This window comes from Sphingobacterium siyangense (assembly GCF_023277505.1).
Classification (GTDB): domain Bacteria; phylum Bacteroidota; class Bacteroidia; order Sphingobacteriales; family Sphingobacteriaceae; genus Sphingobacterium; species Sphingobacterium siyangense.
In genome coordinates, this window is record NZ_CP080574.1 from 5,475,442 (window position 1) to 5,533,112 (window position 57,671).

A 57,671-nucleotide genomic window follows, 5' to 3' on the forward strand; every position below is an offset into this window, starting at 1 on the left:
ATAGGGATCTTTCAAACCGGTTGCGGTCCGGAATATGGCTCACCACCGCAACGTCTTCAATCACATCGGCTAAACGGACAGCATCTTCGGAAATAGCCGATTGAATAAACTCCTCAAGCTGCCTACGGTCTATTCCCAATAATTTACCCATATTTCCAAAATCCAAAAAAGCAATCCGTCCATCCGGCATCACCATCATATTGCCGGGATGGGGGTCGCCATGAAAGAAACCATGGATAATCACTTGCTCAAGGTATAAATTGATCCCATTTTTGACCAGCGTTTGGACATCCATTCCCCGACGTTTAATTTCAACGGCATCAGTTACCTTGAAACCATCAAGATATTCCATGCAAAGAACACGGTCCGAGGAGAGTTCAGGATAAACACGGGGTACCTTGATCAGTTTATTTCCTTTAAAGTTCTTCGCGAAGCGCTCGATGTTATGCCGCTCAATCACCAGGGACATTTCTTCCTGCATGGTCGTAGCGAAAGATTCAACAATCAGCAGCAGATTAAGGTTTTCCAGTACGTCATTGTACATGGTTAGGATTTTGGCAATATCACGCATGAGCGCCAGATCACAGCGCATAACCTCATCGATGCCGGGACGTCGGACTTTTAAAACCACAGGGGTTCCATCTTTTAAGGTTGCGCGATATACCTGTGCAATAGAGGCCGCAGCAAAAGGTTCCGCAGCAATCTCCTGGAAATGCGCCTCAATATCCAGCTCCAGTTCTTCCTTCAGATAAGATTTAATATCCACTTCAAAGGGCGGCACATTGTCCTCCAGACGCTTCAGTTCCTCTACGAGCTCTTTGGGCAACAATCCTTCCCGGGTCGAAGCAGATTGTCCAAGCTTAATAAAAGCCGGACCGAGCTCCTCAAGTGCCATGCGAATACGGGTATAAACACTAATCTCATCGACATCAATAGGATGTTCTACGGCTGATCTGGGTCCTTTCCACGGCAATCGAGCGATCGCATCTTTAAAACCATATTTGGCCAATATACTTAAGATCTGGGAACTGCGCTGTAACTTCTTTGTCGGATTATACATAATGGACAATGATTTTCGATAACAATATACGAAATATCCATGCGCTATAAACACGAACACCTGTAAAACAAAGTAGATATTTCATGTGGTCGCTCTATTCCGTTTCCATTTGATCCAATTTTTCCTTGATCTCTGCGATATACCTACTGTAGTAACAACGAATCATAATTTCTGTCAGACCAACAACAAGGACGATAGACACAATTGCCGAAAGAATCATCCACACAATAAAGTTCGGTTCCTCTTGGAAAGTTTCCTTGAAATGGTACAACCGATCAAACCACACCGTTGTCTTATTCTGTGCTATCATAATAAGATATAGAAACAAAGCTTGTGGAATCATCACATAGGCCGCAATACGATAAGTCTCTACGGCATACTTCAAATCGTAATACAACTTGAGCAAATGTTCTTTAGAAGCCAACAACTCGATCTTTTTCGTGCTCTTTACCAAATAAAAGAACCTCCGGTAATATAAAAGACTTGATAACGATATCTGTACGATAAAAAAGTAATAGGCAAATGCCGCATAACCTTCAATCTTATACATTGGCAAGATAGGCACCAAAAACAAAAAGCCCATACAAACGACCCAGGAGATAAACTCGCGTTTGATATTCTTGCGCAACTTGCCCATGATATTGCCAACTTCCTTATAGTATTTGAGATTTGGATTCTGTAAATCCTCATCTGTAGGCTGTTCCTGCCAAGATTTCTTTAACTCATCAAAATTCATACTTGTATTTTTTAATGATTTGTTGAATTCGCTCCTTTGTGCGGTTTAATTTTACGCGGGCATTGACTTCCGATATACCCAGATTCTCTGCAATCTCGCGATGACTCTGACCTTCCAAAAACAAAAATATCAGGGCTTTTTCAATTGCATTGAGCTCTTGAACGGCCTGGTAAAAGACTTTCAGTTGCTCATCTTTATCGGTATCGTAAGCTTCTTCTGCAAAATCATGTCGCTCCTCTAACGCATCATAAATCTGATGCTTCTTTTCTTTTTTTAAGAATACCATTGCGGTATTGAGGGCAACACGGTACATCCACGTTGAAAATTTACTCTGTTGCTTAAATGTCGCATAGGATTTCCACAGCTGATACACGATTTCCTGATACAGATCTTGCCGCCCCTCGTGATCATCCATATACATACGGCTCACCTTAACGAGAATACCTTTATTCTCGTCAATCAGTCGAAGAAATTCTATTTCCGATGGGTTCACCTAGCGATTTTTCTTTAAATATATTTAGGTAATAAGTATAGCAAACAAACAAAGTGTTACAGCTTTATTTAAAAATATGTAAATTGTTATTAAAAAAGAGACTAATCGCTGAAGATTATGGAGAATATATTTTATCAAGGTCAAATTATATGGGCGCAGATCGATGCAAATAGACATATGCGGCATTCTGCTTACGCAGACATATGCGCTCAGGCCCGTAGTAATATGTTGAACAAAATGGGCTTTTCGTTGGATAAATTTGCCGAATTTCATATCGGTCCGATTTTGTTCAGGGAAGAACTTATCTATTTTAAAGAAGTACATTTGGATGAATATGTACAGGTAAAAGTAGAACTGACGAAATACAACAAAACAAATAGTCGTTTTTCATTTATACATCAGGTTTTTCGTAATGACGGAGTTTTGTGCTGTACCGTTAACGTCGATGGAGCCTGGCTGGACCTTCAAAAGCGGAAATTAACAAAATTACCAGAAGAGATGGAGCCTTATCTCGCCAGAATTCCCCGATCTGAAAACTATACGGAAACTGAATAGTCTTTTCATCATGTCAAGACCATCCTTATAAGAGAAAAATCCCTCGGAACACAAACGGAACTCCGAGGGATTAAAACATAAACTAAACCTAAAAACTATTGTCTTTTATTCACCTTTTGGTCATTCCCAAAATGAACTATTTCTTGTGCATTGCTGAATTATTTAACTTCAATCAAACGTTTTGCAATGATTGCATCTTCTTTCTTACCAACAGTCAAAATTAATATCCCACCTTCATAGGCAGCCTCGATATTGCTGTAATCTACGGTCTCTGGCAATGTAAATGATCTTGAGAACGAAGAGTAATTGAATTCTTTTTTGCTGTATAATTTTTCTTCACTAACACTTTCCTCTTTTTTCTCAGCTGAAATCGTAATTAGATTTTTATCTACATTGATCTTAAAATCAGATTTATCCAATCCGGGCGCTGCCATTTCAACTTTAAATGATTTTTCGGATTCCGATATATTGACCGCCGGCACACGGGATACCAAACGATCTGAAATGAAGTTATCATTGAATAAATTGTCAAATACAGTGTTTACAAATGGATTTACTGCATCAGTGTTTAAACTTTTTGTAGGGAATTTAATTAATGCCATTTTTTGTCCTCCTAATTTTTTGTTTTATTGTTAAGCTTTTTTGTTCTAACTATTTGAAGAGAATTATTCAATTTGCGTACCAGCAGTTTTTAAAAGACAAAATGTCATTTAAAAACAAAAACAAATGCCATTTTGACTCATTCACAAACTATTGTTAGCGACTTAGCGATCAATCTGTCATCGACGCCCCGCCCTATCATAAATTGTCTCCATATACAGACTAACGTATAGGAGACAAAACAGTTTATCAGAAGGTGTTATTTTTTTATTAAGCATCTGAAGCGGAGCGTTCAACTAACAGACTAACGTAGAAGAGAAAAACAGTTATCAGAAATCGCTATTTTTATTAAGTATCTCAAGCGGAGCGTTCAAAAAATCATTAAGGTTGATTTTGTTCCAATGCAGCAATCAATAAGAATTTGACAGCATCGTAAATATAGTCCTTAGCCTCTGCATAGGAGATCCCATAGCGTCGAGGTACGACATCAGCATAATGCGGAAATGGCCTAAATAATTTATCATAATAAGCATCCAACTGCACCATTGTCGGCAACTCAAACGCCAAACGAAGCTGAAACCGCCGGATAATGGCTGTATCCAATATTTCGGGATGGTTGGTTGCTGCAATCAATACCGCTTCAGCAGGAAAATAATCGATCAGCTGAATAATGGTATTCACGAGACGACGCATTTCACCCACATCCTTTTCTTCACTAATCCGTGCCTTTCCTATCTGATCGAATTCATCTAAAAACAGTACCGCTTTTTCACGCCCAGCTTTATCAAAGACCTGTTTAATGTGCTGCGAGGTTTCACCAATACGAGAAGAAATGAGGTTGCTCAGATTCAACACATAAATTGGTTTTTCGAGCGCTGTGGCCAAGGCTTTCGCCGTTGTTGTTTTTCCGCAACCAGAATAACCGTGCAGTAAAATCTTATTACTCACCGGCAGGCCATATTGTGAAAGCTCTTTAATATAACGATGCTCTTTAATCAGCTGATGGAGCTTCTGACGGCTCTCCTCTTCCAAGAAAACATCTTCCAAAGCTATCCTTTCCTTATCGGCAATTACAAGATCGTAAATATTCATAATGTTAATTTAAGACTATCAGATAACGGTTGGCAAAACTAAATCTTTCAGTCGATATATAGCTGATCCAGTTTCGATTTAATCCTTGAAATATTTAAGGCCAACTTGGGAGCAGGAAAGATCTCCAACAAAGGGAGGGTTCGATTTACGTATCACCACTTCGATCGTCAGGGCATGGGATACTTTTTCCCGAATCTGATCTAATATTTCTGAAGCCGCAGATTCCAACAATTTCCGTTTAGGCTGCATGACGCTAGCGGTAATCTGATAGAGTTCTTCGTAATTAAGTGTATTTTTTAAGTTCTCTGTCTCGGTATTCAAAAAGGGAAAACATACATCAATAGAAACAAAAAACTCATTGCCAAGCACCTGTTCTTCTTCATAATAACCTATTGGTGCATAGAATCGGGCTTCTTTCAGCGATACTGTTTGTAAAATGGTTGCCATGTACAAACCTAAGGAAATTGTTCCATACAGATGGAATTATTTGTATATTTAGCCATACCAAAAACCCAACAGATGAACTTTTTTTTATCATCAGCACTAGCAACAACGCTCTTATTTGGTGCCACAGCACTGCAGGCCCAAACCAATATGAAAGCCAGTGACACGGAATATTATAGTCCTGTCCCCCCTACATTAACGATCGATCATGGTATTCCAAGCGATGCAATTGTCCTTTTTGACGGGAAGGATCTCAGTAAGTGGAAAAGTGAAAAAGGGAAAGCCAATTGGACTGTAGCCAACAACGTACTCGAAGTAAAACCGGGAGCTGGAGCCATTGAGACTAACGAACACTTTAGCGATTTTCAACTGCATGTTGAATGGAAAAGCCCCGAAGTAATCAAAGGTGAAGGCCAAGGACGCGGCAATAGTGGAATTTTCCTACAGGGGCATTATGAAATTCAGGTATTGGACAACAATAACAACCCAACTTATGTCAATGGTGGAGCGGGTAGCCTGTACAAACAACGTCCGCCATTGGCGCAAGTAATTGCACCGGACAAATGGCATGTATATGATATTATTTATAAGGCGCCTCAATTCAGCAAAGATGGAATATTGACCGCTAAAGGAACGGTAACAGTCTTACATAATGGGGTCGTTGTACAAAACAATACCCAAATCGACGGTACCACAGAATATATAGGACTACCTAAGCAGATAAGCCATGGCCCAGGCCCGATTATACTGCAGGATCACGGTGATTTGGTCCAGTTCAGAAACATTTGGCTACGTAAACTATAGCTAAGCAGCAAGAAGTAAAAGACTGCTGCAAACAATTTTAGTTAGAAAAGCAACAATTCTGTATTAGGTTTTATAGGGCTATTTCCCTAATTTAGCCCTATAAAATTTAAAAACAAACGGAATGTAATGAGCTCCTTGCGCCATTAATTTCTTACCGCAATAGACTTAGAAGCCTTATGTGAGTGGATTAATGACACGCAAATAACCACTGGAATGGGCTCACTTATGCCGTTGAGTATAAACATTCACACAATATTACAGTTTAATGAAAAGAATTGCGCTATTCTTCTTGTTGGCAAGCTCCATCAGCAGCTATGCACAACGTAACCTCAATTTAGAAGAAACAGTATTTGGTCCCCGCACGTATGCCCCAACATCGATAGCCGGAGCATCGTGGATCCCAAAATCAAACAACCTCTCCTATCTCGATAAATCGTACCAGAACCTATTATCCAAAAGCGCTTCCAACAACTGGAGCGAAACAAATCTCGTATCTAAAACAGATCTCGAAAAAGCACTAAAAACGGCTATCCCCAACGAAACATTTAATTTGCGCGTATTTCCTTACGACTACAAATGGCGCGACGGAAATGTACTATTACTGCAAGTTGAAGGAAAAGATAAAACCTATACGGTAGCTTACAACATTAAATCAAAAAATATTGAAAGTTTTATCGGTAATGACAACCAGGGAGCTAATCGCGAGATCAGTTCGGATTTTTCAAAAATCGCCTATTTAGTAGACAACAACATCGCAATTGTTGACAAAAACGGCAAAATTACCGCTGTAACCAACGATACAGACAAAGGAATTGTCAATGGAAGCGATTACACCCACCGTCAAGAATTTGGCATCAAGAAAGGAATGTGGTGGAACAATCAAAATGACAAACTGCTGTACTACCACAAAGACGAGACGATGGTTGCCAATTATCCATTACCGCAATGGAGTCCCAAAATTGCGGATATCAAATGGATCAAATACCCCATGACAGGCCAAAAATCAGAAGAAGTTTCTTTGATCGTTTACAATACCACCACAGGGCAAAAGGTAACCCTTCAAACCGGCGAGCATTCAGAGCAATATTTAACCATGGTCACTTGGGATCCTTCTGGTAAATACATCTACGTCGGAGTACTTAACCGTGGGCAAAATGATCTTAAAGTCAACAAATACAACGCAGAAAACGGCTCCTTCGTCAAAACCCTGTTCGAAGAAACTGCAACAACCTGGGTTGAACCAGAAAACCCATTGACATTCTTACCAAACAAACCGGATCAATTCCTTTATCAATCCGATAAAGAGGGTTATAATCAACTTTACCTTTATAACACGGAGGGCAATTTGATTAAGAAATTAGGCTATAAAGACATTGTCATGGAAGCATTCCTTGACTTTTCGGCTGATGGCAACAAAGTAAGTTATACAGGAGTAACCAACAACGGTTTAGATCGCCAATTATTTGAGGTCGATCTAAAATCAGGTAAAACGGTTCAATTAACGAATGAATCCGGCATACACCATGCTGCGCTAAGTGGCGATGGCAAGTACATCTACGATCAGTATAGTAATTTAAAAACACCAAATAAAGTTCAGATCAAAGAAGTAAAATCTGCTAAAGAAACAACCTTAGTCAATGCTGAGAATCCTTTTGCCGGAAAAATAAATGAACCTAAAATTGAATTTGTACAATTGACATCCGCAGATGGAAAATACCCATTGACAGGACGTATCATTTATCCCAACGATTTTGATCCCGCAAAAAAATACCCCGTCATGTACTATTTATACGGCGGATCACATTCGCAGCTGGTTTCCAACAAATGGCTAGGGGGCGCTGGTTATTTTGACATGTATATGGCCCAACAAGGCTATATCGTGTTCACTATGGACAATCGTGGCACAAATTACAGAGGCCGTGATTTCTATACTGCTACGCATCGCAACCTCGGTCAAAATGAAATGGCCGACCAGATGAAAGGAATTGAGTTCCTAAAATCAAAATCTTTTGTTGACCAACAGCGCATGGGTATTTTCGGGTGGAGCTTCGGTGGTTTTATGACAACTTCCTTCATGTTACATCATAACGATATTTTCAAGGCTGCTGTAGCAGGAGGCCCTGTAATCGACTGGAAATTTTATGAGGTTATGTATGGCGAACGCTATATGGACACTCCACAAGAAAATCCCGAAGGTTATAAATTGACTTCTCTGCTCAATAAAGCCGATCAACTGAAAGGAAGACTATTGATTATTCATGGTGCACAAGACCCTGTCGTTGTACAACAAAACAGCATGGAGTTTTTAGAAGCCTGTATTAAAGCCGGAAAGCAAGTAGATTATTTTCTATACCCTACTCATGAACACAATGTGATGGGAAAAGACCGTATTCATATGTACGAAAAAATTGCAGACTACTTTAATCAGCACCTCAAAAATCCTTCCTAAAACTCGAGCAAGCTAGAAAAACAAAAAAGGCACCTTTCAATATGAAAGATGCCTTTTTTGTTTTATCATGTACAATACGTATCTTTAATGACAACGCTTTAACCGATTATCCATAGACTTTGAAGAAGAACATTCCTTTTGCCCTGATCATACTGCGCCTTGTCTTAGGCCTGCTGCTGTTGCTCTTTTACTGGCTCAAAGTGGATCATTTTAAATGGTATGCAATTTCATTTCTTATAATCGGATTATTAAGCGACATATTCGACGGCATTATTGCCCGTAGGCTAGCTGTTTCTACCACGTTGTTACGTCGATGGGACTCCAGTGTTGATCTCCTGTTTTTTGCCTGCATTTCACTGGTAAGTTACCTAAGCTGTCCCCAATTTTTTAAGGATAATGCTACATTGATTTTGATCCTGGTCGGATCAGAGATAGTAACCTACATCATTAGCTTTGCAAAATTTAAAAAGGAAATTGCAACACACTCCATTGGAGCGAAGATCTGGACGCTGTTTTTATTCGCCCTTTTAGTCGAATTACTGCTACATTGCCAATCAACAATCTTATTTCAGTTAACGGTCTGGCTGGGCCTTCTTACACGTTTGGAAATTATTGCTATTATCCTCACGCTCAAAAACTGGTCTAACGACATCCCAAGTATCTACCACGCTATCCAGCTACGCAAAGGAAAGGCGATCCTTAAAAACAAGTTGTTCAATAGTTAACGCGACTCCTCATCCAAGCTTTCAGATAAGCTATACAATGTCCAATGTTTTGTTTTTATTGACTGAGATTCTGTCCGAAGCAACTGGATAAAATCCTGCACACCGAGTTCTTCATTCCCATTACCATGAATCAGAACAATACTTCCGTTCTTGGCTTGCTGTCCTTTAGCCAACCATGCATCCGAGCCAACTGCAATAAGACCATAAGACAACAGCCGCTCAATAATATTTCGATCTGAAACTAAGCCCGGACAACGAAAAAAAACGGAAGGCATAAGCCCATTTTTTAGCATCAATTTTTCATTCTCCAATACCTCATAATTTAGATTCGTATTTTTAGACAGCAGAAAATTGGACGTTAAAGGGTTATTATTAAAAACATGGTCGTACGTATGATTGATCCAGGTAATCTTTACACCTTTTGTATCCAATGACTTTAGCCATTCCAGATCTGCAGCATGATTTAGCATCCATTTGCCCGAAACAGAAACGGCCAGTGGCAGGGTGCTATCAATTCCCTTAAACGCAACGAGAAGATCCTCAAAAATAGCTTTGTCCAAAGGTTTGTGTGAAGGACATAGATCGATCGTCAAATTAATACCAGCCTCTTTGGGAAGTCTAAAATTCAATCCCGCATCCTGTAAGTTATTTTCAGTTTTTCTGACCAAGGAAAAACAACTTTCATATACCGAACCACTTAGACTTTTCGTAACCTGAGCCGCATCTTTGTACAGAACGCTTACTGATCGATCTCCTACTACACGCGTTTGCAATGTAGTAGGATCTACCGTTAAATAATATTTTACAGCATTTTTCGTGAAACTACGGATCCCCACCAGGGAATTATTATTTTCACGAAGGATTAACCACTCGGTTCTGTAGTTTTCCAAATTAGCAAATGAAGCCTGTCCATAAGAGAATAGGGCGCATACCAAAAATAGACAAACAAAAATGAGCTGTTTCATCATCAGTTACCACTTGTTCTTTTTGACTGTAGATTTGTTGGCCATACCGTCTGCTTGCCATCTTTATCGATTGGCAATATGATCTTTTCCCGGGAGACCAAAGTTGGTTCTTCACAGGCTAGGTAAGTTAAAATCGCAACGATAATAGCGTTTTGTTTCACCTCATCAAACACAATCTTATCGTAGGTATCGCGATTGGTATGCCAGGTCACTTTACCATAATCCCAGGAAGTGGAAGAGAGCCCAAAGGCTGGAATTCCTTTTTGAACGAAAGAAGAGTGATCACTCCCTCCCGTCCCCGGCATGCCCGGAAAACTGGTTTGGATTTCATTGCGGAACTCTTCAGGCAAATATTGCAGCCAGCGGCTAATGTATTCGTAGGACTTTTCAAAACCACTCCCCCCGATACGGACAATTCGCCCCGTCCCGTTATCCTGATTCCATACCACCTGTATATTTTTAGCGATCTCGGGATGGTCCTCGACAAATGCGGAAGAACCGTTCAGCCCCTGTTCCTCACTTCCCCAGTTACCGACCAAAATTGTTCTTTTATTTTCCGGATAAACCTTTCTTAAAATACGGACTGCCTCCATCATTGTAATTACCCCGGTAGCATTGTCTGTCGCACCCGAAGCGCCGTCCCAAGAATCCAGATGTGCAGAAAGCACAACATATTCGTCCGGTTTTTCTTTTCCTTTGATCTCCGCAATACTATTATAGGTTTTTGATGTCCCAAGCTCCTTTGAATTTCCCTGTAGTGATACCCGAGGTTTGACCCCATGTTCTGCCATGCGGTATAACAGACCATAATCTTCTAGGCCGATATTAAATACCGGAATCTGTTTGGACTTTGCGTCAAAAATCCGTGTGATGCCCGGCAACTCCGTCCAGTAAGAATCTATGACACCAACTGCCCCGGCATTCTCTAAAGCCAAAGGAATTGTCCGACGGGTGCTTCCCGTGTAAGACATACTAGTTTCCCATTTCTTCAACTGATCATTCTTTAAGGTTTGATATTTTTCATAACCTTTCGGGGAAGCAGACTCCTTCCAGTTGGCATCAGATCTTCCCGACAGTGGATTCATCCCAATCAATACAATCTTGCCTTTAACTCTTTTTAGCCACGACTGAAAATCAGATTGGGAGCTAAACAAAGGCATAGCGACCACTTCTGCCTCGATCCCTTTCTCCTTCGTCATAGGACTAAAAGCCAACTGTGTACCTTCTAAAGACTTTATTCTCGGATAAGTCATCGTCACTTGAGAAGTTCCCCGTTCCCAGGAACGCCATTCACCATAAGGCTCATTACGAGCCTGTGCTCCAAGCGCATTATAATTTTTGACAACCCAATCATGTGCCTGTTGCATTTGCGGACTCCCGACAAGACGGGGGCCGATCATATCGACAAGCTCAAACGCATACTTCTCCAATTGTGAATTTGCATTTGCCTCCTGCACAATTGACGAAACCATCGCGTCTTTATTTTGAGCAAAAATAGTTGGAGCGCTCAACAATAGAAGTGCCAGCCCCAAAGATTTCATTCCACGGTGTTTCATTGAATCTATCTTCATCTGTATATCATTATTTATAATAAATTGTTAACCAGCGAACACGGCCATCGGGAGTATACTTAATTGTACATTCACTTTCCTATTTTGTTCACCTATAGCTAATTCAGAAACCCAAAGTTTCCTGTGATTGGTTTTTCCGAAAATTACTAAAGAATATTTAAAAAAACACATTCATTTTTAATCAATTAAAGAATATGCCCTTATTTAGTTAAAAAGAGAACATAAAAAAGCCTGAAAAGAGTCTTTCCAGGCTTTACTAAATATAGATATGAGGGTTGATTAGTTACACTGCTTCCACTTTGGATTTTTCATAGCTCTCTTGGTGGACTGAGGCTACAGCTCTTCCAGATGGATCATTCAGATGCTGGAAAGAAGCATCCCAAGCCAAGGCCTCTGGTGTACTGCATGCGACAGATTTTACCGAAGGAACAGTTTGTGCCGCCGCTGTTGAAGGAAAATGGGACTCGAAAATTGTCCGATATAAAAACTCTTCCTTATTTTTCGGTGTGTTTATCGGGAAGCGCGTTGAAGCCTCTGCAAATTCCTGATCAGAAACTTTATTTTCAGCCTGCTCTTTCAAGGTATCGATCCAGCTATAGCCTACACCATCAGAAAATTGCTCTTTCTGGCGCCATGCGATGCTCTCCGGCAAGTAGTCTTCAAATGCCTTACGTACAACCCATTTCTCCATTCTTCCTTCGCGAATCATTTTATCGGAAGGATTGATACGCATGGCAATATCCATAAATTCTTTATCCAAGAAAGGCACACGTCCTTCTACTCCCCAGGCCGCAAGTGATTTATTTGCCCGCAGACAATCGTATAGATAGAGCTTTTTCAGCTTGCGTACAGTTTCTTCATGAAATTCCTGCGCATTAGGTGCTTTATGAAAATAAAGATACCCACCAAAAAGCTCGTCTGAACCTTCACCTGACAATACCATTTTTATGCCCATTGATTTGATTACACGAGCTAATAAATACATAGGTGTAGAAGCACGTACCGTTGTAACGTCATAAGTTTCCAGGTGATAGATCACATCACGAATAGCATCCAATCCTTCTTGGATCGTAAAGTTGATCTCGTGGTGTATCGTTCCGATATGATCTGCAGCTTTTTGTGCTGCAATTAGATCCGGTGCACCCTTCAGTCCCACCGCAAATGAATGTAATTGAGGATACCAAGCATCTTCTTTATCGTCACTTTCAATGCGTTTGGAGGCAAACTTCTTCGTTACCGCCGCAATAACGGATGAATCCAATCCTCCGGACAGCAGTACACCGTAAGGTACATCTGACATCAATTGACGATGTACCGCATCTTCCAAAGCTTTGCGTAAAACGGCGATATCGGTCTCGTTGTCTTTTACGACAGCGTAACTTTCCCAATCACGTTGGTACCAGCGCTGCGGAGTTTTCCCAGCTTTGCTATACAAGTAATGTCCCGGAGGAAATTGTTCAATCGTCGTACAGAAACCTTCCAGTGATTTTAATTCAGATGCAACAAACAACTGTCCCTGTTCATCTTCACCGTAATATAAAGGGATAATACCCATATGGTCACGTGCAACAAAAAAGGAATCATCACGCGAATCATAGAGTGCAAATCCAAAAATACCATTTAATTCATCCACAAATGAGGGACCTTTTGCTAAATATAAAGCCAAAACAACTTCAGAGTCACTTTGTGTAGAAAACGCATAATCAGGAAGGCTATTTCTTAATTCATGGTGGTTATAGATCTCGCCATTAACTGCTAGTACAACTTTACCATCCGGACTGTACAAAGGTTGACTTCCCGATTTGGGATCAACGATAGCTAATCTCTCGTGTGCCAACAAAGCTTTCTCACCAGTAAATATACCCGACCAATCGGGACCACGGTGACGAATACGTTTTGACATTTCTAATACTTGAGATCTCAATGAGCTTGCAGGTTGCTTTAATTCAAAAGCGCCAATAATTCCACACATATTATGAAAATTTTAAATATTTCGTTTTTACATTATGTTATTGACACAAAGTAAAACAATTAAAAACTAAATTCATAATATTTTTTAATTTTTATTGTGTTTTTATTAAAAATAACTTCATAAACAAACAAAATTATCAACGAAACACTTATTTGTTTACAATAATCACACAATAGATTAACAATTGATCTGCGGATTTATCGTTAAATTAACGTCATAATCAAATAACCAGGACATGGATCTCATTAGAACCTTCTATAGTGAGCTTGCGCTCACACCACAGGAATTAACGGCCATCACGGAGAAACACGAAGCCATAACCGTCAAAAAGGGCGATTTTATATTGACCAAGGGACAGGTTTCAAATGCTTACTACTTGATTGAGTACGGACTTACACGCTCCTTTTTACATGATTATGAAGGCAATGAAGTTACCATCGGCTTCTGTAGTGACAATGATGTTGTCATTGAAGTGGCTTCTTTTTTTCAACGCAATCCAACGGTGGAAAATATTCAGGCGCTCATGGAAACCCGTCTCTGGAAAATAAAATTTGAAGATTTCCAGGAACTCTTTCATCAGATACCTGAATTTAGGGAATGGGGCCGTTCCTGGATGGCTAAAGAACTTGTTCACAGCAAAAATAGAGCTATTGCCATGATTACAGAACCTGCTACTGCCCGCTATCTACGCCTGATTAAGGAAAAACCAATATTGATACAGCAAGCCCCCTTAAAGCATATCGCATCTTATCTAGGTATCACCGACACTTCCCTAAGCCGTATTCGAAAGGAAATTGTCCATGGAAATTAGTCCTTTTTAATGAATAAAGAACTACTTTTTTAAATCTTGCCTTAAGGCAAGATTTTTAAGAAAACTTCAGTTTAATTTTACAAATGTACTCCCAAGCTATTTATTGTAGTCCCCCGGGAACAATAATTGAGAAAAAGAACGAAAAGAAGTAATCATTATATTCAAAAATTAGAAATCATGGCAAAATTACACGCTTATCTAAATTTCAACGGAAACTGTGAAGAAGCATTCAATTTTTATGAAAAAGTCTTCAACACAAAGAACCCAGGCTACATGCGTTACGGAGATATCCCCGCTGATCCACAAATGCCACCTGTTCCAGATGAAGCAAAAAACAAAATCTGTCATACAGCAATTTCGATCAATGGAGACAGCATGTTGATGGGTGCCGATGTCATTCCTGCTTTTGGTCAACAATACATTCAAGGAAACAACAGCTATGTTATGCTGATGTGTGAAAGCACCACAGAGGCAAAAACATTATACGATGCACTGAGTACCAATGCAAAGGCTGTTGAAATGCCGCTCGGCGAAACATTCTTTGCCGAACTATACAGCGCTTTTCAAGATCAATTTGGCATTTGCTGGATGGTTTATTTTGGCGGAAATAAAGAAGAAGATTGCGAAAGTAAGCCTTAAGCCAGCGAAACAGTCCGCAATATATTTGGCAAAAAAGGGCGATAACAACAGTTTACCGCCCTTTCTTTTTGGGGTGACTTTTGCCTATTTTATGCGATCTCAATCGAAACTGTCGCTACAGCAAGTGCATCCCTATTCGACCGTAAGCTCCCCCTAAAGCTGAACGTATTATTTCTTTACCAATACCTCTTGCTCAAACAGGATCCCATCCCAGCCATTTGTCCTAAATTGACGGATGTTCTGATGTCCCTCTCCCTCAGGATTATCGAGTACATTCTGATAATGCTCGGCAAAAAGGCGCAAAGTATCCTCCTGCGAAAGACCATTCAACTGTGCAAAATAGAAAACTTTTGCACTGCCTTGATTTTCTTCTTTCGAATTTTTCAACGTCCCATTCTGAAATGCACTGGGACTATAGCTGTAATGATCGGCAATATGAGCCAATACTTCCTGAAACTGTAATTCGCTTCCTTTTGATTTAATCAATAATTCTGCTGTATTCATCTTGATGTTATACCTTTTAAAATCTATTCTAATTTAATTTCTCAACCATAAACCTGAATGAACAGGCATTAAGCGCCCTTAAATAACTCCATGCAGCGAGCCTCCCTTTGCAGCAAGCTGATCCACACGCCTTTCCACCGCTTCATCTTTAATCAAAGCCGGGGCATGGTGGGGTTTTGTTCGCGCATCAATAATCAGAGGACCTTCACAACCCCAATGTTTAAATGCTGTAAAACTATTTATTCCATAAATATCATACGCAGGATTACTCCGGGTAAACGTTGTCCAAACAAAGTTATTGACAGTAGCAGCGGTAAAGTTAGCATCATCGCATAACACGATCAATGGAAAACCTTCCCAGGAGCTTGCTGCGGCAGCGCGACACCATTCCGCCATAATTTTCGATTCATTCTCGTATGTGGAGAATGCCTGTCCATCTATCGCAATAACACCAGGTATGACAAATTTTGCCTGATTAAAAGGTCGTGGCAGCTCAAAATTGGCTGGCAATTCACGACCCAATGTTCTTTTCTTTGTACCAGCAGCAGCAAAAACCACCTTTGAACCCGCATTTAATCCATCGCCGGAATAATCTAAGGTATCAATAGTCGTGTTGGTCTGAAAATGAACATCTCGAGTAAGGTCTATGCGTTCAAGGATATGCCCCAAAAAAGCCGGAATATCATAAATATCCAATTGCGGATTATCTTCATGTGCTGAAATAAACAAATATTTAGCAAGGCTGAGCTGGTTTTTACCCAGTATCTGATTGGCTATTGTTAAAATTTCCTGCGGTCGATCGACACGTTGATAAGGCGTATACCGTTCAGACCCTATTGCAAAAAGCAAGGGATGTACACCAGCCGCATCAACAGCATTAACTGCATGGAGGCCCGAAATCTCCTTTGGAATAGCCGCACCCGTAATTTCGTGGATTAAAGCACCAAAGCTAGTATCCTCCTGCGGCGGTCGCCCCACAACCGTAAAAGACCAAATTGGATTTTTCTTGTGGTACACATTATGCACCTTCATCAAAGGAAACGGATGAGTTAAGCTATAATAGCCGATATGGTCACCAAAAGGACCTTCCGGTTTATTTTCGTTGGGATAAACGGTACCTGTAATAACAAAGTCCGCATCCGCAGAGATACAAAAGCCTTCATCATCATAAAAATAGCGGAATCTTCTATTTCCCAATGCTCCGGCAAAGATCATCTCGGAGAGTCCTTCCGGTAGTGGCATTACTGCAGACAAGGGGTGGGCTGGAGGTCCGCCGACAAAAATACTCACCTTTAAAGGTTTACCGAGCGCGTTTGCCTTAGTTTGATGGACCCCGATACCACGATGTAATTGATAATGTAAACCAATCTCCTGATCGGGCAGATAATCATTCCCGGAAAGCTGAATCCGGTACATCCCCAAATTAGCCTGCATAATACCAGGTTTGGCAACATCTTCCGTATATACCTGCGGCATCGTCACAAAAGCGCCACCGTCCATTGGCCAGTTGACAATCTGCGGAAGTTTACTAATTGATGTTTTTCCGTGAAGTATGGGAGCCCCCGACTTTTTTTTCCAGGGTAAAGCTCCTAGGGCGGTCATCGATGAACCAATATATTGAAAGGGATTTTTCAGCACTGCGGCAGGATTCATCTTAACGTCCACCAATTTTTTCAGGTGATCCAACGAATCCCGAAACATAAACTTCGAACGATCCAGCGTTCCAAATAAATTAGATACAGCGGGAAACTCCGAACCTTTGATATTTTCAAAATACAATGCCGGTCCTTCAACATCAAATACCCGCATATGAATTGCAGCCATCTCCAGATACGGATCGACCTCTTCTTTGATCCGGATTAAATGGCCATGTTTTTCAAGATCCGCAACACATGCTTCTAAACTATTGTATCCCATATATTAAATCTGCTTCAACACGTTAATCCACAAATTTAACAGAATAATTTATTAAACAGGATATAAAGAGAAAACCTTTAGCGATCTTCGATCTTGCTCCCCTACCATCGGATACAACCGACATAAGATGGCCAAAACACCCTAAAAGCAACGTTCAAACAAAACAAGCACATCGAGCAAGGGCTTCCAGTAGCCCACTAGGTATCCATGCAGACATAGGATTTCAAAGGAGTAAATTCAAACGCCTGCACCCGCTGCCAAGTTGAATTGTCTACATTTTTCTCATAATAAAGTACTCTTCTAAATTCGTCGATATCTTCTTTATTGATATCATTCAACCTTGTCAGCAAAAGTTTAGCAAAGAATTTATTGACGCCTATTTCTCTCTTTTGACTCTCGGAAGTGCACTTGAGGAAATGGTAAAATAAGCCTCTAAATGTCATTTCTTCATTGCCGCCGAGGTAAATAACTTCTGATATAAAATTATTTTCCCAAGGCATTTCCCGCAGCCAGCGGTATACATCGAGCAAAGGCAGCGGTCGAAACTTCAGCGAAGCCACCCAGTTCCAATAAAAGATAGTCTGCCGTTTGGCAAGTTTCGCAAATATCCGGTTTAAAACACTCTCTTTCCCGATCACACTACTTTTAATCACAATGGTATATTGGACACGTAAGTTTTCCAGTAGATTACGTACCGGCTCCAAAAAATGTTCATCCATCAACCGAGCAACATAGATGACACGATTATTGCCGGCACGTTTACAAATTTCTACAAAATTGCGCAGGCCGAGCAGTTCAAGCTGAAGCTGTATATCATTGTCAAGCGAGGGAACTTGCGTAAAATAAATCCCAAAATTGAGATCAGTAATTTGAAAACGCTCGAAAGCTTCCCCTTTCCGCAGCAGGTCCAATTCAAAAAGCTTTGCCGTTACCTTTTCTTTCACTATTTTATTAAAAAGGGATAAGTTGCGCACTAATCCCGTCACATCAAAATCGCTGGATTGCAAATAACAGGATGCCCGTCGTCCCAAATAGGTATTTAGCCCGCTGATTAAAACCTTTTTCATTCGTATTCTCTATTTTTATGGCTATGAAACCATCACGATTTAATGATCCGTTCTCACGATCGTGAGCCATTAAATAAGATCGTTTCTTCCTAGTACGCTGTATTTATGTATTACCCTTCCAATCGCTTAAACGAACAAATTCCCTAGGATGGTTTCATTGGTGATGCAGCTATCTTTTCCATGTTTTTCTTACGCTTTTAAAATTTTACTCCGATCGTCTCAAGAGCAACGGCAATGACCTACAAATATCATAATTTCCTGATTTTAGAACAGAGAAACATCAAATAAGTTTAACACTATTTTTATTTTTTCCTAACCAAAATATAGTAAACCATTCAAACAAGTACCGTCATTGTCCTTTTTTTGTCAATTCGCGCATAAATACTTTCAGGAACACAATATCCTTATATATTTGTAAATCTTCTGAAAATAGGCTGCACTAAAAAGTATTTATCTTCACCTCTATGGACAAAAGGGCTACAATGATCTGGTTTAGAAATGATTTGAGACTTCATGACAATGAAGTATTTTATCAAGCTTCTGAAAAAAGTTCATTTATCATCCCGGTATACTGTTTTGATCCCCGATATTTCGACCGCAATCAATTTGGCACCTTAAATACCGGTGTTTTACGGGCGGCCTTTGTCATCGAAGCCGTGACCGCTTTAAAAGAAAAATTAAAGAGCCATGGTAGCGACTTATTAACTTATATTGGCAAGCCTGAAGATATTATCCCAAGAATAGCACAAAAATACCAAGTCAACGAAGTTTATCACCACCGCGAAGTGGCACTTCGGGAAACTTCGATATCGGAAAAAGTAGAAAGTGAGCTTTGGAGCAGCAAAATAAATTTGCGTCATTTCATTGGCCATACCCTGTACCACAAGGAAGACCTCCCTTTCCCTATTAAAGATATACCCAATGGTTTTTCTATTTTCAAGAAAAAAGTTGAGCGGGAAAGTCTAGTTCGGCAACCAATCCCGTTTCCGACCAATTTCCTTACCCCTCCCCATCTCGAGGACACCAAAATCCCTTCATTAAAAGATTTAGGCTATTCAGAGGAGGAAATCAAATCTGTTGATGACATCTATATTCTTGGTGGCGAAGACACAGCGCTTAGTATTATGCATGCGGTATTGTCAACCTATCCGGAAACGGACCAGGACCCCTTGATTCTAGGACCTTTTATAGCTTCAGGTGCCTTGTCACCTATTTTACTATATAACAATATCAAAAAACTTGGTGAAGGTAAAAAGGACAAACGATTTGAAAAAATTGTCGACATCCTTCTCTGGCGCGATTATTTTAGGTTTATGCTTAAAAAATATCCGAATATATTTTTTAAGCCACAGGGCACTAAAAACAGCTCCCATCAGGATCATCCGACCTTAGAAGGAAATGAGGAATTATTTGAAAAATGGAAATCGGGCCATACAGAACATGATTTTATAAACAGTGTGATGGTCCAATTACAGAAGACCGGCTATATCCCCTATCAAGCACGCCTAATCGCTGCCAGCTATTTAGTTCATGAGTATCAGGTAAACTGGCTTCGTGGCGCCTCCTGGTATGAGGAACATCTATTAGACTATTCTCCGGCAACTGTTTATGGACAGTGGTCTCATATTGCCGGGGTTGGGACAAGTGAAAAAGACAATAAGGCACTGGACTGGCAAAAATTGATCAAAACTCATTTCCCAAATGGACTTCCAAAACTGGAGGAAATACTGGTTAAATAAATCTTCGGCAGAAATAAATAATTCCAATAGAAAATAAATTTGTAGTACGCTAGAAGCCCTTTTTAAATCATGCTAAAAATGTTAAGAATTGGATAGATTTATTGATTAAATTATTCAATTTCAGTATTAGAAACTCTTTTTTTATTCATAACTTTGACAAATTTCATAGTTTTAATTGTAAATGGACAATCTGACATATTTGAGTAATGCTGATTCGGCTTATGTCGATGGCTTATATCAATCGTACAAGCAAGATCCCCAATCGGTAGATTTCGGATGGCAAAAATTCTTTGAAGGTTTTGATTTCGGTCAAAATGCTGGTGGAACAACAAGTTCAGTAGGCGAAGCTACTCCTGAGCACGTATTGAAAGAAATCAATGTGCTGAACATGATCAATGGCTACCGTGACCGTGGCCACCTATTCACACACACTAACCCTGTTCGTGAGAGACGTAAATACTATCCTGGCAAGGAATTGGAAACGTTTGGTCTTGCTGAAGCAGACATGAACACCGTTTTTAATGCAGGTGTTGAAGTCGGTTTAGGTCCAGCGACATTAAAAGACATCCGTCAATTGGTGGAGGATACTTACTGCCGTTCTATTGGTGCAGAATTCAAATATATCCGTAACCCAGAAAAAATTAAATGGTTACAGGACCGTATGGAAGCGGACCGTAACATGCCAAAATTCTCTTTGGACACAAAAAAGAGAATTTTAAACAAATTAAACCACGCCGTTGTATTCGAAAACTTTTTAGGTACTAAATTTTTAGGTCAAAAACGTTTCTCATTGGAAGGCGCGGAAAGTTTAATCCCAGCATTAGATTCTGTCATTGAAAAAGGTGCAGAAATCGGTATCCAGGAATTTGTTATCGGTATGGCTCACCGTGGCCGTCTGAATGTATTGACTAATATCATGGGTAAATCTTACAAATCTGTATTCTCTGAATTTGAAGGTAAGACTTACGCTGATGATCCTGAAGTAAACTTTGGTGGTGACGTAAAATACCACTTGGGCTTTTCATCTGAGGTCAAAACAAACGATGGCAAATCTGTCCACTTAAGTTTGGCACCGAACCCTTCGCATTTGGAAACTGTAGATCCAATCGTTGAGGGTATGGTCCGTTCTAAGATTGATTTCAAATACGAAGGTGACTCTTCTAAAATTGCACCGATCATCATTCATGGTGACGCAGCAATTGCTGGACAAGGTGTAGTCTACGAAGTAACCCAAATGTCCAAACTCGATGGTTACAAAACTGGCGGTACGGTACATATTGTCATCAACAACCAGATTGGATTTACAACGAACTACAAGGATGCGCGTTCTGGAACATATTGTACAGACGTAGCAAAAATCACTTCTTCACCTGTGTTCCATGTGAACGGTGATGATGCTGAAGCGGTAGTTTATGCGATTAATTTAGCGGTTGAATACCGTCAAAAATATAAAACAGACGTATTTATCGATCTGTTATGTTATAGAAGATTTGGACACAATGAGGCTGATGAACCAAAATTCACGCAACCATTGTTGTATAAAATCATCGAAAAACATCCGAACCCGAAAGAAGTTTACGCTAAAAAATTAATTACTGAAGGAAGTATTGACGAGGCGTATTCTAAAAATATCGAGAAAGAATTTAAAGCTGAATTGCAAACTAAATTTGAGGAATCTAAAACAGTTGAGGTATTGACTGAAGAGATCCCGATGTTTAAAGGTGCATGGGAAGGATTGCGTCCTGCTAAAAAAGGTGAAGTATTAACAACCTCGGATAAAACGAAAGTTGCAAAAGATCTATTCTTAAAATTAGCAAAAGAAATCACAACCTTACCTTCGGACAAAAAATTCTTCCGTAAGATTACACGTTTGTTTGAAGATCGCGCCAAAATGATCACTGCTGATTCATACGATTGGGCAATGGGCGAATTGATGGCCTACGCGACATTATTGGATCAAGGTAACCGTGTACGTATCTCGGGTCAGGATGTACAACGTGGAACATTCTCACACCGTCATGCGGTATTGACGCTTGAAGATTCGGAAGAGAAATATGTTCCTTTAGCCAATATTAAAGGTGGCGATAAATTCTCTATCTACAATTCGTTACTTTCAGAATATGCTGTTTTGGGATTTGAATATGGTTATGCATCTTCTAATCCAAATTCGTTGACAATCTGGGAAGCTCAATTCGGAGATTTCTATAACGGTGCTCAAATTATCGTTGATCAATATTTATCGAGTGCAGAGACAAAATGGAAACGTTCTAACGGTTTAGTTATGATGCTTCCTCATGGTATGGAAGGTCAAGGTCCTGAGCACTCTTCAGCACGTATCGAAAGATTCTTAGAGTTATGTGCAGATGAGAATATGATCTTAGCAAACTGTACTACTCCGGCTAACTATTTCCACTTGTTGCGTCGTCAACTTGTACGTGAGTTCCGTAAACCATTGGTTGTATTTACGCCAAAATCATTGTTGCGCCACCCTAAAGTGGTATCACCGTTGAAAGATTTTACAGAAGCTGCTTTCCAAGAGGTAATTGATGATGCAAATGTTGCGGCGAAAGACGTTAAACGCGTGTTATTCTGTTCGGGTAAAGTTTACTACGACTTATTAGAAAAACAAGAAACGGACAAACGCAAAGATATCGCTATCGTGAGATTGGAACAATTATTCCCAATTCCTACAGAGCAATTGAAAGCAATCCGTAAAAAATACAACAAGGCAAAAGAATTTGTTTGGGTTCAGGAAGAAAATGAGAACATGGGAGCATGGTCTTACTACTGCCGTAAACTAATGGGTACTGAGATTGCATTTACAGGTTTTGTTGCCCGTAAAGAAAGTGGAAGTACAGCTACGGGTTACATGAAACAACACGTTGCACAACAAGCAGAAATCTTAAATAAATCATTCGAATAAAAACAATTTAAAATCAATTGCGTCTTAGCTATAGGACGCAATTGTCAATAAAGAACATTATATATGAGCTTAGAAATTAAAGTACCAACCGTAGGTGAATCAATCACGGAGGTAACCTTATCACAATGGTTGAAACAAGATGGCGATTATGTGGAGATGGATGAAAACATCGCCGAACTGGAATCAGACAAAGCAACGTTTGAATTACCAGCTGAAAAAGCGGGTATCTTAAGAATCATTGCACAAGAAGGTGATACTTTAGAAATCGGTGCTGTTGTTTGTACAATTGAAGAAGGTGCTGCTCCTGCCGGTGGTTCAGCTCCAGCTGCTGCCCCTGCTGCAGAAGCGTCAAATGCAGCTCCAGTTGCGGCTGCCGCTGCAAAAGATGAAGATCCAGATAGCTATGCTGCTGGTACAGCTTCTCCTGCTGCTGCAAAAATCTTAAGAGAAAAAGGAATTGATCCTTCTACAATAAAAGGAACAGGTAAAGAAGGACGCATCACAAAAGAAGATGCCGAAAAAGCTCAACCTGTTGCTAAAGCAGCTGCACCAGCAGCAAAACCTGCCGCTGCTCCTGCTGCGACAGTTGCTCCGGTAGCGGGCTCTAGAAACGAACGTCGTGAGAAATTATCTTCATTACGTAAAACAATCGCAAAACGCTTAGTTGCCGTTAAAAACGAAACGGCGATGTTGACAACATTCAATGAAGTCAATATGCAGCCGATCATGGATCTTCGTGCTAAATATAAAGATACCTTTAAAGAGAAATTTGGAATCGGTCTTGGCTTCATGTCATTCTTTACAAAAGCAGTAACAACTGCATTAGCTGAATGGCCTGCCGTGAATGCACGTATCGAAGATAACGAGATTGTATATTCTGATTTCGCAGATATTTCAATCGCGGTTTCTGCCCCTAAAGGTTTAGTTGTTCCGATTATCCGTAACGCTGATGCAATGTCATTGGAACAAATCGAAAAAGCAATCGCTGCACTTGCCGTTAAAGCGCGTGACAACAAATTAACGATTGACGAGATGACTGGTGGTACATTTACAATTACCAACGGTGGTGTATTCGGATCAATGATGTCTACACCAATCATCAATGCTCCACAATCCGCAATCTTGGGTATGCACAACATCATCCAACGTCCTATTGCTGAAAATGGCCAAGTGGTGATCCGTCCAATGATGTATATTGCACTTTCTTATGATCACCGCATCATCGATGGTCGTGAATCAGTAAGCTTCTTGGTTCGTGTAAAACAATTATTGGAAGATCCAGCTCGTTTATTGTTGGGTGTTTAAACCGCAATAAAATTGGAAATATAAAAAGACCTATGCTTTGCGGCATAGGTCTTTTTTTTATGAAAGAGTGTCCTATTATTGGCCAGAAAGAACCTTCAGTTCGCTTCCATTACTGTTGGTGCCTGCGAAATCATGAAGGTTTTTATTGACATCGGAATAGAAACAATATACTTGACAAATATGAATCGGAGGTAGACGAATATGAATCGCCTTTTTAATTTCTCCCTTTTAATTTTTACTTTCATCTTGTTAAATATCAAGCATATCCTAATATACAGCCGCCCCTGTCATTTAAAGGCCGCATACGAATATGAAACTTGATATTAAGCAGACAATATCAAGCAAATGAAGTATAAAATTCTACTAACAACCGTATATCTATTACTCGCTGTAATGACATTGTTTGCCAACATGGCAAATCCAATGAGCCCCCATAGTATAACAGGACAGCTTGTTCCTGCCGCAAAGCTGAAAGTCACCAATGAGCGTATTGACATTCATCTTTTGGCAGACACTGCTGATTATAATTCGGACTATCGCAGTCACTTCAGCATTGTCTATAACATCCATGCAGAAGAGGCTATCGAATTGCCACTGGTATTTCTCGCTTTAAATATGGACGGATTAGATCGCATCCTTGTCAATCAGAACGAAATTGAAGGAAAAAAAATGGATCAGCCCGGTTCAAAATTTCCCTTTTTACGTTTAAAGGATGGCTATTATGAAATCAGCTACGACAGCGATGAATGGAAACGTATTTCGCTGAATGATGCATTTCATTTTACGGCTAAGCTACGCAAAGGTGATAACAGTATTCAGGTTCAATACAGCGCTTATATGGGCTATGACCGACGGGATATTCGGACCAGATACCAAATTGACTACCTCCTATTCCCTTCCAGGTACTGGTCGTCTTTTGGCCCGATTGAACTGTATCTGCACCTCGATGGAAAGATGGATGTACTTACACAGGATCTGGGAACCGCCAAATTACAGACAGACTCCATTGTTCACTGGAGGATTGATCAGGTAGAAAAGAAAGAAAGTTTTCATATTGAAGTTGGCTTAAAAATCTCTTTGTTAGCAAAAGCAATTCTTTGGTTACATCCCGAGCTGCTCGCCCTGATCGGCTCAATATGCCTGCTCTGCCTGCATATCCGCTGTATTTATCTAAAATACAAAACTGGCCGATACCGCTATGCACTCCTACTTGGAAATCTAATCATTCCAAGCTCTTTCTACTTTTTTATCTGGTTTTGGTCCAGTCTGGCCAACTATCTTGTCAATGGAGTCTTTGACGAAAAGTCCCGCGGTTTTATCCTGTTGGTCATCTTTACCTTACCCTTGATCTACCTCGTCTATGATTTGGTTTTGTTTACTATCGATAGAAGCATTCGCGCTAAATTGAACAGGTAGAAAACCGGCTGCTATTTTTTATAGGTCAGCTTGTTTTCAATCATACGGTTGTTATATTGCTGGATAAAGGCTTTCATCTTGGTCTCCATCGTATCCAATACCGCTGGATGTTGTTTTAACAGATCCTGTTTCATCAAGCGGTCCTTCTTAAGATCATAAAATGAAGTCACTTTCAGTCCATCATAAGACATCATATAATCTTTATAGTAGAGATTATAGCTTCCTGAGTTATTATTAAGCACAAAATTATCCTTACCCGGTTTGAAGGCATCTGAACCAAATGCGAAATAAGGCTCATCATAGTGCAGATAATTCAACACTGTCGGCATAATATCTATTTGCTGTACCAATTTATCCGCTTTGCCAACTAGATTATCACCGGGTGCATAAAATATAATAGGGATTTGGAAGCCCCCTGCTGCCGTTTGATATTCCGGCAGGTAGCTTACGGTAGCGTGGTCTGCACAAATAACAAATACGGTATTCTTGTACCAGGGCATTTTCGATGCTGTTGCAAAAAATTCACGCAGCGCATTATCGGTATATCCAATGGGTTCCTGTACGGGCAAAGGTCCTTTAGGAAATTTCCCCTGATACTTTTCAGGTACCTTAAATGGGTGATGCGAAGATAAAGAGAAGAAACTAGCGAAAAATGGCTGATGAAACGTGTTGATCTTATTCGCTACAAATTGCAAAAACGGTTCATCCCAGATTCCCCATATACCATCAAAGTCAGCGTCATTGTTATATTCGTTTTTACCAAAATAATGCTGGATACCCGCCAGCTTCATATAAGCGGAGAAGCCCATGCTGCCATTGGGTGCTCCGTGAAAAAAAGCAGTCTCATATCCCTTTTTCCCTAAAAGCTTCGCTAAGCTTGTGGTTTCATTTCCAGAATATATCGAAAGTACAAAAGGCTCTCCTATGGAAGGAATACCGGTAATGACTGATGGTAAAGCATCAATTGATTTACGGCCATTGGCATAGGTATCTGTAAATGTGTAAGCATTGCGGATTAATGAATCCAAAAAAGGCGTATAACCTTTGTATTTTCCACCTTGGATATCTTTATTCAACTCACCAAAATGTTCTTTTGCAAAACTCTCTAAAATCAGAACGACGACATTTTTCTTCGCAAAGGGCTGGTCTGATTGCGGCACATGAATAGGGTTGTACAATTGCTCAAGCTCTTGTTCGGAATAATAATGGATAGGTTTAAGATTGACAGCCTTTAAAGTTTTCAATATACTGAATGGCGTATTCAGCACAATATTCATTTCTTCCGGTGTCTCTACATAATCACCCGCATTACTCAATGTAATGGGACGGGTACTATGGGCCCAACCGCCACGCACACCACCAATGAAAAGGAAGGCCGTCAATAAAAACAAAGGCAATTGGATCAAAAATGACTTCCAGCTATATTTCGTAGTCCTTTCAATTTGAATAAGTTTATACGATTTAATCAAACCATACACAACCAGTACCAACACAATAATGAGATACCAATAATCCAAACAGAAATCAAAAGCCAGCTTCATCAGGTTGGATTCATTGGAAAATTGGTCAATTACTGTTCCTGTCGTCCTTTTTAGGGTAAATGGATAGTAGGCAAAATCAATCAGATTTAACGCTATACCAATTGAATTGGTCACGACAAAGATCCATTTTGCAACTTTTTGATAGATTTTATTCGATTTAAACGGACCTGGAACAGTCAGCATCACAATATAAAGAATATTAAAATACAGTAGGGCTACAATGTCGAATCGTACACCACCCGCAAACATCACCAAGAGCTTACCTGCATCGACATGAGGAAATAAGGAAGCATTGACGCCATAAAACCCCAATCGCAATAACGCATAGATGACCAAAAGAAAGATAAAACGAATTGCGACAGCAAAATAAGGTGCAAATACTCCTCTTAATTTCATAGCTCTAATATTTTAAAAATTCACGGTATACGTCTTGATAATACGCTTTGGCAATATTCAATAAGCTGTCTGTTTTGCCAACGGGATATTCCTTATTGGACCTATAGTTAATGATTCTTCCAACGTTATCGAATGAAACTGCTTGTTTTGGTGTAATTACACCGAAGGCGTCTTTAGAATTATAGAACGCTATTTGAGGTGTCGTCGGATTAAAAAGATCCCGGCTCCAATGATAACGATCTGTAGGGAGTTTCAGTTGTGTCAATAAGGTAGTCGCCAAATCCGTTTGATTGCCGATTCTATTGAATATTTTCCCACGATATTCAGGTTTGATCACATCACCGAAAAAGATCAACGGAATATGAAAGCGATTGGGGTGAAATAGCTCCCATTTTTCTGAAGGAAGGCGATGTCCATGATCAGCCACAATTACGAAAAGGGTATTTTTATACCAAGCTTCCTTTTTAGCTTTATTGATAAAATCAAAAACAGCTGAATCCGTATAGTTTGCCGTACTTCGGAATTTATCCGCATTGGTAGCATTGCCAAATTTATAGCCGTGTTTTAACTCAAATGGTTCGTGATTAATTAAGGTAAAGATCGTCGAAAAGAAAGGTTGTTTTTCTTTTTTAAAATCCTTGATCATCTGATTAAAGACCACATTGTCATATACACCCCATGAGGCACGTTCTGCATCCAATCCAAAATTGGCGTTATCCACCACCCTAGACATCCCATGCGTCAGCATATACGATTTAAAATTGTAAAACTCGCTCTGACCACCATGATAAAATGATGTTTCATAGCCGGCATGATCGAACTCCTGTCCAATGGCAGGCATATTTTCATGTTTGTCGATATACTTGATAATACTCTCGGGTCCTTGTGCCGGAAAACCGCTCAAAACCGCTACCATGCCCTTATCGGATCGATCAGCAGCAGAATAAATATGGTCAAACAAAATACCGCCTTTAATCAATTCTTCCATGTGTGGCGTAATTCCCTTTTCCCCGCCAAGAGACTGAATGAGATCGCCGACAAAACTTTCCAACATAATAATAACGACATTCGGACGAGTCGTTGACAATACCTCAACGGCAGAATCAGGTTGGCTTTGAAAGGCAGGTCGTAGCTTGTCCTGAATATCCTTCTGATCCGCGTAATAATTATAGGGGTTTTTTAGCTTGGTACTTTCGGCAAAGAAATCCCGTAAAAAAGACCATTGGGTATTAACCGCTGCATGATTATAAAACGTTTCCTCGGAATAATAGGCTTTACTAGGGTTTAGTGTCGCTCTCCCATAACCACCGCGAATAAACGTGAAAAGTACAAAGACTCCGATTGCCAGTTTGAAAAAATTACCTACAGGAGATTTGATATTGAAAAAAGAGACTTTTTTAAACATCCAGCGGTACAGAAAATAACCACAGAATATACCGATCAACATCCCAACGATGGGGAGAAACACCGGCGTGGACTCAGCCGAAGCTACGGCTCCCGAAGGTGAGGCAAAAAATGCATCGATGGCACGTTTAGAAATTTTGTCACCCCATTCCCGGTAGATGTTAACATTGATAAAGCTTGTCACAAAGAACAATACCAGGACAATAATGGTATAGATATCCAGGATCAGCCGTTTGGGTTTCAGTTTTGGGAAAAAACTTAACATGCAATACACAAGAAACGGCAGCGCACATATATAGGAAACAGCAGAAAAATCCAGGTTCAAACCGTGGTAATAAATTCTGAAAATCTCCTTAAAATTAGAAAAACCTATTTTCTCAAAAAAAGCAGTAACAAAAATCAATCTATCTATAAAACAGATAATTAACCAGAACAGAAAATACTGTGTTAAAGCTCTAAGCTCATTCGCAAATCGTTGCATCCCTTCGTGTAAAAATAAAACAGGCAAATTTACATTAATTTACATGAAATACGGGCTAATTACTTAGTAATATGAAGAAAAGATTAAAAAAGTATAAATCCTGCGTTATGCTTTACCCCACTGCAATAACCACCTCTTCTGCTTAGGAGGATCTTCAATAAACTTATTGCTTAGCCTTTATTCATAACTTCTTTTTGTTTGAGAACAAGATCAATGGATTACTAAGGAAAATAACATAGAATTCCTTACTTTTGTGTTCCTTAAAAGTTTGAATACAAAAATTTAAAATGAGCATAGCGAAAACTTACAATCCAAAAGAAGCTGAAGAAAAATGGTACAGCTATTGGAAAGCGAATGGATTTTTCCGTTCAACCCCGGACGAACGTGAACCTTACACGATTGTGATGCCTCCTCCGAATGTCACGGGAGTATTGCACATGGGGCATATGCTGAATAATACCATTCAAGACGTTTTGATTCGCCGCGCACGTATGCAGGGAAAAAACGCTTGTTGGGTACCGGGGACCGATCACGCCTCCATTGCCACTGAAGCTAAGGTCGTCGCTATGTTGAAAGAACAAGGAATTGACAAACGATCTTTATCGCGTGAAGATTTCTTAAAACATGCTTGGGAATGGAAGGAAAAATACGGTGGTATTATTCTAAAACAACTCGAAAAACTTGGCGCTTCCTGTGACTGGGATCGTACACGTTTTACCATGGATCCGGAGTTATATCAATCTGTTATCCGCGTATTCGTAGATCTATATCGTAAAGGATTGATTTATCGTGGTTACCGCATGGTCAACTGGGATCCTGAAGCAAAAACAAATATCTCAGACGAAGAGGTTATTTATAAAGAGAAAAACGGCAAATTATACCACCTGAAATATCAGGTTGAAGGAACAGATCAATATATTGTTGTGGCGACTACCCGTCCTGAAACCATCTTTGGTGACACAGCGGTGTGTATCAATCCCAATGATGAGCGCTACACCTGGTTAAAAGGAAAGCAAGTCATTGTTCCGATCGTTGGCAGAAAAGTGAACATCATTGAAGATGAATATGTTGATTTGGAGTTTGGTACAGGATGCCTTAAAGTTACTCCAGCGCACGATGTGAATGACTACGCACTAGGTAAAAAGCACAACCTGGAATTTGTCGACATCTTTACTGACGAAGCAAAACTGAACGACAATGGCCTGCATTACGCTGGCATGGATCGTTTTAAAGTCCGCAAGGAAATCGAGAAAGAGCTGGAGGAAAAAGGATTATTGGAGCAAGTTGAAAACTATACCAATAATGTTGGAACTTCAGAGCGAACAGGTGCTGTTATTGAGCCAAAAATCTCTAATCAGTGGTTCCTTAAGATGGAGGATCTTGCAAAACCGGCATTGGATAATGTCATGGACGATACCATTAAATTTCATCCGACGAAATTCAAAAATATTTACCGCAATTGGATGGAGAATGTTACCGACTGGAATATCTCAAGACAATTGTGGTGGGGACACCAAATACCGGCGTATTTCTATGGCGATGGAAACGAAGACTTTGTGGTTGCACAAACGGTTGAAGAGGCCCTTGTTTTAGCGCAGGAAAAATCAGGTAATACAACGCTTCAATTGACCGATCTACGTCAAGATGAGGATGTGCTTGATACCTGGTTTTCAGCTTGGCTATGGCCAATTTCGGTTTTCAATGGCATCAACGAACCAGAAAATGCAGAAATAAACTACTATTACCCTACGCAAGATTTAGTCACTGCCCCAGACATCATTTTCTTTTGGGTAGCACGTATGATCGTTTCAGGATATGAATTCCGCGGACAATTGCCTTTTGAAAATGTTTATTTCACAGGTATTGTACGCGACAAACTGGGCCGTAAAATGTCTAAATCACTGGGCAACTCTCCTGATCCGATTGATTTGATGAATGAATATGGTGCAGATGCTACGCGGATGGGAATGTTATTGACTGCTCCAGCAGGTAATGACCTTCCTTTTGATGTAGAACTTTGTGTACAGGGCCGTAATTTTGCCAATAAGATCTGGAATGCCTTCCGCTTGGTTAAAGGCTGGGAAATTACAACTACTCCAGCTTCAGATTCAGATAAGATTTCGGCAGCTTGGTTTGAGGCAAGGTTAAATCAAGCTCTGGTCGATATCGAAGAAAACTTCAAACACTATCGTTTATCAGATGCATTGATGACAACCTACAAATTGGTATGGGATGATTTCTGTGCTTGGTACCTTGAATTAGTGAAACCGGCTTATGGCTCCCCTATTTCTAGCGAAACCTTAGCAACAGTAAAATCTTTTTTCCAACGTATACTCACTTTAGTACATCCTTTCATGCCTTTCCTAACAGAAGAATTGTGGCATGACGAACTGTTCGGTGTGAAAGACGAGAAAGATTGCATTATCGTAGCCCCTTATCCTACAGCGAATGATTTTGATGAGCAGCTTATAAAAGATTTCGCTATCGCTCAACAGATTATTTCGGAAGTTCGGAATATTCGTAATTCTAAAGGTATCTCCCCTAAAGTTGCTTTACCATTAGCGATCAATCAACAATCGGAGATCAACCTGGAGCAATATATTGATATCATCACCAAGATTGCAAACTTGGAAGGCGTAACTTTTGTTTCTGAGAAAGTAGCTGGTGCCGCAAGTTTCCTTGCTGGCAAAGACGAATGTTATGTTACGTTGGAAAATAATATTGATGCAGATGCTGAACGTGAGCGTATCGAGAAAGAATTGGAATACCTAAAAGGTTTCCTTGTATCTGTAGACAAAAAGCTTTCCAATGAACGGTTTGTGCAAAATGCTAAACCTGAAATTGTTGAAAACGAAAAAAGTAAAAAGGCTGATGCCGAAGCGAAGATTAAAATTCTTCAAGAAAGCTTAACAGCATTAGGTTAATAGCTACGCTATAAATCTCGAAAAGTCCCGCGCAATGCGCGGGACTTTTTTTATGTTTAACGAGCGGTCAAATTCGGAGATCATTCTGTCCATTCCTGAAAAAGGTTTACAAAAACCGAATATTAAAATCTTAAATTTAATATTATGAAAAAGCGTATGACAAAACGTAAATCAGGGGGACAGCAAGTTTACAGTGATAGCTTCAAGATCCTCGTTTCCAGAGAATACCTTGCGGGCAAGCTGAGTTATTCGCAACTTGCCCAGAAGTACAATCTTCCGGGGGAAGCCACTCCGCGGTATTTTATGAAATGGTACCAGCAGTGGGAAAACAATCTGGAGCTGGAAGTTTCCCAGACTGTTGAGCCAGAAGACACTGGGGTGAAAAATGAGCAGGATCTCAGGGATGAACTCTTCCAGGCGAACCTCAAAATTACTGCCCTGGAGATGTTGATCAAAAAAGCGGAGGAGCTCCATGGGGCTGATTTTGTAAAAAAGTCTGGGGCCAAATCGTCCAAGAAATGAAGTCGTGTTACCAGAATGTTTCGGTCTCCAGACTTTGTGGACTATTTGGCAGAACAAGGCAATCCTACTATAAATATATGGGCAGAGAACAGGAATACTCCGTTCGCAGCGGGCTTGTGCTGGCGCGGGTACGTGAAATTCGGAAGGACTCCCATCGCATGGGTACCCTTAAACTCCGCAGCATATTGGTCAAAGAAATGGGTAGTGCGATGGTTGGACTGGGAAGGGACGCTTTCTTCAGACTGTTGCGCGAAAATGACCTTTTGGTCAAATGCAAACGCAGGTATGCCATCACCACCCAGTCCGACCACCGTTTCAAAAAGTGGCCCGACCTTGTGCAGCGCAGGCAGGCCCTGCGTCCCGAGCAGATATGGGTAAGTGACATCACCTACATCCGCATCCGGGACAAATGGATCTACCTGTGCCTGGTCACAGATGCCTATTCCCGAAAGATCGTGGGCTACAAACTTACGCACAGGCCAACAGCACAGGCCTGTATATCAGCGCTCAGGATGGCAATATCACATAGAATGTATCCACAGAGCGATCTGACCCACCACTCCGATCGCGGCATCCAGTATTGCAGTACAAATTATGTCACTATATTGCAGGAAAATAGGATTACAATAAGCATGACACAATCCGGAAGCCCGTACGACAATGCCGTGGCAGAAAGGCTAAATGGCATCCTAAAAAGCGAATATCGCATGGCTGAGACCTTTCCAGACTACAAAACGGCACTTGCACAGCTGGTCAAGGCAGTCAATATATACAATCATTTTAGGCCACATATGTCCTGCAATATGATGTCTCCCCAGCAGGCACATCAGCAATTGCAGAACCAAAAAGTTCCCAAAATGTTTCAAAGACGTAACGCTGAGTCAAAAAAGTTCCGCAGCAAAACTAGGGAAACTGTGGTTAGGGAAAGGACAACCGATAACAGTCAGAAAACGGACAATGACAACCAAATCCAGTAGAAAAAATAGGATGTAAAATCTATATAGTAATCTGTTCGGTAAATGTAAACCTATTTCAGTATAAGACATTCGGTACTTGTTCGGTACTTCTTCGGTGCTCGTTCGGTGCTCGTTCGGTGCTTCTTCGGTTACCAGCGAATAAGCTCCGTTAAATATCCGAAGTATATCCGATAAAAAAGCGTATCAAGAGCGAATCTGATTGACAATTGTACCCCACGAAGAACACGAGCTTTCACGAAAGAGCCAAACAGACGGCTCAAGTAAATTTTGGTCCATCATTCACGGGCAATATATAACCAAGGATATACCATAAAAACTTTTGAAACAAAAGGCAAAAGCGCTTTGCCCTATTTCAAAATAGCCATACAGTTTATAATTAACCAAAGATCAACCATGCTGATAACTTTATATAAATTCCTGTAAAAAAATGAATAACTTTATAGGAGCGAACTTAAATTATATCATTATGGGATTCAAAGAGACATTTCAGATTAACGGTGAAAACCTTTTACAAAAGATCAAAGAAATCATTGCTGAGGGCAATGTGAGCAAAATCAGCATTTCGGACAAACATGGCAAAGAAATCATGAGCTTTCCAGTAACTGTTGGTGCCATAGGCTTGATCTTAGCACCTGTCTTTGCAGCAATCGGTGCTGTAGCCGCATTGCTTACAGAATGTACGATCACTGTAGAACGAAATACAAACAAGGAAGAAAAAGACAAAGAAGATAACAGCACTGATCCCCCTACAACGATAACCGTGAAATAATCAATTTAAAATTGACCGTTATGAAGATCTTTAAAAATATACTTTGTATTTTATTTGCCTTGCTATTCATCAATGCAGGGCTGGATAAACTTTTTCATTATATGCCTACGCCACCAATGGATATGGACATGAAAAAGGTATTTGAGGCTTTTGCCACGATTAAATGGCTAATGCCACTGGTTGGAATCATCGAACTCTTGGGCGGTTTATTGTTTATTTTCCCAAAAACGAGAACACTGGGTGCACTGGTCATCTTCCCCATACTCATTGGTATTTTTACCCACAACATGATTTTTTACAGCCAAATGGGACTAATTATTTGGGCTGTACTTTTCATTATTTGGCTATGGGTGGTATTCGAAAACTGGGGCAAGTATAAAAAACTGATGGAATAATTGCCTATATTCTTCTCCAAACGAATATCGAGCAGGATAATGCATCTATTAAATACCTATTACTTTGACAAATTGATAGGTATTTAATGTTTTTATTAACATAAAATTAAAAAACAAAAAACTTTGGACGACTAGAATGGTTTGGTCAATTATTTGATGTGTTTTTAGGACATTCCCACGATAAAATGATTTTATACAAGGGAAATGAAGAACTGTGTAATATTTGCTAGCAAGTATAGCACATAAATTAAACTTGCATTTACACGCAAATTTATCTTAGTTTGCTGAAATCGTGACGATATACATTATATAGCTGAAAACTTAGCAAACTTTTTTCCGTTTTAATTTTTATTAATAGATACTTAAATCAAATTATACGTTGAACAGATTTACCCGAATTGCTTTCAAAACAATATTGTGGATTATTGGAGTAATAATTGCGCTGGCTATTTTAATCGTATTTTTAATCAGGATACCCGCCGTTCAGAATTATATTGCTGGAAAAGTAACACACTATGTGGAAGGTAAGATTGGTACCCCCGTTAAAATTGGCTACATTAATATTGATTTCCCTAAAAAACTGGTTTTAGAGGATATCTATTTAGCTGACCAAAGCAAGGATACCTTAGTGGCAGGAAAAAGCATAGCGGTCGATATCAACATGCTAAAACTTCTGAAAAATACCGTTGAAATTCAAAGCATTGAAGCAGAAGGAATCACCGCAAAAATCCGCCGTACATTGCCGGACAGTTCATTCAACTTTGATTATATTGTTAAAGCTTTCGCTTCTCAAAAGGAAAGCAAACCGACTGCAGACAGCAGTTCAGCCCTTCTATTTAACCTTGATAAGGTCAAATTTGATAAATTTCATATTGTCTATGCCGATGATGTTATTGGAACGAGTGCTGATGTTTACCTGAACAGCCTAAATACCAACATCAAGAAGTTCGACCTCACAAAAAACATGGCTTTCAATCTGCCCAAAGTAAAGATAGATGGTCTGAGTGCCACAGTGAAACAATGGCGACCAGTTGTTGATGGCACGGCACCCACGGTCGAAGATTTTGGCATTACAGATAAAACGGCACAAGTAACCACCTTGCTTCCCGATGTCGGTATACAGATTGCTGACCTGACCAATATCTTAGTGCGCTATGAGGATCAATCCAGTCTGCTGAATACAAAATTTTATATCAAAAATCTTCATGCAGACATTAACAAGATCGACCTTAACAAAGAACTTGTCGATATTCAAACGATCAATCTTGACGGTTCAGACAATAATGTGCTCTTTGGAAAGATCCAGAAAAAAGTAAACACAGAAGCGAAAAACACCGCGGATACCACCAAAATAAACTGGGTTGTCTCAGCCAAAGAAATCCAAATCAACAATACAAGCTTAGCGTATAGAGACAACAATCAGGCCCGTATGAAAGGCTTTGATTACTTCAATATTAAGATCCCTGGAATGAAAACCAGTTTAAATGATCTTTACTATAGCGCCGATTCGATCAGCGGATCATTAAAAGAGCTTGTAGCCTCTGATCATTCCGGGTTTGTGATCAAGCAATTGAAAGGGGATTTTAAGTATACAAATACCGGCGCGGAGATCAAAAACCTGTACGCAGAAACACCACGTACCCTACTGCGTGATTACTTAAAAGTAACCTATCCATCTTTGGATATTATTGCCAAAAAGCCAGAGCTGATCTATGTCAATGCAACGATCAAAAAGAGCCACGTAGATATGCGCGACATCTACTATTTTGCTCCTTTTTTGGATACCATGCAGGTGATGAAACCATTGATGGACAAAAAGTTTAATATTGATGGTCGCGTTGTGGGTAAGGTAAATGATTTAAATATTCCGGCAATTGATTTCCAAACCCTGTCCAATACACGTGTCATTGCAAGTCTGCATTTAAAGGGTCTACCCAACGTCGATAAAATGTCAATGGATCTTAATTTAAAGAAATTGACCACAGGACGTTCGGATATCGAAAAGCTGGTTTCAAAAAAAATGCTTCCTAGCGGAATAGAGTTGCCCAATACGATCGGCCTTACCGGAACTTTTAATGGTGGGATGAATGCCTTTAACACCAATCTTTCGCTGGTAACAGAGAAAGGAACAGCCAAGTTCAATGGTAAAGTAGGCATGATAGGTCGCGATACAACCTATGATGCATTTGTGAGTATTCGTGATTTTGACATTGGTAAGATCATGAAAATGGACAGTACATTAGGCATACTTTCATTTGAGGGAAAAATCAAAGGTCATGGAACAGATCCGAAGAAACTTGTCGCCAATTTTGATGGCAAAGTAAATCGAATGGATGCGATGGGTTATCGTTATCAGAATATCGATATGAATCTCACTGCCGATAAAGGGGATATCAAAGCCTCCGTGGTTAGTCCCGACCCTAATATTCAATTGAAGTTAAATGCAACGGCCAACATGAAGTCCAAATATCCGCAGGTGGATTTTGAGCTTATGGTAGATACCATTAATCTTAAAAACTTAAAATTAATGGATGATGAACTCAAATACCATGGTAAACTTGTGGGCAATTTCAGTTCAGCCGATCCGAATTTTTTAAATGGGGAGGCACATATCACCAATTCATCCATTCTTTACAACGACGCATATTATACTTTAGACAGCATTTCACTTGTTGCAAAAGCCGATACCAGCCGCAATTTGCTGCTACTCAAATCGGACTTTTTGAATGCCCATTTGGTCGGGAAATACAAAATTTTAGAGTTGCAGAATGCTATTCAAGACATTTTACAGGTATACTACCAGCCGGGAAAAGCTGTTAAAGTTCCCAAATATGAGCCTCAGAATATTGAGTTTTCCGCCCAATTGACCAGGACTAAATTTATAAAGGATTTTCTTCCAGAACTAACGGAAATGTCTGATATTACGTTGGATGGTATGTTCAATAGTCAGTCAAAAACTATTCTTGCGAAATTGGATGCCCCTAAAATCACCTATAGTGGTACCGAAATCAATAACGTCACCTTGGATATTAATACCTTGGACAGTACACTTTACTACTCGGCCTTGATCAATAAAATCAAGGTGAGCAATATCGAACTGGTGAATACAGTCTTCAGTGGTAAAGTCATTCAAAATAATTTGGATTTTGGCCTTTGGATTAAAGACAAGAAAGAGAAAGAGCAATATCATTTGGGCGCCAATATGCGCGTTGATAATGGAGCATTTGTTTTTAGTTTACTTCAGGATGGCCTTATGCTGAACTATGACAAGTGGACGATAAATCCAAACAACGTGCTCAAATTTGGAAGTACAGGTATTCAGGCCAATGACTTTATCTTAAGTAATAAAGGACAAGAGCTGAGTATATCATCGCAGGACAGTGTGCTCAATTCGCCACTCAACATTGCCTTTAAAAATTTCCGCATTGAGACATTAAGTAAAATGCTTGAAAGTGAAACAGTCGATCTTGGCGGCGGGATTAATGGTCAGGCAACCATATCACGTTTGGAAAGTAGCCCTGTCTTTGTATCCGATCTTACGATCGACAAATTCTATATTGGACAAGATACTGTCGGTAATGTCAACATAAAAGTTAACAATGAAAAGGAAAACACCTATAATGCGAATATCAGTATCAGTGAAAATGGCAATAATGTCGTATTAAGTGGTGATTTTATCAATCCTCCAAAGGGAGAAGCAAGCTTGGATTTCACCTTGGATATTGCGCCACTCTCCATGCAGACAGTTCAGGCATTCAGTTTGGGTTATCTAAAAGACTCGAAGGGAAATCTTGAAGGCCAGTTAAAAATAACGGGATCGCCATCCAAACCACTCATTAATGGCGATGTGAAGTTTAAAGATGCACAGTTCAATATTGCTATGTTGAATGCACTTTTCAAAGCTAAAGATGAAACCATTCATCTGGATGAAAGGGGTATTACTTTCCCAAAATTTGCATTGGAAGACAAGAAAGGAAATATTGCCAAGGTAACAGGATCCATAGAAACCAAAACGTATACTGATTTTGATTTTAATCTCAATATCAATACAGACAATTTTGAGGTACTCAATTCAACACAAAGCGACAACGACATGTTCTACGGTAAAATGTATCTTACCTCGAACCTTCGCATTCGGGGGAATCTTGATAAGCCTATCGTTGATGGTACAATCAAGGTATTAGATGATACCGATTTCACCTTTGTTATGCCAAACGAGGATCCTGGGATGGCCGATCGTAAAGGTGTTGTCGAATTTGTTGATAAGAGTGATACCACAAGAGCTAACGTATTTGCGAAATTAGATTCGATGACCGTAACCCGTCTGACGGGAATCGACGTAGATCTGAATCTTCAAACGGATAAGGATGCCAAATTTAAAATTCTCTTGGATGCCGGTTCACAGGATGCACTGAATATCCAAGGGGAAGCGGAACTGAACGCAGGCATTGATGCGAGCAGCAAAATTACCTTGTCAGGTACATTTACCGTAGACAAAGGGAGCTATTCATTCAGTTTTGGTCCCGTAAAAAAAGATTTTACATTCCGAAAAGGAAGTACGATCACCTGGAACGGAGATCCCTTGGATGCGCAGCTTAATATCACAGCGGCATACACAACCAAAGCTCCAACGCTGGAGCTTGTAGCGACGCAACTGGGATCAGAAAACGCTAATTTATACAAGCAACGTATTCCTTTCAATGTCTTGTTGAAGATTACAGACAAATTGTTTCAACCGCAACTGAATTTTGATATCGACTTGGACGAAAACAACTCGGTTGTTTCCCAAGATGTGATCAGCAAAGTAAATAACGCATTGACCACCTTGCGTGAAAATCCATCTGAACTTAACAAACAGGTCTTTTCACTCATCGTTTTAGGGCGCTTTATGTCGACCAATCCATTTGAAAGTTTATCCGGTGGCGGTGGTACAGAAGCCATTGTCAGAAATAGCATCAGTTCATTCCTGAGCGGTCAATTGAACCGCCTTGCCTCCGAGCTTATCACCGGAGTAGAACTGGATTTCAACTTAACTTCGGAGGAAGATTATGCTACTGGAGCGGGCCAAACCCGAACAGATCTGAATATCGGTGTATCTAAAATGCTTTTAAATGATCGACTAAAAATTACCGTTGGTTCTAATTTTGAAGTTGAAGGAAATACACGTCCGGGAGAAACCGCCAACAATATTGCTGGGGATATCCAATTGGATTATCAACTTTCGCAAGATGGTCGCTATTTTGCACGGGTATATCGTAAAAATCAATATCAGGTTACACTCCAAGGCCAATATGTAGAAACAGGTATCGGATTTATCATCAATATGGATTACAACCGATTTAAGGAAATCTGGATGAGTTCGAAAAAACTCAAAGCGTACTATGACACGAATAGCAAAGGTTTCAGAAAACGTTTTGATGTGGAACGTATGGAAACCGATTCAGTGTATCGTGATAGCGTACGCACAGTCATCAGAGATAGTTTGATGACCCATAGCCCTGAGTACAGAAAACGTATGGAGAAAAGAGAACAAGAGAAACGTAAACAACAGTTGGACTCCAGTAAAAACACGCCGAAAAGCGATAGTCCAAAATCAAATATAGATACCATCAGAACGACAGCTATAAAAAATGAAGATGAGGAAAGGAGTTATCATGCAAGCTAAACTAAAGTATATTGTTGGAATAGTTTCATTCGCTGCATTTATAGCATCCTGTTCTTCAACAAAGAATCTGAAAGAAGGGGAAAGCTTATATGTTAAAGGCAACGTGATAGTCGATTCGGACACCATCTCCAAGGAAAATAAGGAAAAGATTGCGACCCATTTAGAAGCGGCATTGATGCCCAAACCCAATAAACGTCTAGCTGGCGTACCATTCAAGTTGTACTTCAACAATATGGCCGGCGATTCTGTAGGGAATAATATCATTAAAAAATTTTTCAAGAAAATTGGTGAGAAACCGGTATTGTTGAGCGATGTCAATCGCGAGTACAATGAGAATCTACTGCGTAATCGTCTGGAGAATTTTGGTTTCTTTAATGCTGAAGTAAAATCCGACACTTTAGTTGAAAACAAAAAAGCAACGGTTAATTATACCGCCAAGCCAAATTTTATCTACCGAATAAGGTCTGTTCAATTTGATATTGACAGCACAACCCAGCTGGGTAAAGATATTCGTTCGAGCTCCGATCAAAGTCTCTTACAGGTGGGCAAAAATTATAGCCTTGATGTTATCCTAAATGAGCGTGACCGCATCGACAATGACCTCAAAAATAAAGGGTATTATTATTTCAGTCCTGATTACATCCTGGTTCAGGTAGACAGTTCACACCGGAACAACAAGGTCGACATGTATGTTACTGTAAAGAAGGAAACACCGGCACAGGCGAGGGTACCGTCAAAGATCAATAAAATCTACATTTACCCGAACTACACGGAAACAAGCACCGGTTATCAGCGATCCACCCGTAACGCGGAACTATATGATAGCAGCTACTATTTTATAGACCGCCAGCATCTTTATAGAAAGCCTGTTATCGCGAACCATATCTTCTTCCACCCCGGCGATGTCTACAACCGTAATGCCCACAACCAAACCATCAGCCATCTGGTGAATCTCAATAGCTGGAAATTTGTCAAAAATAACTTTGTTGACAGCAAAGAAGTTCCCAATGCACTAGACGTCTACTACTACTTAACCCCATTGCCAAAAAAATCACTCCGTGTGGAACTTTTGGGAAAAATGGCTTCGGTATACAATGGTACAGAAGTTAATGTCAACTGGACTTTACGCAACGCATTTAAAGGCGCGGAGCAGTTAAGTTTTAATGTATTCGGTGGTTATGAAACCCAAACCGGTGGATCGGCTGACCTCAATTCGAGTTATTACCGTTACGGGATGGAGGCTACATTGACCTTTCCGCGGATATTGTCTCCTTTTGGAAGGATTTCTCCTACGCGACGTTTTATCCCGAAGACTTATGTCAAAGGCCGCTATGAATTTTTAAATCGCCGCAAAGCATATACCTTAAATTCCATCGCATTGGATTACGGTTACATCTGGCAGGAGTCTGAGGAGAAGCAGCACGATCTTGCTTTAATGGAGATTACCTATGTTCAGCCTAAAGGTATTTCTGAAAACTACCAAAAACAAATGGATACTATTCCGGCGTTAAGGCATGCAATAGATCCACAATTTACGATTGGCCCCAATTATAACTTCACGTTTCAAAACACGATGAAGCAGCATTTGAAAAATACATTTTATTTCAAAGGCAACCTGGACCTCTCGGGGAATATACTCGGTTTGATAAAAGGAGCAGATTTCAATAAAGGGAAAACCTTCAAATTGTTCGATGCTTATTTCTCCCAATACATCAAGATCAGTGGCGACGGCAGACACTATCTCAAATTGTCGGAGAATTCGCAGCTTGCTTCACGGGTCAGTTTAGGGCTAAGCTATTCCTATGGTAACTCTCGGTCACTTCCCTATTTAAAACAATATTATGTGGGTGGACCTAACAGTATCCGTGCATTTGGTGCTCGTGCAATTGGACCGGGAACAGTTGCCCCTGAAAAATTAAGCAACGGCCTCTTCTATGCCGATCAGACCGGTGATATCAAATTGGAACTTAACACAGAATACAGAGCTAAATTAGCAGGCTTTGTTCATTGGGCAGCATTCATTGATGCCGGGAATGTGTGGTTGCAACGGGAAGATGTCAACAAGCCGGGCGGTAAATTCAGCAAGAACTTTTTAAATGAATTAGCCGTTGGCGGTGGAGCTGGATTACGCTTCGACTTTACGTTTTTGATCATTCGTACAGATATGTCAATACCTTTCCGCATCCCCTATCTTCCAAAAGGAGAACGTTGGGTATTCAAGGATATCGACTTTGGAAGTTCAAAATGGAGAAAGGATAATTTGATGTTCAACCTAGCCATCGGCTATCCGTTCTAGGAATTCAAATTTGATTTACACGATAAGAAATGACAGGCTTGAACGAATTTCAGGCCTGTTATTTTTTTTTGCTATTTTATAAAAGTCATCGATTTTGGAGGGTTCTATTTCTTATGTCAAAAAACAAGTTATTCCCGCTAAATACATTGATTTACTGACAATAATTGATTAAATTCAAGAATTATTTAGTAACCCACATAAATGCTCATGAAATATCCATTAAGAAAAAGTACAAGCATTCGTGAAGATGGACCGGATATCCGATGTGGCATAAAGACCGCCGGAGGCGGAATGCATATTTAAGCGGAAAAATTAGCTCATGAATAAACAAATAATTTACATATGAAAGTAACTATTGTTGGTGCTGGAGCTGTAGGAGCAACTACAGCGGACAATTTAATCCGTCGAAATGTCGCAGAGGAGATTGTATTATTGGATATTAAAGAAGGTTTTGCAGAAGGCAAAGCGCAAGATATGGCACAAACCGCCGCCTTATTGGGTTTTGAATCAAAAATCAAGGGGGTAACCAATGACTATCTTTCAACTGCAGGTTCTACTGTTGCCGTCATTACATCGGGAATTCCACGTAAACCCGGAATGACACGCGAAGAATTGATTGGGACAAATGCCAATATTGTCAAGTCGGTTGTCGAAAACTTAGTAAAACATTCTCCGGATATTATTATTGTCATCGTATCTAATCCCATGGATACCATGACCTATCTAGCACTTAAATCAAGTGGATTGCCTAAGAATAGAATTATTGGAATGGGAGGTACATTGGATTCAGCCCGATTCAAATATCAACTGAGTGAAAAACTGAATGCTTCTGCGGCCGATCTCAATGCCATTGTCATTGGCGGTCATGGAGATACAACAATGATACCACTCATCAAGCACTCCACGTGGAACAGTATTCCAGTCACTGATTTCCTTACCCCGGAAGAGCAAGACGAAATTGTACACAAAACTATGGTTGGTGGAGCAACATTGACCAGCCTAATCGGCACCTCAGCCTGGTATGCTCCGGGAGCCGCAACAGCTGCAGTCGTCGAAAGTATCGTACGTGATCAAGGAAAATTATTTACAGCATCCGTTTATTTGGAAGGTGAATTTGGTCAAGAAGATATCAATCTGGGCGTACCGGTTATCATCAATAAAAAAGGATGGGATCGCATCGTCCCCATTCAACTCGATGACGAGGACAAAGAAAAATTCAATAAAAGTGCAGAAGCAGTACGTACAATGAATAATGTACTGAAAGAAATAAAAGCGCTGTAGCTCATAAATAATAAAAAGATAAGCTGTAGCTTATAAACTATCAAGAGATAAAAAGCTGTTATTCTATCAATAACAGCTTTTTTTATGAACGTTCAACACGCACTGCGGGTTTTAAAATTTCTTTTTTAAGGGAATTTTTGGGTATGTTTGGCTATATGACAACAGTACCATTTCAATTATTGGATTTACAAGGCCAGGGCACACACATTTTAGTCGATGTAGAAATATATAATCGTTCGTTCAAGATGGTAGTTGATACTGGCGCATCTAAAACTGTATTTGATAAAACGCAATTGGGGCATCTTTTGGATGACCAATTGCAGCTTGAACCTTCAGAAACATTATCAACAGGACTTGGCACCAATTCAATGGAGAGTTTCAATATAAAAATTCCGAGTCTGACATTAGGTGAATGGCAGATAAAAAACTTAAATACTGCGGTATTGGATTTAAGCTCGATCAATTATGCCTATCAGCAGATGGATCTCGAACCAGTGATCGGCGTATTGGGTGGAGATATTTTTGCAGACTATGGCGCTGTCATTGATTATGCAAAGCGCACCTTAAAATTAAGAACCCGGAAATTAAAACTTAAATAGACGTTTGTGGATATGGAGCCGGAGATAGCTATAGTACACAATTGCAATCAATATCCCCAGTCCCCCCATGACGCATAATGTCGTTCGAAGCCCACAGTAACTGGCTAAGGAACCTATCATCAATGTACCAATGGGAAATATCCCCTGAAAAGCCATGACGTAATACGAGATTGCCCGGGCACGATAGATCGGTATGGCATGCGTCTGAATATATGTATTGATACTTGAGTTTTGCATCATCATGGCAAAGGATACCAACATCACATAGACGAGTGCCATCTGCAGCATACTCGAATGCGCCAAAAACAATAATGCAACTCCCATAAGCGCAGCTGCCCCCATCACCTGATAGCGTAAATTGGTACCCGATTTTAAACGGGCCATATTAAAAGCACCAATCATCGCACCCAGGCCGGCCGCACTTTCAAACCAGGAGAACGTACGTTCATCACCATGAAACATTTCTTTGGCTATGGCAGGCAGCAACGAGGTATACGGAATAACGATCAAACTGGAGAATGTCATGATAATAATCAGCGAGGAGATGTGCGGTGAACGTTTAAGGTAACGAAAGCCTTCGACCAAGCCTTCCCAATTGCTTCCCTTACTCAGTTGAACATGTGTTTCATCGACCTGCATCATCAATAATGTAATAATAACCGGAACAAAACTGATAAAGTTAAGGGCAAAACAGACGAGTTCACCGTATGTACTCAGTAAAATACCTCCTATTGCAGGCCCCAACATTCGGGCACCATTGAAAATTGTTGAATTCAGCGCTATGGCATTCGGCAGATCTTTACGGTCCCCAACCAAATACATCATCAGCGACTGACGCCCCAAAACATCGAAGGAATTAATGACTCCCTGTATAAGACCTAAGATGGAAAGCCATAAGACACTCTCCCATTTCAGATAAACGACCAGGGTCAAGATCCCAGCCTGTATCATCAGACCAATTTGGGTCATCAGAACCAATTTATACTTTTTATGCTTATCGACAAAACTGCCGATAAATGGAGACAGGACCAAAGAAGGCAACAGGGAGATAAACTGCACAAAACCAAGCCAAAACACAGATCCGGTCAATTCATAGACTAACCAACTGATGGCTATCCGCTGCATCCAAGTTCCCATAAGGGAAATTGCTTGACCTATAACATGTAACCGGAAATTTCTATAATGGAGCGAACGAAAAACCTGCATACGTAAAGATAATACTATATTAAAAGTATAACAAAAAATTAGGAGAAGAGATTCCTTTTTGCTAAAATAAAGATACAATAGGTGAAAATCAATGCTTCAATACTGGAATATAATCAATAACTTTGCATCATTATTTTGAACTTTAGAATAATCAAATTATTATCATTCAATAACATATACAATGAAATTTTTTATTGACACAGCGAACCTAGAGCAAATCAAAGAAGCCCAAGACTTAGGCGTATTAGACGGGGTAACAACCAATCCAAGTTTAATGGCTAAAGAAGGTATTAGCGGTGATGAAAACGTAATCAACCATTATAAAGCGATCTGTGCAATCGTTGATGGCGATGTCAGTGCTGAAGTTATTTCTACAAATTATGAAGAAATGATCAAAGAAGGAGAAGCGTTAGCAGCTCTTGACAGCAAGATAGTTGTCAAAGTCCCTATGATCAAAGATGGCGTAAAAGCAATTAAATATTTCAGCAAAAAAGGTATTAAAACAAATTGTACATTGGTATTTACAGCTGGTCAGGCACTATTGGCTGCTAAAGCTGGGGCAACCTATGTATCTCCTTTTATCGGTCGTTTGGATGATATCTCTACAGATGGATTAGCGTTGATCGAAGATATTCGTTTAATCTATGATAACTACAACTATCCTACACAAATTTTAGCTGCTTCTGTACGTCACAGTGCACACATTTTAGGATGTGCTAAAATCGGTGCTGATGTTATGACAGGTCCTTTATCAGCGATCCTAGCCTTATTGAAACACCCATTGACAGACAGCGGTCTAGCGACATTCTTAGCTGATCACGCTAAAGCTGCAGGCAAATAAGATTCCTATATTTCCATATAGTAACGAAAACCGATAAGTAAGATGACACTAATCTTAAACTTATCGGTTTTCTTATTTTTAATAGTTTCCGTATTTTTGTATTGTCAAAAGCATCTTTGAGAGAGAAAATGGTCCGTTTATGTTCGTTAATGGTCTATGCAAAGGGAAAAAATACGATGAATAAATTCGTCGGATAGTTTTTAAACTTGCAAATAAAAGTAAATTTCTCTTAGTTTGTATTTGATCTAAGGCTTAACGAAGAAATCCATGGAAGATTCCAACACTGTATATCCAGAAATTCTCAAACGAAATAGTTTAAAAGTTACCCAACCCCGGTTGAAGGTACTTGAAATTATTTCGAGGAAAGAGTCTGCAATTTCACAGCCAGAACTGGAGAAATTACTGGGCAAGGATATTGACCGTGTCACATTATACCGGGTATTGGCCAGCTTTGAAGAGAAAGGGATTATCCATAAAATCTTTGATCTACATGGTACAGCTACTTACGCTATGTGTTCGACAAACTGTTCAGAACATGATCATCATGACCAACACGTACATTTTATTTGCCGGGTATGCAATTCTGTGTACTGCCTGGAAGATATGATCTTACCAAAAGTATCGATTCCAGAAGGCTTTAGTCTTGAAGCGATAGCCGTAAATGCACTTGGTGTGTGCAATCATTGCAAAAAGTAAATCAGGCTGTACGAATCCAAAACTATTTTTCGGGTGAACTGTCTATACATTGGCTATCGGAAGATGCTCCGTTTAGCTCGTTATAGTCGTGTCGAATGCTGTTTTTTTCGTACATTGTATTAGCATCGATCTTGATGTACGGCTCGCTCATGATCTATTGTATCGGCTGAATTTACAAATTCGCTATCACAGCCAGTTCGCTGCAATAGGAAGACTGCCGCAAATCGATGCAAATAAATAAATAATAAATAATAATTGGATGAAAACAAGAAAAGAAAATCCATATAAGGAGGTCTTAACACAACTGATCATCGATATCTTCGAAAAATCGGGTAATAAGCCCCTCAACTATAAACAAGTTTCGTCAAAATTGAACCTTACAGATAACGACTCGAAAGTCGCCATAGCCGATATTTTACATGATAATGTAAGAAATGGACTTTTTATTGAGATCGAACGCGGCAAATTTAATCTGAAGCAACTTAAAGTTTATGTCACAGGAAAGGTAGATATGACTGCCGATGGCTCCGCCTATGTGATTCCTGATGATGAATTTGAAAACGATATTTATATCGCTCCGCGGAAACTTAGACAGGCACTCCATGGCGATATTGTGAAGGTCCATACCTTCGAAAAAAGAAAAGGTGGCCGCAAAAAAGAGGGTGAAGTCGTTGAAATCCTGCAAAGGGCCAAGACTGATTTCACGGGAACAATCAGCATCTCCAACAATTTTGCTTTTTTTATTGCCGACGACCGCAAGATGCTACACGACATTTTTATTCCTTTGGACAATCTGAATGGAGCCAAGGATAAAGAAAAAGTGGTCGTTTCGATTATCGACTGGCCAAGCGGGAGCAAAAATCCTGTCGGAACGGTAAAACATGTTTTGGGTACCAAAGGGGAAAATAACACCGAGATGAACGCTATTTTGGCCGACTATGGTTTCCCATTGGAGTTCCCTAAAAAAGTTGAAGCTGAAGCCAATCAGATTTCGGAAAAAATAAGCGCGGAAGAAATTGCAAATCGGCGTGATTTTAGAAACGTTACGACCTTTACCATTGACCCAGCGGATGCAAAAGATTTCGATGACGCCATCTCCTTTCAAAAATTAGAGAATGGCAATTATGAAATCGGTGTTCATATTGCGGATGTTTCGCATTTTGTCATACCCGACACAGAATTGGACAAAGAAGCTTTCAACCGCGGCACATCCGTTTATCTGGTTGACCGCGTTATTCCGATGCTTCCGGAGCGTCTTTCCAATGGTGTCTGTTCGCTACGTCCGCATGAAGATAAACTTTGTTTTTCGGCTGTTTTTGAATTGGACGAAAAAGCCAATGTACACGATCAATGGTTCGGCCGTACAATTATCCATTCGGACCGACGTTTCAGTTATGAAGAAGCACAGGAGGTGATCGAAACGAAATCGGGTGATTTCAGTGAAGAGATCCTAAAATTAAATGAACTGGCTTATATTCTGCGGGAGCGTAAATTTAAGAATGGTGCAATTGCCTTTGAAAGTGAAGAGGTAAAATTCACCTTGGATGAAAATGGCAAACCTACAGGGGTATATACCAAAGTCCGTAAAGATGCGCACAAGCTGATCGAAGATTTTATGTTATTGGCCAACCGGAAGGTTGCCGAGTTTATTGGCAAACAAGGCCGCGGAAAAAACAAGCTTACTTTTGTATACCGGTTCCACGATGTACCTAATCCGGAGACGCTGACAACTTTCTCGCAATTTGCAGCGCGGTTTGGTCATAAATTGACCATCAAAACGGATAAGGAAACAGCGAAATCTTTAAATGCGCTGATGACAAAGATAGAAGGTAGCAAAGAACAAAATATGCTGACTTCGCTTGCGGTACGTTCGATGGCCAAAGCGATCTATACGACAAAGAAGACAAGTCACTATGGACTCGCATTTGATTATTACACCCATTTCACCTCTCCTATCCGTCGTTATCCCGATGTGATGGTACACCGTCTTTTACAATTCTATCTGGAGGGCGGTACCAAGATCAATGCGGAGCATTACGAGAAAATGGCCGAACATTCTTCACAAATGGAGAAAAAAGCGGCTGAAGCCGAACGTGCATCGATTAAGTACAAACAGGCCGAATACTTGCAGGATCAGATTGGCACGGAATATACGGGTATTGTCTCGGGTGTTACTGAATGGGGGATGTATGTGGAGATTGAGGAAAACAAATGTGAGGGTATGGTCAGGCTGCGGGATATCACCGATGACTTTTACGTGCTTGACGAGAAGAACTATGCGATCATTGGCCAAAGGAAGAAAAAGAAATTCCAGCTGGGTGATGAGGTTCAAATCCGCGTAAAGAAAGTGGATCTGGATAAAAGGCAGATTGATTTTACGTTGTTGTCTTAAAAATAAATCTGCAATAATTGGCAGCGTATTAAGCTCATCCAATTGGATATATGACAAAAAAAGCGGTATTGACTAAAGTCAATACCGCTTTTTCTTTTGAACAAGAAAGGATAAACTTATTGTTTCGTTCCTTCGAAAGTGAAAAAGACCTCATTTTCAGTAGTTTTCTTTCCTTGGCAAAGAAGTGTCTTTTTTTCCACATCAAATAAAAATGATCCTTCTGGAGAAACACCAGCCGTTTGAATTGCAATGTTCATATTATTGATAACCTTAAACTCTTTCGCAGGTATTTTTAGCGCTTTGTCTCCAATCTCAACTTTCAAAGTATTGTCAGAAATTTTTGTAACCGTCACGATTTTATCAAACATCGGTCCGCTTGTATTCGATAGATCTAAACTACCCTTGTAAGTACCAACAGCTGCATCGATGCTTCCACCTGTTTGAATGGGTTCATCTTTATCCTTTGAACATCCAACAAAAGCGAAGGTTACCAAGGCCAATACCACTGCATACATTAATCTCATTTTGATTTTCATAACTTGAATACATTAATTTGTTTCTACTAAATATTTACACGTTTTTATCAAACACTTTGCCAAACAGAACGCAAAAACATGCAGGAGGTACAATATACCTGAAAACCAGTAGAAGAATATTTATGAGAGAATACCATTATTTAAAGAGTACTACGCAGCGAAAGAACAACTTACAGTGCTTATAAGAAGAAACCTATATTACATAGCTTTTTGCCGTCTTGCTTCCCTATAATCGTCCATATTCGTGTACAACAAACCTTCAGCAATTAAATTTTCAATTTCGACAAGATATTACAGGCGGTGGCGGTTGGGAGGATGATTACATCCTAATCTATGCAAATTAGTTTGATGGCGGAGGCGTAGCGATTGACGAAAGATGCTGGACTGTACATTTAGCATGCTACAGCTATGATGATAGGGTCATAAAGAAAAGAGCAGTTCATTTTCAAAAAATAATCTAAATTTTATACACTAACTATTTCATATTCAAAAGGGAATCAGTATCTTTGCGAACTTAAAATATTTAAGGTAAAAAAATTTATAAACAAAAACAGGTAAATGCCTACTATTCAACAATTAGTTAGAAAAGGTAGAGTAGCTCTGGTTGATAAGAGTAAGTCACCAGCGTTGGACTCATGTCCACAGCGAAGAGGTGTATGTACACGTGTATATACTACTACCCCTAAAAAACCAAACTCAGCAATGCGTAAAGTAGCTCGTGTACGTTTAACAAACGGTAAAGAGGTCAACGCTTACATCCCTGGAGAAGGTCACAACTTACAAGAGCACTCGATCGTATTGATCCGTGGTGGTCGTGTTAAGGATTTACCAGGTGTACGTTACCACATCATCCGCGGTGCATTAGATACTTCAGGTGTAGCAGGTCGTAACCAACGTCGTTCTAAATATGGAACTAAGCGTCCTAAACCAGGACAAGCAGCTGCAGCTCCAGCAAAAGGTAAAAAGAAATAATTAAACGGAGGAAAGAAAAATGAGAAAATCAAAACCGAAAAAGAGAATCATTTTACCTGATCCAAAGTTTAATGACGTTCAGGTAACACGTTTCGTAAACAATATGATGGTAGATGGTAAAAAATCTATCGCTTATTCTATTTTTTACGACGCAGTAGAATTAGTAGAACAAAAAACACAAGAAAGCGGTTTAGAAGCTTGGAAAAAAGCTTTGAACAACGTTATGCCTGCTGTTGAAGTTAAATCACGCCGTGTTGGTGGTGCTAACTTCCAAGTTCCTATGGAAGTTCGTCCAGATCGTAAAATCGCTTTGGGTATGAAATGGTTAATTTCATACGCTCGTAAACGTGGTGAAAAAACAATGTTCGAAAAATTAGCAGGAGAAATCATTTCAGCTTCTAAAGGTGAAGGTGCTGCTGTTAAGAAGAAAGAAGATACGCACAAAATGGCGGAAGCTAACAAAGCGTTCTCACACTTCAGATTCTAATTTTGAAGACATTCAAAAAAATATGATTACACCGACCTCCGATAAAAACAATCTTTTATCAAGGTCGGTGTACTTATTTAACATTACATTTAAACACATAAGACCATTAAGGTCCGCTGCTTAAAAATATTATGGCAAGAGATTTAAAATTCACTAGAAATATCGGTATCGCTGCCCACATCGATGCTGGTAAAACTACAACAACTGAGCGTATCCTTTACTACTCAGGTGTAAACCACAAAATTGGTGAAGTTCACGAAGGTGCTTCTACAATGGACTGGATGGAGCAAGAAGCTGAACGTGGTATCACAATTACTTCTGCTGCTACAACCGTTTTCTGGAACTACCGTAACAACAAATACCAAGTAAACGTAATCGATACTCCTGGACACGTGGATTTCACGGTTGAGGTAAACCGTTCGTTACGTGTACTAGACGGATTAGTTTTCTTATTCTCTGCGGTTGATGGTGTTGAGCCTCAATCTGAGACTAACTGGAGACTAGCTGATGGATATAAAGTACCTCGTATTGGTTTCGTTAATAAAATGGACCGTTCAGGTGCTGACTTCTTAAAAGTTGTTGGCCAAGTAAAATCAATGCTAGGTTCCGATGCAGTAGCTTTACAATTGCCTATCGGTGCTGAAGATACATTCAAAGGTGTAGTTGACTTGATCAACAACCGTGGTATCGTATGGAATGAGCATGATAAAGGAATGACCTTTACAGAAGTTCCAATTCCAGAAGATATGTTGGATGAAGTTGCTGAATACCGTGAGAAATTATTGGAAGCAGTAGCTGGTTATGATGAGACTTTGATGGAGAAATTCTTCGAAGATCCAAATTCATTGACTGAGCGTGAAATCTTAGATGCTTTACGTAAAGCGGTATTAGATAATGCAATTGTTCCTATGGTATGTGGTTCATCTTTCAAAAACAAAGGTGTTCAAACCATGTTGGATCTAGTAATGGAATTATTGCCTTCACCTCTTGATATCGATGCTGTAAAAGGTACTAACCCTGATACAGGTGAAGAAATTTTACGTAAACCATCTGTAAACGAGCCTTTCGCAGCTTTAGGTTTTAAAATTGCGACTGACCCATTTGTAGGTCGTCTATGTTTTATCCGTGCTTACTCGGGTAAGTTAGATGCTGGTTCTTATGTATTGAACACTCGTTCAGGAAACAAAGAGCGTATCTCTCGTATCTTCCAAATGCACGCGAACAAACAAAACCCTATCCCTTTCATCGAGGCTGGTGATATCGGTGCTGTTGTAGGTTTCAAAGACATCAAAACTGGTGATACACTTTGTGACGAAAAAGCACCTATCATTCTTGAGTCTATGACTTTCCCTGAGCCAGTAATTGGTTTGGCGATTGAGCCTAAAACTCAAGCTGACGTTGATAGATTAGGTATTGGTCTTGGTAAATTGGCTGAAGAGGATCCTACATTCGTTGTAAAAACTGACGAAGAAACTGGTCAAACAGTTATCTCTGGTATGGGTGAGCTTCACTTAGAGATCTTGATCGACCGTTTGAAACGTGAATTTAAAGTAGAGGTTAACCAAGGTGCTCCTCAAGTATCATACAAAGAGTCTATCAACGGTACTACTGAGCACCGTGAGGTATTCAAAAAACAATCAGGTGGTCGTGGTAAATTCGCGGATATCAAAGTTGTTATTTCTCCAGCGGATGAAGATTTCGATTTATCAAAATCACCACTTCAATTCGTTAATGAAATTGTTGGTGGTAAAATTCCTAAAGAGTTTATCCCTTCAGTTCAAAAAGGATTTGAAACTTCAATGAAAAATGGTGTATTAGCAGGATTCCCATTATCAGGAATGAAAGTTCGTTTGATTGATGGTTCATTCCACGCTGTCGATTCAGATTCATTGTCTTTCGAATTAGCTGCTCGTCAAGCATACCGTGAAGGATTACCTAAATGTTCTCCAGTGTTAATGGAACCAATTATGAAAATAGAGGTTTTAACACCAGAAGAAAACATGGGTGATGTAATGGGTGACTTAAACCGTCGTCGTGGTCAAATGCAAGGTTTGGATTCACGTAACGGTGTACAGGTAATCAAAGCATTGGTTCCACTTTCTGAAATGTTCGGTTACGTAACGCAATTACGTACAATCACTTCAGGTCGTGCAACATCGACAATGGAATTTGATCACTTTGAAGAAGCCCCTCGTAACGTTGCTGAAGAGGTGATTGCAAAATCAAAAGGTAAAATCAAAGGTTCTGTAGAATAATATAGAACTCAAAAATAAACCGACCGCTGGTTGTTAATAGCTCTAATCAGCGGTCATTTTTAAATAATATCATATACTATGAGCCAAAGAATCAGAATTAAATTGAAATCTTACGATTACAATTTGGTTGACAAATCAGCTGAAAAAATCGTAAAAACAGTAAAACCTACAGGTGCAGTTGTTAGTGGTCCTATTCCATTGCCTACTGAGAAAAAAATCTATACGGTATTACGTTCACCACACGTTAACAAAAAAGCACGTGAGCAATTCCAATTGTGTGCTTACAAAAGATTGTTGGATATCTATTCATCAAACGCTAAAACTGTTGACGCATTGATGAAACTTGAATTGCCTTCAGGTGTTGAAGTAGAAATCAAAGTGTGATAGATTTCAGTCACTGAAAAAAGAAGGGCCTTTCGTAAGAAAAGCCCTTTTTTTGTGAATGTGTCTGATATTATTAGCTAGAAAGAAACCTTCAGTCGGCTTCCATTGCTGTTGCTGTCTGCCGAATCATGAAGGTTTTGTTTGCGCAAATATTCCTCATGAAACTAATAAATCCAAAACATGAGGATGAAAGACATTTTTCGAGCAACTAAAATTATAGCTGATAACCAAGTCCGATTGAAAATACACGATTATAGGTATCAATCTTATCATCTAGCTTGATATTTAAAAGCCCTAACGCATATCCGCCATGCACCGAAAAGCCATTTGTTAATTTAAATCCCGCTAAAAAATTTAATCCAGCATCATATTTTTTCATCTCATTGCTATTTTTTCTAGTCCCAAACTGAATTTCTTCTACAGTCCTAGAAAATTTCTCTTTCCCAGAGATTGCAACGCTTGTATATGGTCCCCCAGCTAGAAAAAATTGACCAAAATTATTTTGAGGAAAATAATACATTAAGTTTAAAGGGACTTCAAGATATTGTACCTTACGCCAGCCATCCATCAAAATTTCACCATTTTGCGAACCTGTACTCATTTTGGACCCTGTCTGTTGAAGAGCCACACCAGGTTGCAAGGCAAAATTATTACGCAATGGAAGCTCTACGTATGCTTCTATATGCAATCTTGTGATGGCAGGATAGGCCGAGCTTCCATAGCTTGAATATCTCATTTCCTTTGCAAAATTGGCCGCCGTACGAAGGCCGAAAGATATTTGAGCCTGAAGCCCGGTTGTCATTCCCACAATGGCTAATGTGGTTAATAATATTCTCTTCATATAATTACTTTTATTCGCTATGTTTGAGATAGCGGGCAAAAGTAATAAAAAAACTATTCGGCTTCTTTATCAATTTCAGTCGAAGGGGGAAGTTCATGGTGCAAGGTCGCGTACATATCATTGTAAACGTCATCCTTACTATCTTCTTCCCCTAAAAGAAATCCCCAAGGTTTTAACTCCTTAATGCGGTCCATTATAATTTTGACAATCGCCAAAATAGGAATCGCCAAAAACATACCGGAAATACCCCATACCATTTCGCCAATAATAATGGAGAGCATAGCAAACAACGAATTAACTTTCACCTTAGAACCCACAATCTTAGGAACAATAAAATTACTGTCGATCATATGTATAATAATGAGGGCGATAATGACCAGGACGACATGAGTAAAAGAAGATGTCGCAAATGTCAGAATGGCAATGATGAGCATGGAAGAGAAAATACCAACATAAGGTAGCACATTGAATACCCCGGTGATTAATGCCAAAAGCAGACTATATTTTACCCCAATCAACGAAAGGACAATAAAGACCAAAAGGGAAACCAAGCTCATTTGGATCAGTAGTCCGATCAGATATTTTTTGACGACATACTGAACCTGTTGAACCACGTCCAGAACAATCGGTCGGTCCTCTACACGATTGACAAATAAAAGAAACTTGACAATATGTCCCCTATATATCAGTAAGAAGAATGTGTAAAGAAAGGTAAAGACAAACAGAATAAACATCGACGACAGGGAAACCAATGCAGTACCTAAAAATAAAGTTCCCGAATCAACGGATTTTGATGCTGTTTTATTAATAAAATCAATCTGATCTTTATGCTGGATTCCAAACTGTTGGCTCACCCAGGTCTGTAGATTACCCACGCCATCCATAATCTGTTGCTTAAAAGCCGGGAAATCTTCTTTAAGGAGTGTAAGCTGTGAGGCCAATAGAAAAAGTCCGTACCCCAAAACACCGAAAAATAAAATAACGCTCAATATGCCGGCCAGTGTCCTTGGAAAATGTAGCTTCCGTTCCATAAAATTACTTAGCGGAATCAGCAGCAGCGAAAACAACAAGCCCAAAATCATGGGAATAAGTATGGTATCTCCGATCTTTGCCAAATATCCCAATAAAAGTATACTGATCAATACACAGGCAAGTTTGACATAAAAGGGTAAAGGAAGAAATCTTTTCATGCAGCAATCTTTTGAATAAAAATAACAATTTCGGTTGACTAAAGTTTAATCCAATAAAAAAGTCCCCACAAATGCAGGGACTCTTTCCTCATAATAAGTTTAAGTACTTATATTTCTTATAGTCCGAAACCGATACCAACAGACCAAATACGATTTTTAGCCATATCACCTGACCCTGGAGCTAAGTTGGTTAAACCTAAACCATAACCAGCATTGATCTGAAAACCATTAGTCAATTGGTAACCAGCTAAGAAATTGATACCAAAATCGGTACGTTTAAGATCATCATTTTCATTGCTACCAAAATTTAGATCACGTTCAATTTTCACATTTCCCTCGCCTAACTCTCCTTTACGTTTACCACTTAATCCGAATCCAACATAAGGTCCTGCACCAATAAAAAAGTTACCAGAATCTCCTGTAGGTAATTTAGCCACTAGGTTTACTGGAATATCAAGTGACATTACACTCTCTTTAATTTCAGAAGCTGAACCTGGTGTCCACTTTCCACCTTTATTTTGCAAAGACAATCCCGGCTGAATAGAAAAATAAGGCGAAACGGGAGCGTCCAAATAACCCGTTACAAAAAATCCTGTATTTGATTGTGTGCTTTCATTACTTAAAGAATATTTAGGAATATTTACACCCGCACGGAGACCATATCCCAATCCACCTTGTGCAAAAGCTCCTAACGAACCAAATAAAATTGCTGCAGATAATAATAGTTTTTTCATGTTTCCTAATTTAATTTACTTTCTTCTTTTATCACTTAATCTCATAATTTCCTGTATGAGATTTATTACATTTCCATTTGCAATATCTATTCCAAAATCC

45 protein-coding genes (1 of these 45 running past the window's edge) are annotated in these 57,671 nt (G+C 39.7%); 26 read left to right on the top strand and 19 right to left on the bottom strand.

The features are described 5' to 3' along the window. The 3 genes from K2F45_RS23120 to K2F45_RS23130 form a co-directional block, all read right to left on the bottom strand. A protein-coding gene (locus K2F45_RS23120; RefSeq protein WP_248932519.1) for an ABC1 kinase family protein crosses the window boundary here: on the bottom strand, positions 1-1,060 show its 5' portion. The gene continues 593 nt to the left of window position 1, outside the view; 1,060 of the gene's 1,653 nt are visible here — the first part of the coding sequence; the start codon lies at positions 1,058-1,060; the stop codon falls past the left edge of the window. A gap of 94 nt (positions 1,061-1,154) precedes the next feature. Further along, positions 1,155-1,796 (bottom strand): hypothetical protein, encoded by a 642-nt coding sequence (locus tag K2F45_RS23125; RefSeq protein ID WP_075994086.1) that lies wholly within the window; start codon positions 1,794-1,796, stop codon positions 1,155-1,157. Next, positions 1,786-2,289: an RNA polymerase sigma factor gene (locus K2F45_RS23130; RefSeq protein WP_075994087.1), complete on the bottom strand. Its 504-nt coding sequence runs from the start codon at positions 2,287-2,289 to the stop codon at positions 1,786-1,788. The genes K2F45_RS23125 and K2F45_RS23130 overlap by 11 nt, the downstream gene beginning before the upstream one ends. Before the next feature lie 117 nt (positions 2,290-2,406). On the opposite strand from K2F45_RS23130, the gene K2F45_RS23135 reads away from it, so the two are divergent. After that, positions 2,407-2,844 (top strand): acyl-CoA thioesterase, encoded by a 438-nt coding sequence (locus K2F45_RS23135; protein WP_075994088.1) that lies wholly within the window; start codon positions 2,407-2,409, stop codon positions 2,842-2,844. Positions 2,845-3,002: 158 nt separating this feature from the next. Here the strand turns inward: K2F45_RS23135 and K2F45_RS23140 are convergent, their stop codons facing one another. The 3 genes from K2F45_RS23140 to K2F45_RS23150 all read right to left on the bottom strand — a co-directional run bounded on the left by K2F45_RS23140 (position 3,003) and on the right by K2F45_RS23150 (position 4,983). Continuing rightward, complete coding sequence (locus K2F45_RS23140) at positions 3,003-3,446, bottom strand: Hsp20/alpha crystallin family protein (protein ID WP_075994089.1); 444 nt, start codon at positions 3,444-3,446, stop codon at positions 3,003-3,005. A 379-nt stretch (positions 3,447-3,825) separates the two neighbouring features. Then, entirely contained in the window at positions 3,826-4,536 is a 711-nt protein-coding gene (locus K2F45_RS23145; RefSeq protein ID WP_075994090.1) for an AAA family ATPase, read from the bottom strand. A gap of 78 nt (positions 4,537-4,614) precedes the next feature. Continuing rightward, positions 4,615-4,983 (bottom strand): dihydroneopterin aldolase, encoded by a 369-nt coding sequence (locus tag K2F45_RS23150; protein ID WP_248932520.1) that lies wholly within the window; start codon positions 4,981-4,983, stop codon positions 4,615-4,617. Between the two features lie 72 nt (positions 4,984-5,055). Between K2F45_RS23150 and K2F45_RS23155 the strand changes: the two genes are divergently transcribed. The 3 genes from K2F45_RS23155 (at position 5,056) to K2F45_RS23165 (ending at position 8,958) form a co-directional block, all read left to right on the top strand. After that, positions 5,056-5,784, top strand: a complete 729-nt coding sequence (locus tag K2F45_RS23155; RefSeq protein ID WP_083663847.1) for a 3-keto-disaccharide hydrolase — start codon at positions 5,056-5,058, stop codon at positions 5,782-5,784. Between the two features lie 265 nt (positions 5,785-6,049). Then, positions 6,050-8,233 (top strand): S9 family peptidase, encoded by a 2,184-nt coding sequence (locus K2F45_RS23160; protein ID WP_248932521.1) that lies wholly within the window; start codon positions 6,050-6,052, stop codon positions 8,231-8,233. A 119-nt stretch (positions 8,234-8,352) separates the two neighbouring features. Beyond that, on the top strand, positions 8,353-8,958 hold the full coding sequence (locus K2F45_RS23165; protein ID WP_248932522.1) for a CDP-alcohol phosphatidyltransferase family protein: 606 nt from the start codon (positions 8,353-8,355) through the stop codon (positions 8,956-8,958). On the opposite strand, the gene K2F45_RS23170 is transcribed toward K2F45_RS23165, so the two are convergent. From K2F45_RS23170 to asnB, 3 genes are all read right to left on the bottom strand, one after another. Continuing rightward, entirely contained in the window at positions 8,955-9,926 is a 972-nt protein-coding gene (locus tag K2F45_RS23170; protein ID WP_237241814.1) for a polysaccharide deacetylase family protein, read from the bottom strand. The two genes, K2F45_RS23165 and K2F45_RS23170, sit on opposite strands and share 4 nt — an antisense overlap. Next, positions 9,926-11,494 (bottom strand): M20/M25/M40 family metallo-hydrolase, encoded by a 1,569-nt coding sequence (locus tag K2F45_RS23175; protein WP_075994094.1) that lies wholly within the window; start codon positions 11,492-11,494, stop codon positions 9,926-9,928. The genes K2F45_RS23170 and K2F45_RS23175 overlap by 1 nt, the downstream gene beginning before the upstream one ends. Positions 11,495-11,777: 283 nt before the next feature. Further along, on the bottom strand, positions 11,778-13,466 hold the full coding sequence (asnB, locus tag K2F45_RS23180; protein ID WP_075994095.1) for an asparagine synthase B: 1,689 nt from the start codon (positions 13,464-13,466) through the stop codon (positions 11,778-11,780). Positions 13,467-13,701: 235 nt separating this feature from the next. On the opposite strand from asnB, the gene K2F45_RS23185 reads away from it, so the two are divergent. Together K2F45_RS23185 and K2F45_RS23190 are read left to right on the top strand one after the other, a co-directional pair. Next, positions 13,702-14,277 carry a Crp/Fnr family transcriptional regulator gene (locus K2F45_RS23185; protein ID WP_075994096.1) on the top strand — a complete coding sequence of 192 codons (576 nt, stop codon included), beginning with the start codon at positions 13,702-13,704 and terminating at the stop codon, positions 14,275-14,277. Positions 14,278-14,454: 177 nt separating this feature from the next. Next, positions 14,455-14,916 (top strand): VOC family protein, encoded by a 462-nt coding sequence (locus K2F45_RS23190; RefSeq protein WP_159731185.1) that lies wholly within the window; start codon positions 14,455-14,457, stop codon positions 14,914-14,916. A 168-nt stretch (positions 14,917-15,084) separates the two neighbouring features. Here K2F45_RS23190 and K2F45_RS23195 read toward each other — a convergent pair whose 3' ends face one another. The 3 genes from K2F45_RS23195 to K2F45_RS23205 all read right to left on the bottom strand — a co-directional run bounded on the left by K2F45_RS23195 (position 15,085) and on the right by K2F45_RS23205 (position 18,404). Next, complete coding sequence (locus K2F45_RS23195; protein WP_075994097.1) at positions 15,085-15,420, bottom strand: HopJ type III effector protein; 336 nt, start codon at positions 15,418-15,420, stop codon at positions 15,085-15,087. Between the two features lie 78 nt (positions 15,421-15,498). Further along, positions 15,499-17,337: a UbiD family decarboxylase gene (locus K2F45_RS23200; protein ID WP_248932523.1), complete on the bottom strand. Its 1,839-nt coding sequence runs from the start codon at positions 17,335-17,337 to the stop codon at positions 15,499-15,501. Positions 17,338-17,534: 197 nt separating this feature from the next. Then, complete coding sequence (locus K2F45_RS23205) at positions 17,535-18,404, bottom strand: Rossmann-fold NAD(P)-binding domain-containing protein (RefSeq protein ID WP_075994099.1); 870 nt, start codon at positions 18,402-18,404, stop codon at positions 17,535-17,537. A gap of 482 nt (positions 18,405-18,886) precedes the next feature. On the opposite strand from K2F45_RS23205, the gene K2F45_RS23210 reads away from it, so the two are divergent. From K2F45_RS23210 to K2F45_RS23225, 4 genes are all read left to right on the top strand, one after another. Next, complete coding sequence (locus tag K2F45_RS23210; RefSeq protein ID WP_232475611.1) at positions 18,887-20,143, top strand: deoxyribodipyrimidine photo-lyase; 1,257 nt, start codon at positions 18,887-18,889, stop codon at positions 20,141-20,143. 181 nt (positions 20,144-20,324) lie between these two features. Beyond that, positions 20,325-23,066 carry a 2-oxoglutarate dehydrogenase E1 component gene (locus K2F45_RS23215; protein WP_070562932.1) on the top strand — a complete coding sequence of 914 codons (2,742 nt, stop codon included), beginning with the start codon at positions 20,325-20,327 and terminating at the stop codon, positions 23,064-23,066. 63 nt (positions 23,067-23,129) lie between these two features. Continuing rightward, positions 23,130-24,371, top strand: coding sequence for a 2-oxoglutarate dehydrogenase complex dihydrolipoyllysine-residue succinyltransferase (odhB, locus tag K2F45_RS23220; protein WP_070562935.1), 1,242 nt, complete (start codon positions 23,130-23,132; stop codon positions 24,369-24,371). A gap of 345 nt (positions 24,372-24,716) precedes the next feature. Then, positions 24,717-25,787 (top strand): hypothetical protein, encoded by a 1,071-nt coding sequence (locus K2F45_RS23225; protein ID WP_248932524.1) that lies wholly within the window; start codon positions 24,717-24,719, stop codon positions 25,785-25,787. An 11-nt stretch (positions 25,788-25,798) separates the two neighbouring features. Here K2F45_RS23225 and K2F45_RS23230 read toward each other — a convergent pair whose 3' ends face one another. Together K2F45_RS23230 and K2F45_RS23235 are read right to left on the bottom strand one after the other, a co-directional pair. Further along, positions 25,799-27,724 carry an LTA synthase family protein gene (locus K2F45_RS23230; protein ID WP_075994103.1) on the bottom strand — a complete coding sequence of 642 codons (1,926 nt, stop codon included), beginning with the start codon at positions 27,722-27,724 and terminating at the stop codon, positions 25,799-25,801. Between the two features lie 4 nt (positions 27,725-27,728). Then, the gene (locus tag K2F45_RS23235) at positions 27,729-29,393 is read right to left on the bottom strand and encodes an LTA synthase family protein (RefSeq protein WP_248932525.1); all 1,665 of its coding nucleotides are present in this window, start codon (positions 29,391-29,393) and stop codon (positions 27,729-27,731) included. Positions 29,394-29,896: 503 nt separating this feature from the next. Between K2F45_RS23235 and K2F45_RS23240 the strand changes: the two genes are divergently transcribed. The 9 genes from K2F45_RS23240 (at position 29,897) to K2F45_RS23280 (ending at position 45,037) form a co-directional block, all read left to right on the top strand. Further along, positions 29,897-32,533: a valine--tRNA ligase gene (locus tag K2F45_RS23240; protein ID WP_248932526.1), complete on the top strand. Its 2,637-nt coding sequence runs from the start codon at positions 29,897-29,899 to the stop codon at positions 32,531-32,533. Positions 32,534-32,677: 144 nt separating this feature from the next. Then, positions 32,678-33,055, top strand: a complete 378-nt coding sequence (locus K2F45_RS23245) for a hypothetical protein (RefSeq protein ID WP_075993755.1) — start codon at positions 32,678-32,680, stop codon at positions 33,053-33,055. Next, complete coding sequence (locus K2F45_RS23250) at positions 33,052-34,032, top strand: IS3 family transposase (protein ID WP_157698357.1); 981 nt, start codon at positions 33,052-33,054, stop codon at positions 34,030-34,032. Before K2F45_RS23245 ends, K2F45_RS23250 begins: the two co-directional genes overlap by 4 nt. A 427-nt stretch (positions 34,033-34,459) precedes the next feature. Then, entirely contained in the window at positions 34,460-34,801 is a 342-nt protein-coding gene (locus K2F45_RS23255) for a DUF4342 domain-containing protein (RefSeq protein WP_232475613.1), read from the top strand. Between the two features lie 20 nt (positions 34,802-34,821). Beyond that, on the top strand, positions 34,822-35,196 hold the full coding sequence (locus K2F45_RS23260) for a DoxX family protein (protein ID WP_075994106.1): 375 nt from the start codon (positions 34,822-34,824) through the stop codon (positions 35,194-35,196). Positions 35,197-35,575: 379 nt separating this feature from the next. Then, the gene (locus K2F45_RS23265) at positions 35,576-40,861 is read left to right on the top strand and encodes a translocation/assembly module TamB domain-containing protein (protein ID WP_248932527.1); all 5,286 of its coding nucleotides are present in this window, start codon (positions 35,576-35,578) and stop codon (positions 40,859-40,861) included. Next, positions 40,827-43,157, top strand: a complete 2,331-nt coding sequence (gene tamL / locus K2F45_RS23270; protein ID WP_075994107.1) for a translocation and assembly module lipoprotein TamL — start codon at positions 40,827-40,829, stop codon at positions 43,155-43,157. The genes K2F45_RS23265 and tamL overlap by 35 nt, the downstream gene beginning before the upstream one ends. 342 nt (positions 43,158-43,499) lie before the next feature. Continuing rightward, the gene (locus K2F45_RS23275) at positions 43,500-44,438 is read left to right on the top strand and encodes a malate dehydrogenase (RefSeq protein ID WP_248932528.1); all 939 of its coding nucleotides are present in this window, start codon (positions 43,500-43,502) and stop codon (positions 44,436-44,438) included. A gap of 155 nt (positions 44,439-44,593) precedes the next feature. Beyond that, a complete protein-coding gene (locus K2F45_RS23280; RefSeq protein WP_088163761.1) occupies positions 44,594-45,037 on the top strand; it encodes a retropepsin-like aspartic protease in 444 nt (147 codons plus the stop codon). Here K2F45_RS23280 and K2F45_RS23285 read toward each other — a convergent pair. Beyond that, positions 45,023-46,243 carry an MFS transporter gene (locus K2F45_RS23285; protein ID WP_276521433.1) on the bottom strand — a complete coding sequence of 407 codons (1,221 nt, stop codon included), beginning with the start codon at positions 46,241-46,243 and terminating at the stop codon, positions 45,023-45,025. The two genes, K2F45_RS23280 and K2F45_RS23285, sit on opposite strands and share 15 nt — an antisense overlap. A 181-nt stretch (positions 46,244-46,424) precedes the next feature. Here K2F45_RS23285 and fsa point away from each other — a divergent pair, with 181 nt between their 5' ends. The 3 genes from fsa to rnr all read left to right on the top strand — a co-directional run bounded on the left by fsa (position 46,425) and on the right by rnr (position 50,172). Next, entirely contained in the window at positions 46,425-47,084 is a 660-nt protein-coding gene (fsa, locus tag K2F45_RS23290) for a fructose-6-phosphate aldolase (protein WP_075994110.1), read from the top strand. A gap of 267 nt (positions 47,085-47,351) precedes the next feature. Then, positions 47,352-47,780: a Fur family transcriptional regulator gene (locus K2F45_RS23295; RefSeq protein ID WP_075994111.1), complete on the top strand. Its 429-nt coding sequence runs from the start codon at positions 47,352-47,354 to the stop codon at positions 47,778-47,780. Between the two features lie 259 nt (positions 47,781-48,039). Beyond that, on the top strand, positions 48,040-50,172 hold the full coding sequence (gene rnr / locus K2F45_RS23300; protein ID WP_075994112.1) for a ribonuclease R: 2,133 nt from the start codon (positions 48,040-48,042) through the stop codon (positions 50,170-50,172). 116 nt (positions 50,173-50,288) lie between these two features. On the opposite strand, the gene K2F45_RS23305 is transcribed toward rnr, so the two are convergent. Next, entirely contained in the window at positions 50,289-50,708 is a 420-nt protein-coding gene (locus tag K2F45_RS23305) for a hypothetical protein (RefSeq protein ID WP_083663757.1), read from the bottom strand. Between the two features lie 558 nt (positions 50,709-51,266). Here K2F45_RS23305 and rpsL point away from each other — a divergent pair. The 4 genes from rpsL (at position 51,267) to rpsJ (ending at position 54,806) form a co-directional block, all read left to right on the top strand. Beyond that, positions 51,267-51,680, top strand: coding sequence for a 30S ribosomal protein S12 (rpsL, locus tag K2F45_RS23310; protein ID WP_002993550.1), 414 nt, complete (start codon positions 51,267-51,269; stop codon positions 51,678-51,680). 19 nt (positions 51,681-51,699) lie between these two features. Next, positions 51,700-52,167 (top strand): 30S ribosomal protein S7, encoded by a 468-nt coding sequence (gene rpsG, locus K2F45_RS23315; RefSeq protein ID WP_046671863.1) that lies wholly within the window; start codon positions 51,700-51,702, stop codon positions 52,165-52,167. A 131-nt stretch (positions 52,168-52,298) separates the two neighbouring features. Further along, entirely contained in the window at positions 52,299-54,422 is a 2,124-nt protein-coding gene (gene fusA / locus K2F45_RS23320; RefSeq protein ID WP_088162893.1) for an elongation factor G, read from the top strand. A gap of 78 nt (positions 54,423-54,500) precedes the next feature. Then, entirely contained in the window at positions 54,501-54,806 is a 306-nt protein-coding gene (gene rpsJ, locus K2F45_RS23325; protein WP_028070501.1) for a 30S ribosomal protein S10, read from the top strand. A gap of 214 nt (positions 54,807-55,020) precedes the next feature. Here the strand turns inward: rpsJ and K2F45_RS23330 are convergent, their stop codons facing one another. The 3 genes from K2F45_RS23330 to K2F45_RS23340 form a co-directional block, all read right to left on the bottom strand. After that, complete coding sequence (locus tag K2F45_RS23330) at positions 55,021-55,647, bottom strand: porin family protein (RefSeq protein ID WP_088162894.1); 627 nt, start codon at positions 55,645-55,647, stop codon at positions 55,021-55,023. A gap of 53 nt (positions 55,648-55,700) precedes the next feature. Further along, entirely contained in the window at positions 55,701-56,837 is a 1,137-nt protein-coding gene (locus K2F45_RS23335) for an AI-2E family transporter (protein WP_088162895.1), read from the bottom strand. Positions 56,838-56,953: 116 nt separating this feature from the next. Then, positions 56,954-57,571 (bottom strand): porin family protein, encoded by a 618-nt coding sequence (locus K2F45_RS23340; RefSeq protein ID WP_075994116.1) that lies wholly within the window; start codon positions 57,569-57,571, stop codon positions 56,954-56,956. Positions 57,572-57,671 lie beyond the last annotated feature (100 nt).

Coding starts and splice junctions, on each gene's coding strand:
- K2F45_RS23125 (WP_075994086.1), bottom strand. CDS start 1,796: ATGAATTTTGATGAGTTAAAGAAATCTTGGCAGGAACAGCCTACAGAT.
- K2F45_RS23135 (WP_075994088.1), top strand. CDS start 2,407: ATGGAGAATATATTTTATCAAGGTCAAATTATATGGGCGCAGATCGAT.
- K2F45_RS23140 (WP_075994089.1), bottom strand. CDS start 3,446: ATGGCATTAATTAAATTCCCTACAAAAAGTTTAAACACTGATGCAGTA.
- K2F45_RS23145 (WP_075994090.1), bottom strand. CDS start 4,536: ATGAATATTTACGATCTTGTAATTGCCGATAAGGAAAGGATAGCTTTG.
- K2F45_RS23150 (WP_248932520.1), bottom strand. CDS start 4,983: ATGGCAACCATTTTACAAACAGTATCGCTGAAAGAAGCCCGATTCTAT.
- K2F45_RS23155 (WP_083663847.1), top strand. CDS start 5,056: ATGAACTTTTTTTTATCATCAGCACTAGCAACAACGCTCTTATTTGGT.
- K2F45_RS23160 (WP_248932521.1), top strand. CDS start 6,050: ATGAAAAGAATTGCGCTATTCTTCTTGTTGGCAAGCTCCATCAGCAGC.
- K2F45_RS23170 (WP_237241814.1), bottom strand. CDS start 9,926: ATGATGAAACAGCTCATTTTTGTTTGTCTATTTTTGGTATGCGCCCTA.
- K2F45_RS23175 (WP_075994094.1), bottom strand. CDS start 11,494: ATGAAGATAGATTCAATGAAACACCGTGGAATGAAATCTTTGGGGCTG.
- asnB (WP_075994095.1), bottom strand. CDS start 13,466: ATGTGTGGAATTATTGGCGCTTTTGAATTAAAGCAACCTGCAAGCTCA.
- K2F45_RS23185 (WP_075994096.1), top strand. CDS start 13,702: ATGGATCTCATTAGAACCTTCTATAGTGAGCTTGCGCTCACACCACAG.
- K2F45_RS23190 (WP_159731185.1), top strand. CDS start 14,455: ATGGCAAAATTACACGCTTATCTAAATTTCAACGGAAACTGTGAAGAA.
- K2F45_RS23195 (WP_075994097.1), bottom strand. CDS start 15,420: ATGAATACAGCAGAATTATTGATTAAATCAAAAGGAAGCGAATTACAG.
- K2F45_RS23200 (WP_248932523.1), bottom strand. CDS start 17,337: ATGGGATACAATAGTTTAGAAGCATGTGTTGCGGATCTTGAAAAACAT.
- K2F45_RS23205 (WP_075994099.1), bottom strand. CDS start 18,404: ATGAAAAAGGTTTTAATCAGCGGGCTAAATACCTATTTGGGACGACGG.
- K2F45_RS23210 (WP_232475611.1), top strand. CDS start 18,887: ATGATCTGGTTTAGAAATGATTTGAGACTTCATGACAATGAAGTATTT.
- K2F45_RS23215 (WP_070562932.1), top strand. CDS start 20,325: ATGGACAATCTGACATATTTGAGTAATGCTGATTCGGCTTATGTCGAT.
- odhB (WP_070562935.1), top strand. CDS start 23,130: ATGAGCTTAGAAATTAAAGTACCAACCGTAGGTGAATCAATCACGGAG.
- K2F45_RS23225 (WP_248932524.1), top strand. CDS start 24,717: ATGAAGTATAAAATTCTACTAACAACCGTATATCTATTACTCGCTGTA.
- K2F45_RS23230 (WP_075994103.1), bottom strand. CDS start 27,724: ATGAAATTAAGAGGAGTATTTGCACCTTATTTTGCTGTCGCAATTCGT.
- K2F45_RS23235 (WP_248932525.1), bottom strand. CDS start 29,393: ATGTTAAGTTTTTTCCCAAAACTGAAACCCAAACGGCTGATCCTGGAT.
- K2F45_RS23240 (WP_248932526.1), top strand. CDS start 29,897: ATGAGCATAGCGAAAACTTACAATCCAAAAGAAGCTGAAGAAAAATGG.
- K2F45_RS23245 (WP_075993755.1), top strand. CDS start 32,678: ATGAAAAAGCGTATGACAAAACGTAAATCAGGGGGACAGCAAGTTTAC.
- K2F45_RS23250 (WP_157698357.1), top strand. CDS start 33,052: ATGAAGTCGTGTTACCAGAATGTTTCGGTCTCCAGACTTTGTGGACTA.
- K2F45_RS23255 (WP_232475613.1), top strand. CDS start 34,460: ATGAATAACTTTATAGGAGCGAACTTAAATTATATCATTATGGGATTC.
- K2F45_RS23260 (WP_075994106.1), top strand. CDS start 34,822: ATGAAGATCTTTAAAAATATACTTTGTATTTTATTTGCCTTGCTATTC.
- tamL (WP_075994107.1), top strand. CDS start 40,827: ATGAAGATGAGGAAAGGAGTTATCATGCAAGCTAAACTAAAGTATATT.
- K2F45_RS23275 (WP_248932528.1), top strand. CDS start 43,500: ATGAAAGTAACTATTGTTGGTGCTGGAGCTGTAGGAGCAACTACAGCG.
- K2F45_RS23280 (WP_088163761.1), top strand. CDS start 44,594: ATGACAACAGTACCATTTCAATTATTGGATTTACAAGGCCAGGGCACA.
- K2F45_RS23285 (WP_276521433.1), bottom strand. CDS start 46,243: ATGCAGGTTTTTCGTTCGCTCCATTATAGAAATTTCCGGTTACATGTT.
- fsa (WP_075994110.1), top strand. CDS start 46,425: ATGAAATTTTTTATTGACACAGCGAACCTAGAGCAAATCAAAGAAGCC.
- K2F45_RS23295 (WP_075994111.1), top strand. CDS start 47,352: ATGGAAGATTCCAACACTGTATATCCAGAAATTCTCAAACGAAATAGT.
- rnr (WP_075994112.1), top strand. CDS start 48,040: ATGAAAACAAGAAAAGAAAATCCATATAAGGAGGTCTTAACACAACTG.
- K2F45_RS23305 (WP_083663757.1), bottom strand. CDS start 50,708: ATGAAAATCAAAATGAGATTAATGTATGCAGTGGTATTGGCCTTGGTA.
- rpsL (WP_002993550.1), top strand. CDS start 51,267: ATGCCTACTATTCAACAATTAGTTAGAAAAGGTAGAGTAGCTCTGGTT.
- rpsG (WP_046671863.1), top strand. CDS start 51,700: ATGAGAAAATCAAAACCGAAAAAGAGAATCATTTTACCTGATCCAAAG.
- fusA (WP_088162893.1), top strand. CDS start 52,299: ATGGCAAGAGATTTAAAATTCACTAGAAATATCGGTATCGCTGCCCAC.
- rpsJ (WP_028070501.1), top strand. CDS start 54,501: ATGAGCCAAAGAATCAGAATTAAATTGAAATCTTACGATTACAATTTG.
- K2F45_RS23330 (WP_088162894.1), bottom strand. CDS start 55,647: ATGAAGAGAATATTATTAACCACATTAGCCATTGTGGGAATGACAACC.
- K2F45_RS23335 (WP_088162895.1), bottom strand. CDS start 56,837: ATGAAAAGATTTCTTCCTTTACCCTTTTATGTCAAACTTGCCTGTGTA.
- K2F45_RS23340 (WP_075994116.1), bottom strand. CDS start 57,571: ATGAAAAAACTATTATTATCTGCAGCAATTTTATTTGGTTCGTTAGGA.